The sequence below is a fragment of the Prevotella sp. C0026C3 genome, from assembly GCF_056590795.1.
Genome location: NZ_JBWPWW010000002.1, coordinates 57672 through 115342, shown reverse-complemented (window position 1 = coordinate 115342; position 57671 = coordinate 57672). Strand labels below are relative to the sequence as shown.

Sequence of the window (57671 nt, the reverse complement as noted above, 5' to 3'; positions counted from 1 at the left end):
CGTTACGGTTTTGGTGCCATGGGTGGTGTGGTATTGCTTAACGATGCGCCCCTACCCTATGGACATAACAAGCCTATCGTGAAAGGAGTTACCAACATCGGCTATGATACCAATGCCCGAGGAATAAGCGGTTCGGGAAGCATTGAAGCAGGTTGGAAGAATTTCGGTATGCGCCTGCACGGCAACTATACTCGTGGTGGTGATTACCATACGCCCGAATACATCATGAACAACACGGGCTACAATAACATCAGCATGTCTGCCATGGGTGGTTTTGAGAACAAGCGCATCACGGCAACCGTGCTTACAAGTTTGTTCTACCAACGTTCTGGTATCTATTTTGGCAGCCAAATATCCGACTTGGCACAACTACAAGAACGATTCCGCATTGGTCGTCCAACAGAGTCGTCATTGCAACCATTCAGTTATGAAATTGGCATACCCTTCCAGCAATCACAACACTTCACGCTGAAAGGTGAGGTGAAATATCGTATCAATCCAGAGCAATCGCTGGATTTGACTTTGTCGTTCCAAGAAAATTTGCGACAGGAGTATGAGAACCGTATGAAAAAGGAGTGGAGCGTCATCCCGATGCAAGACCTTATATTGAAAACATACAAGGGCGACTTGTCATATCGTGCTTCATGGAAGCCTTACAAAATGTCCACCTTTGCAGGTGTAGCAAACACATACCAAATAAACTACAACTTCCCAGGCACCAAGAATCCTGCCTTTGTACCAAACTTTGCCGCTCTCACCATGGGTGGTTTCCTGTTACAAAAGGCTACTTTCTTTGAAAAATTGCAATGCGAATTGGGCTTGCGTTACGACTTTAGAGTAATGAGCGTGAGCGGTTACACCACGCTGAACAAGTACGACTATTACGATGACTTCAAGGTTTACAGCAACTTCACCTCGAGCTTTGCTACTCACTATCAGTTTAACGACAACTGGGACATACGTGCAAACATCGGTTGGTCGTGGCGTCCACCAGACATCAACGAGCTTTATGCCATCGGACTTCAAGAAGGTTCTTACTGGGTAGTGGGCAATAGAAACCTAAAGAGTGAGCGTGGTTGGAAGTCCATCTTTGGCGCAAGGTATCGCAACACATGGGTATCTGTAGAGCCAAGCATGTTCTACCAACACATTAACAGTTATATATACGACCATATCGGCTATGGTGCTAATCGTTTTCATAACAGCCCAAGCGGAAAATATGCCAAGTTTATGTATGATCAGGACGATGTGAGACTGTATGGTGGCGATATAGAAGCCACGGTGAACCCCATTAAAGGACTCAGTATCGTAGCAAAGGGCGAATGGATATTTGCACGCAACATAACACGAGACGACTGGTTGCCTTTCATGCCATCAGACAAGTATGGACTGTCAGCCAACTACGAACATGTCTTCGGTGCAGAGAAAAAGATAAAGGCATCGTTCTCTCTCTCTGGCAACTATGTCACAAAACAGAAACGTTTCGACCCCAACAAGGATTTAGTGGCAGTATCGCCCGATCCTTACTTCCTGCTTGGCACCACAGCAGACGTTGCCTTCAAGCTGACAAGCAATAGGGAAATAAAGGTAATGTTGGTAGGCGACAACATTCTCAACACATTATATAAGGAATATACAGACCGATTTAGATATTATGCGCACGAACGTGGCATGAACTACTCTTTGCGCACAATCATTAAATTTTAAGAAAATGAAGTTACAATATAAGACAATAATGCGTTCAACTATTTTAGCTGTAGGATGCTGCTGCATACTTGCCGCATGTTCTACCAATGATGTTGATGATTTCTTGAAAAAAGTAGTAAAAGCTCCTCCTGCTTCTATCGAGTACAATGGCAAGGGACACTCACAGATATATGCAGTAAGTGCCGTACTTAGAATGGGGTTCAAAGGTGGTAACATAAAAGTTGGAAACTTTGGTGCCGACAACAGTATAGACAACACATACGAACAAAACTCGTACAACATGATAAGCGTGAACACGGATAAACCGACAGACTATCCGCTCATGCAACAAATTGAGATAAGTAAGGGCGACAATGGACAAATGCAAATTACCAGCCAGCGCGACCATTTTGATGTAGTTGCGTCAGATGACGTTTATTACGGACTTGAGCTTACATATTATGGAGCCAACCACCAACAAATAAACGGTGAGTTCATACAGTTCTATTACAAGAAAAACGGAGACCCAGACCTCGACAATTCTACATTGGTACAACACCAACACTTCTTTACCATTGGCAACGAAGTATTGGAACACAGCTACACTATAGATGGTAAAACCATATCCAAGAACAGTAAGCAGGGTTTTTATCCACACACGCTGGACAAGAAACCAACATACTACCCAGAGCTTACCTTTGAGATGGAGGGCGACAAGCTAAAGCCTTGTGACATCACCACGACCGGCGCACTGCTTGCACCTGAAAGTGGGAACAAATCAGATATCATGCCGTTTGACAGCACGCTGATAGACAAAGCGATAAATATATTCCCTACGCTGAAAAGAAATCAAGCCACATGGACAGAAAATGGCTTTAAATTCTTTCAAACACTCACCATGCCACATGCGGCAGAACTTGCTAACAAGTTGTTTACATACAAATACCGAGATACCGACCCATTTGAGAAACAATTGGGATATGAATATCAAGAAGGTAGCGGTGACGGTGGCGTTGTAACAGATGGTACAAACGCACTGAGACAAAGACAAGGCGATTTCGTGGAATTGCTGCACCAATGCAGGAGAATTGGTATAGGTCCAAACAATTTGGACAGAATGGGATTCAAGGGAGTTCTACAGTTTAGCCAAGCCAACACCGAATTTGCTATGCAAATAAGCCTATGCAACATCGTATCACAAATGGATAAATCAAAGAATGCGATTTGGCCCAAATATGGAAATGATAACCAAAAAGATGCTGACTCAAAGACTTGTTCTGAAATTCCAACATTAGGAAATGGAGAAGGTAGAGGACTTTATAATTTTAATGAAATAAAATCAGAATGGAGCAATCACGACATTGACATTCCTTTAACATTCCGTGTCATTGCAGACATGAAAGATGGAAACGAGAAGTTCGTGGAAGATTTCAAAAAGTTCTATCCGCACATGGATACCAATGAAATCAAGAGTTATTTCTTCAATCCTCAATATTTGCTGTCAAGGAATCGTAAGAATATATTCGTCATGTAGACCTCAGCTAAAAGGAAGGCATTTGCGCATCATCATTCCTCACATGGCTGACACAATCTCCCAACTAAGGAAAATTTACATACACGGCTAAAAGGAGTAAGAGTATTTAGCAAAGTGCCAATTATACTGGACTATCTAATCAAGACATTTACATAAAATAATAAAATGAAAAAATATAGTTTTTGTTTCATTCTTATATTGATGCTATGTACATCATGTGATGATTTCATCTTTGGTAACATGAACATCAATTACAACGAAAACCCACTTGAACACAAAGAAGTACCACACAGCGGTGCGGATGCCATGGTTGACAGCTTGAAGAAAAAAGCTCCCTTTGGTGATGCCATGAACAATCCCGACCAAGATGGCGCTTTCAACAACTGGGCTCGCTGCTTAGTTATGTTCAAAGAGGGACACTCACACGGAGATGAAAAATTTCATGGCAATTATGTTTACCCAGCAGCGCCATGGAGACAAGAAGAATTTGTCATAGTAGAAAACAACTCACAAAAGTTTCCTACTGTAAAGGTGGAATGGGAAAAGAGTATTCAAACTGTTTTTGAAAAGAAGTTAGGCACGCCTACTCCCCAGCAGCCTTACATTCGCCTTATAGGTGGAGATAAAAACCTTTGGGGTATATGCTTGTACTTCTTGGATAAAGATGGAAAGTTGCTTAACGATGAGATATACAAGCACTCTGATGAGTATCAAATATTCTTTACCATCAGTGACGTAGACGATAAAGGTAACCCATACAAGATTGAAGACTGTAGAGGTACATGGGAAGCTGACAAAAATGGGAAAGATGGCAAAGTAGATGAGCATCCTGTCGTATCACCTTATTTCGAAAGAGTAGATAAGAACGAAAGTTTAGGTCACGATATCTTTATGCGTAGACAAAATGCAACCAAGAATTTGTTTGAATATGCCTACCGTGACACATGGCATCAGAATGCTATGGCTGACGGTATGCGCGAGTTTTACAACATTAGGTTGCTGCCACCCCTTGCTGCCACCGATGCTAATTCATGCGTTTCCTATGACAAGGACTGTGTAGGACTAAAAGGACATATCAACTTTTACTATGAGGCTAACGAGCTTACCTCTAACTTTAGACCTGAAATAGATCCACGATATGGGGCTGGAGAGAAAGACACATGGCCTTTCATGGTAAAAGGTTTTTCCGGTGAGTCGGTAGTATATAGCCGTACTTCATACATACTGCCTTACTTCTATCTTTCCGTAAGAGTTATGAAATGTCAAAAGGGAAAGAAGGCATATATTCCTAAGGCTACCATTGCCAACAAGGAGCTGGACTATGCTGGATATTGGGATTGGATGAAGAGCGAAAAAGCCTGCGCACCATTCTATAACCCTTTCTGGCAATCGAAGAATACGACCCTTGAGGTTCCTGAATGGAAAGAGCTTATACGCTTTAATATACCAATCAAGGTGTATTGCAATAGGTTCGATTCCGATCCGACAAACGTATCACCAGCAGAGCCATATTATTTCTACTTAGGTAGAGAGATTGGATTAACAGGAAAACAAGCATACGAAGCGAGCCAAAATGTTAAGACGCATGGCTTTGGCGCTTTTGGCAACTGGTTCCTCTAATTCATACAATTATTATAAACAACAAAAATTATCAGAACAAATAAACAAAACAAGGATATGAAAAAAATAAATTATACCTTGATATTAGCCTTTATGGCTTTATCATCTCTATTCACAGCATGCCAGAGAAATGGAGATATGCCAGACAGAACTGATGCTAATTCAACAGTAGACCACCTCATATTCAAAGAAGTTTTTTACATTGGTTACTGCACTTATAAGGATTTGTCTTCCTTCGGCTTCAAAAGCCAATATAGCAGATACGAGGATGCCAACTATCTGGTGATATACAATCCTACCCATAAACCAATATCACTTGAGAATATGGCACTTGCCTGTCATGTTGTCGACCCAAGTATCCAATATTCACTCCAAAAAGACGGTAATGGAGATTTCACAAAGCGATACTATGGCATTGGAGGCATGTCGTATTTCCCCAACGACCCTGTGACAAAAAAGCCACATGTCATACAGCCTGGCGACAGTGTCATCGTAGTGAAGTATGCGTGCGATCACAAGAAGAAATTCCTTGCCGAGAATGAGACTACAGAAGAAGATGCAAAGAAAAGCTACTATGGCTGGGAGGCTCTGCCCGACTACAGCAAACTTCCAAAGGACAAAACCTTTGAGTTGTGCAACCAACATGAACCGAAAAACGGAATGTGCGACCCTAACGACAATTTTGACAACAAGGATATTCCAAACATGCGTGACCTTGTTGTGTGGGATGAACTTCCATTTACGGGACCAAGTCAGAGTATGCGCATCGCTTTGGTGAAGCTCCCTGATGGCGATGTATCCAAACCTCATACCAAAGACGAAAACGGATTTTATCCTGACGAATCGCCACGCTCTCGCTCCAATTGGTATCACCTATATGATTTGTATGGAACCGAGCAGGACAAAATTAATGACGAGACAGATCCGCAGAAGAAAAGAGAACTGGAAAAGAACAGAAAATACCCAACGGCATTCTACCACATGATATATAACACAACTGGTATGGGAGGCTTCTATGTTGCTGAGCTGAATTACAATTGGGTTGTCGACTTCCTTACTATTTGCCCTTCGACAGATAAGAAAATGGACTTGCTGACAGGTCCAAGCTCTGTAACTGTATATGATGCAACAGGACGCCCCATAATGGAAGGAACAGAAGAAAAGAAAGAAAAAGTATGGTGGTACGACAGAGGAACAGCAAGTGTCTGCAGCCGGATATTTACAAGTAGTGACTTTTCTAATCCTTCACTCGATCCCTCGCAATTACAAGGTGCACTGATTCGTCGTACCAACGGAAAGGGATTTGTAGCTGAAATGAGTTCTGCACTGAACTACACGAAAGGTGTGCCGTCACTCTGCAGACGCGACAGCAAGGGCAAGCCGTTAGACATGACCGCATACTGGAAGATTAACTCCATCGATGCACGTACCAAGAAGAATTAAGAGTTGAGACGTACAAGGATAATTAAACAACAATCATTAATATAAAGAAGACAAACAAATGAAGAAGATGATGCTATGCGCATTGGCAACAATTGCGCTTTTCGCAAACTGTACTCGTAACGGAGAACCAGAAGAAAAGAAAAATACCGCTGAGACAGAAAGCGCAGACCTGATTATAAAAGACATTTACTATGCTGGAGACTTCGTGGAGACACCTTACGGCAATAAATCTGAATACACGGATGACAAGTTTATTTCCGTCTACAACCCTACCGACCATGACATAAGTCTTGAGAATATGGCTTTGGCACTATGTCAGTACAACGCCGTAGACAAAGTCAACTTTGAAAAGCCTAATTGCGATTATAGACAGAAAGCATTTGGCGTTTCCAATATGATTGGTTTCCCCAAAGATAAAAGTGGCATGCCATACACCGTAAAAGCAGGCAAAACTATTATTATTGCTATGAGAGCCATCAATCATGCGGAAGGATACAAGAAGTATTTGACAGATAATGAAGAAGATCCAACCAAATACAAAGGTATAGAAAAACTGATCGACCTTTCCAAAGCCGACTTTGAATGGGGACAGAATGCTACCGAAAACGTTCCACACATGACGTTCCTCTATTGTAAGGAGAACGACAAAGAACAGGAAAATCGAATGAAAGAGGACAAATCGAAAGTCGGAGTATGGGATGAAGACGACGATGAGTATGTACCTTTCGGATTTGAGCGTAACTTCACCATTGCGCTGATACGTTTGGCAGAACCTATTGAGAAGATAAAAGAGAATATGAACAATGCCAAAGTAAATGAAGCGTTGCTAAAAGGAAACGAAGAGCCGATGGCAAAATATGGACGCTATGTCATGTGGAGCGAGAGTGGACATCACTCACATTCACAAATTCTTATGTTCTTACCGAACCAATGGGTTGTTGACGCCGTAAATGTAAGGTTCAAAGGAGCTTCTACAGAAAAAGAATTCCCGATATCGGGTACACTGGACAAAGGTTGGAATGGCGTTTACGAAAAGGCTGATGATAAGATAGACGTTGGTGCAGGCAAGATGATTACTCGACGTTTTAATGGAAAAAGATTTTCCGATACAAACAACTCATCGGTTGACTTTGAGGTCAAGAAAGTAGTTGTACCTACGAAATAAGAAGGCATGAGCATTATAAATGCCTGCCTTCTCTTACTAAACTTCATAAAATAACCTGAGTTCGGTATAAGAAATTCTTCAAAAAAGTTGTAGGAGTGGAATGTTTTTCGTATCTTTATAGTTGATAATCAAAGTATTAACGAAAAATATCCACTCCTATGAATAGTACAAATTTAATAGAAATATTCTGTATTCTTGATGAATTCTGCAAGCTTTTTGCTCCTCAACTCAAAAACGTCTGTTAGACGAGTCTAGTAAGCATCGCCGAAACCGTCCGTGTGTAATGAGCGATAGTGAAATAATGACTATCCTCATCATGTATCATCAGTCTCATTACATAGATCTCAAAACGTTCTATCTTCATGAGATTTGTGAACATCATCGTTCCGAATATCCCCATACACTATCCTATAACCGATTTGTCGAGCGTCAGCAAAAGGTAAATATGCTCTTGTTGATATTTCTACAGACATGTACCCTCCCTTAGTCTTTTGTCTGTTGATATAAAACAGTGTTTTGAATGTACTTCTCATCATGATTTTAGTTTTAATGCTACTATTGCTAAATGCTCATCTGCATATCCTCTGTGAAAGAAAGGAAACGCTCAAACTCCACAAACAGCTTCTGTGGCGTAACCTTTGCGTACCGCTCGGTCATACTCACGTTACTATGCCCCAACATCTTGCTTACCGTTTCTATCGGTACTCCTTGTTCAAGGGTAATGAGCGTGGCAAAGGTATGCCTTGCCGTATGAGTGGTAAAGGGAAAGGCTATGCCTGCTCTTAGGCGCAATGCTTTAAGATACGATTGATAGGTGGCATATTTCATCTGTGGCAATAGGCTTTCCCTTTCATCGCTCTTGTACTTCTCTATTATCCTGATGGCTTCGGGCAACAACTTGATACGACAAAGTACGCCTGTCTTCTGCCTGTTGAACTTCAGTCAAAGACTTCCCTCATCATCACGGACAAGATACGACCTGTTTAACTCCATTTTTCACTCATTATCAGATAGTTTTCGCATTATACGATAATTCTTCATTTTCCTTGATTAGTTGCACGCAAATGAGAGAAATACTACCGGGTGAGCGGGGACTCTTGGAGGACGAAAGTGAGTGATTTCGGGAGCTTGACCCATTTCCGATTGACTACAATCTTGATGTTACTGCCACTTTTCTGGGTTAATATATAGTTGCCATCCTTACTTTTTGACAACGTTGCAGTAAGATCTTCGCTTCCATAATCATTTGATATTTCTAGATTTGCAGTGTTTGGAGAAACTAAATCTGCGCTGATAATTAGCCATTTTCTAGTGTCTCTTATCGCTCCGAGATAACCGGGGAGTTCTCCGAAAATCTCTTGATCTTTAACCAAAACATTGTTATCATAGAAGTTCATGTATATATATACTTGATATTCTTGATTGTATAAATATCCTTGAAAGTTCTTGTCTCTTTGAGCAAAAACGATGAGCGAAAAAGTGAGACAAAGCCAAATAGAAAATATTCTTTTCATCGTGTGTAACTAATTGATTATTGCAAAGATAATTGTTTACATCAAGAAAAGAGCCTGTTTAATCAAATATTAGGATTCAAAGTTGTCAAATTAGATAATTTATATTAAATTTGAAGCGATATTAGACTTATCATGAGTAAAGAAAAAAGATTTCCCGATTATATATTTGAATCGAGTTGGGAAGTATGTAACAAAATTGGTGGTATATACGCAGTACTTTCTACGCGTGCCAAAACATTGCAAGCGCTGCTAGGTGATCAACTCATATTTATCGGCCCGGATTGTTGGAAGGATACAGAAAGTCCTTTTTTTGAAGAAGATGATGCCATTTATGCCGATTGGCTTGTACAGGCTAGGCAAGAAGGGCTTCACGTTCGTATTGGACGCTGGATGATTCCCGGTCGTCCGGTTGCCGTCTTGGTGGATTTTACCCCATATTATCAGCAGAAGGATTATATATATAGTCAAATGTGGGAAGACTTCCAAGTGGATAGTCTCCATGCTTATGGCGATTACGATGAGGCATCAATGTTCTCGTATGCTGCTGCTAAAGTAGTGGAAAGTTTCTACCATTTCTATTTAAATGAACAGTCACAAGTGATTTATCACGGTAACGAGTGGATGACTTGTTTAGGCCTTTTATATGTTCAGAAGCATCTGCCACAGGTTGGTACCATTTTCACGACCCACGCAACAAGTATCGGTCGCAGTATAGCCGGTAATAACAAACCTCTATATGAATATCTATCAGCATATCAGGGTGATCAGATGGCTGCGGAATTGAATATGCAAAGTAAACATTCGGTAGAGAAACAAGCAGCCATGAATGTAGACTGTTTTACGACTGTGAGTGACATTACTGCTGCCGAATGTCGAGAACTGCTGGACAGACCAGTAGATTGTGTGTTGCCTAATGGATTTGAAGACAATTTTGTTCCTAAGGGTGCTGCCTTTACGAAGAAGCGTAAAGAGGTTCGAACCAAAATGTTGAGAATTGCCAATGCTTTGTTGGGAACAGATTTGGGAGATGATACTTTACTTGTAGCTACGAGTGGACGCTATGAATTTAGAAACAAAGGCATAGATGTTTTCATCGAAGCTATGAATAGGTTGCGATTTGATACGAATCTTCAGAAGAATGTCATAGCGTTTATAGAGGTGCCCGGCTGGGTAGGAGATGTACGTCAAGATCTGAAAGAACGATTGGACTCTGGCAAGAAATACGATACTCCGTTACCGGAACCGATGCTGACTCACTGGTTACATAATTCTCAAGAAGATCGTGTCTTGGGAATGGCTAGATATCTTGATATACAAAATAGGGTAGAAGATAAGGTGAAGTTGATTTTTATACCTTGTTATCTGAATGGCGATGATGGTATTGTCAATATGCCTTATTATGATGTAGTGTCTGGTAATGATCTTTCGGTATTCCCATCATATTATGAACCTTGGGGATATACGCCATTAGAGTCGATAGCCTTTAAGGTGCCTTGTATCACGACAGATTTAGCTGGGTTTGGCCTGTGGGCAAATGCAGAAAAAGGTAAACCATGTAAGTTAATTGATGGAGTAGAGGTGATTCACCGAACCGATTATAATTATTCGGAGGTGGCTGATGATATTAAGAATGCGATAGTTACTTATGCCTCTTTTGATGATGCGACCGTGAGAAAGGCTCGTATGCATGCAAGTAACCTGTCGAAGAGAGCGCTTTGGGATAAGTTTATTGCTTATTATAAGGTAGCTTATGATATAGCTTTGTCAAAAGCGGCATCTCGAAAGAATAGATAAAAGATAGTATAAAATTATTATAATAAAATATTTTATGAAAATTAAAGCTGATTATACGAATGCTCCGCAGTGGAAAGAGCTGACTATTAAATCAAGGCTTCCAGAACAGCTACAGTGTCTAAATGAGCTTGCTCAGAATATGTGGTGGGCTTGGAATTATGAGGCACGCGATCTCTTTAAGAGTCTTGATGCAAAACTTTATGAAGAAGTGGGTCATAATCCAGTGTTATTGTTGGAACGTTTGAGTTACGACCGTAAGGAACAGATTGTGAAAGACAAGGCTACGATGAAGAAGGTGAAAGACATTTATGCAAAGTTCCGTGCTTACATGGATGTGAAACCTAATGCAGAGCGCCCATCGGTAGCGTACTTCAGTATGGAGTATGGCATCAATCAGGTGGTTAAAATTTATTCAGGCGGTCTTGGTATGTTGGCTGGTGACTATCTGAAGGAAGCTTCGGATAGTAATGTCGATATGTGTGCCGTGGGCTTCTTGTATCGTTATGGCTACTTCACTCAGTCGTTAAGTATGGACGGTCAGCAGATTGCCAAGTATGAAGCGCAGAACTTTAATTCGCTTCCAATCGAGCGTGTCTATAATGAGGATGGTAATCCGATGGTTGTTGATGTACCTTATTTGAACTATCAAGTCCATGCAAGTCTTTGGTGCATGAATGTGGGACGTATCAAATTGTATCTCTTGGATACAGATAATGAGATGAACTCTGAATTTGATAAGCCTATTACACATGCTCTCTATGGTGGTGACTGGGAAAACCGTTTGAAGCAAGAAATTCTCTTGGGTATTGGTGGTATGCTGGCTTTGAAGAAGCTTGGCATCAAGAAAGATGTATATCATTGCAATGAAGGTCATGCTGCTTTGTGTAATTTGCAGCGCTTGTGTGATTATGTAGACAAGGGACTTAGCTTCAATCAAGCAATGGAGTTGGTTCGTGCTTCTTCACTTTATACCGTTCATACACCGGTACCTGCAGGGCATGACTATTTTGACGAGGCTTTATTTGGAAAATATATGGGCGGATATCCATCTCGTCTAGGTATTTCATGGGATGAGTTTATTGGTATGGGACGTGAGAATCCGGATAACCATGAAGAGCGTTTCTGCATGTCTATCTTTGCATGTAACACTTGCCAAGAGGTTAATGGCGTAAGTAAGTTGCATGGATGGGTAAGTCAAAAGATGTTTGCTCCTATCTGGAATGGTTATTTCCCAGAAGAGAATCATGTCGGATATGTAACCAATGGTGTCCATCTTCCAACTTGGACAGCGACAGAATGGCGTAAGGTATACGACAAATACTTTGATGCCTCATTTATGAGCGACCAGGGTAATGAGAATATTTGGCATGCTATCAACGATGTTCCTAATGATGAGATATGGAACACACGTATGACTTTGAAGAAAAAGTTGGTAGATTATATACGTGAAAAGTTCACAGAGTCTTGGCTGAAGAACCAAGGCGATCCTTCAAGAGTGGTGTCATTATTGGAGCGCATTAACCCTAATGCGTTGATGATAGGTTTCTGTCGTCGCTTCGCAACTTATAAACGTGCTCACTTGTTGTTCACCGACCTTGATAGATTGGCTAAAATTGTAAATGATCCAGAGCATCCTGTACTATTCTTCTTCTCTGGTAAGGCTCACCCTGCAGACGGTGCTGGACAAGGATTGATAAAGAAAATCTTTGAAATTAGCCAACGTCCGGAATTCCTCGGTAAGATTATCTTCCTAGAAGATTATGATATGCAGTTGGCTCGTCGACTTGTTTCGGGTGTTGATATTTGGATGAATACGCCGACACGCCCTCTTGAAGCTTCTGGTACATCTGGTGAAAAGGCAGAGATGAACGGTGTTGTAAACCTCTCTGTGCTTGATGGCTGGTGGGTAGAAGGTTATCGTGAGGGTGCTGGTTGGGCTCTGCCACAGAAACGTACCTATGATAATCAAGGCTATCAGGACCAGTTGGATGCAGCAACTATCTATAGCTTGTTGGAGAATGAGATTATACCTCTTTATTATAATAAGAATAAGAAGGGGTATAGCGAAGCTTGGTTGAAGGTGGTGAAGAACTCCATTGCGACCATTGCACCTCATTATACTATGAAGCGACAGCTAGATGATTACTATGAGAAGTTCTATCAGAAGGAAGCAGAACGCTCTAAGAAATTGCTGGCAAATGGATATCAACTAGCTAAGGAAATCGCAGCATGGAAGGAAACTGTGGCAGAACGCTGGGATTCAATTCATGTTGTATCTAAAGACACACAGTTTATAGAGAATGGAGGAGAGACTGGCGTTGAGACGACTATTAAATATGTTATCGATGAACAAGGTCTAAATGATGCTGTAGGATTGGAACTCGTTATTCTAAAGAATAGCCAAAGTGACGATGAACATGAGATTTATAGTGTTCGCGAATTTAAGATGGTAGGGCATGAAGGTAATCTTTATACTTTCGAAGCTACTATTGAACCTAGCGACGCTGGTGCATTCCGTACTTGTGTTCGTATGTATCCTAAAAATGAGAAGCTGCCACATCGTCAAGACTTCTGCTATGTGAAGTGGCTTGACTAATATTGTCGTAGGCAAATACATATATAATAATGAGCTCGGTGATTACCGGGCTCATTTTATTGATGCCTCTATATACTTATATGGTAAGAAAGTGGAAAGAATGAAATAGTCAATAAAAAACTATAGAATAATTTTGGTGATATTGAATATTTGCATTACCTTTGCACCGCATTTAAGAACAATGCTTGGTAAGTTCGGTTTAAAACCAATCTTTGGAAGGATGGGTGAGTGGCTGAAACCACCAGTTTGCTAAACTGACGTACGGGTTCCGTACCGGGGGTTCGAATCCCCCTCCTTCCGCAAGTGCCGTTCTTAATGCAAACCGGTCGGTTCATCTAACGGTTAGGATACAAGATTCTCAATCTTGGCATACGAGTTCGATTCTCGTACCGACTACGAAAGCTGCTTTATAAGCAGCTTTTTTTATGCCTATTTGTGTAGGTTGGTAACATTTGTTACTACATTCTCCTTTTTTACTTCATGGCATTTAATTTGTTGGATTAGATGTATAGAAACCAATAAATGATAGAGTTATGGCAAAGGTAGAAAAAGGAAAAGTTTTCATTGTAGGTGACCTTATAGCATATACGGAAGGTGGTGTGGTGTCGAAAGAGCTGATTCATAATGATATGGGGAGTATTACATTGTTCTCATTTGATGAAGGACAAGGACTTTCTGAACATATTGCACCCTATGATGCGTTTATTCAAGTAATTGAAGGGGAAATGGAATTGACTGTCGAAGATAGTTTACATATTATAAAAGAAGGTGACTCTTTTATTATTCCTTGTGGGGCGCGACACGCTGTTCATGCCGCTAAGCCATTTAAGATGTTATTGACCATGATTAGAGGATAGAGAAATGGTTTTGTATAGAATTACTTTGTAAGATAGCAATAATTCTCTACCTTTGTGCACTATCAGGATTAGGGCACGAAGAAGAATACTAGAGGCGTGGCTATTATTGGTGGCTTTTGCACCGATATTAGTCATGTCTTCTGTTCATGTGCATTCTTCTCTACCTGCAACAGAAAAGGAGTGTGCAGCTTGTTTATATCATATCAAGCATGCAAGTCATTTAGATTCTCAAGCAAGAAATCAAGAAATCTAGATTTTTGCGCACTTTGTCAATTTCATAGTTTCTTATTTATACCAGCAGTGATTATCCTATTTAGTGCATTTTCCACCAATAAGTATTTGGGAAAATGCATTGATAGATGTAGTAATAGAGTTGCCGGTTATACAATTTTCTTTTCAAGGTGTGCTCCTCCTAGGTTTGTAATCTATTGAAATGATAGTTTTTATAAACAAAAGTATACATGCATTATGAAGAAGAATTTATTAGTGTTATTGTTATCCTATATCTGCATGATGACAGTAGCTGCCCCTGTAGTAGGGAAAGCCACCCTCTCAGGACAAGTGTCGGATGCCATTGATGGTAGTCCGTTGACAGGTGTTGTTGTTACCTTTCCGGAATTAAATATAGGAGCAACCACAAATGAAAAAGGATATTATTTATTTGACAATCTGCCACAACGTAAGTTAACAGTACAAGTTACTTACATTGGACATCGAGTTATAGTGGAAAATATAGACCTTACAACTATCCACGTTAGAAATTTCTTGATGGAAGAAACGAATGCTATGATCAACGAAGTTGTTGTGACAGGTATTACTGGTAAGACATTATTGAAGGAGATGCCGACTCCTGTAACGCTTGTTAGTCAGCGTGAATTGCAGATGACTCAGTCTAGTAATATCATCAATGCCTTGGCACATCAGTCCGGTATTGCAGAGATTACAACTGGAAATGGAATATCTAAGCCTGTGGTTCGGGGACTTGGTTTCAATCGTGTAGTTGTAGTTAACGATGGAGTAAGACAGGAAGGACAGCAATGGGGAGATGAACATGGTATCGAAATAGATGGGCAAACCGTATCTTCTGTAGAGATATTGAAAGGGCCCGGCGAGCTTAATGTATGGTTCTGATGCGATGGCCGGAGTGTTAATATTTCATGATGCTCCTGCGGTGTATCTTGGCTCTGGTTCTCTGAAATCCATTGTGGGATACCAGCACAATAGAAGGCAGGAATTCGAGGAATCTCCAACTACTCCGGGATTGGATTTCATGCTTCATACCATCAACTATGATGTACATTACGAGGTACCACAACTCGGTGGCTAGCGATGGAACTTTGGTACGAATGGTATGTATCAGCGTTCGTTGAATAAAGGTGATGATTTTTTGATACCAGCTTATACTCTTTTTGATATTGGAGCCTTTGCTACGGTAGGACTAAAGATAGATAATTGGAATATCAGCGCAGGTCTACGATATGATAATCGAAATCTGCATAGCTTTAAACTTGGTGATGTTTTTGAGAAAATATCGCGTAATTTCTCTGGTTTAACCGGAAGTGTAGGAGCTACTTCGGTAGGTGATGTTGCTATTAAATTGAATTTAGCGCGTGGTTTCCGTACTCCTACAGTGGGTGAACTGGCTTCTAATGGTGTTCATGAAGGAACTATTCAGTACGTGATTGGAAACAAAGAATTGGATCCTGAGTATAGTTGGCAAATTGATTTAGGCCTTGATTATACCTCAAAGATTCTTTCTACCCAGTTAAGTTTGTTTGCAAACTTCATAGACAACTTTATTTTTAATCATAAATTAAATGGAGTTAAGACAGAAGGATACGATACTTACCAGTACACCCAAGGCAATGCAAGGCTTCTTGGCGGAGAGTTTAGCATTGATTTCCACCCTGTTCGGAAGTTGCATTTCGAGAATACATTCTCCTATGTTAATGCTGTTCAAGCCCATCAACCCAAGGATTCTAAGTATTTACCCTATACTCCTGCACCTCGATGGACATCTGAATTGAACTATACTTTTATCAATGATGGAAAGGTTTGGGATAATACTTATGCAGCAGTATCTATGGAGTGTAATCTCCGACAAAATCATTTTATGCGGCAGATGAGACAGAGACGGCAACACCTTCGTATACTTTACTGAACTTATCGGCTGGTACAGATTTTAAAGTGAAAGGTAAAAAGGTTGCCACTTTAATCTTAACACTGAACAATGTGTTTGACCGCGCTTATCAGAATCATCTAAATCGCCTAAAATATGTAGCTATCAACAATGTAACTGGGAGACGCGGAGTATTTAATATGGGGCGTAATTTTGGAATAAAATTGATAGTTCCACTATCGCTATAGGAATGATGACGAGCGAAAGTAACTTTGCTTGTTTCTGCTGTAGTATCATATTAATTTCTTATATTTGCATCATCAAATAGAAAAATATATGAAGTGTAAATTGATAAAGATGTTGACGGCTCTCTTGGGATTGACAGGGGCCGCCTGCGTACAGAAGAATATCCCTGCAAATGCCATTGTAACGGTGGATGCAGTTAGTTTCGAGAAGGCTCTATCAGATGTGAATGCTCAAATAATAGACGTTAGAACATCAGAAGAATTTGCCGAAGGACATATTGAAAAAGCTCTGAATATAGATGTTACTCAGTCTGATTTTATCGAAAAAGCAAAAAAACAATTAGATAAAAGTAAAACGAGTTATGTTTATTGCAGAAGTGGCAGGCGCAGTATGATGTCTGCAGATCTTCTTTCTAAAGAAGGTTTTAAGGTGGTCAATCTAAGAGGTGGCTATTTGGAATGGCAGAGTTACAAAGGTAAATAAAGATATTATCTTATAAAACAAATAAAGGGATGTCAATTGACATCCCTTTATTTATTTAGTAACTTCTTGCGATGATCACTCGATATTTTGCCGGTTTACCACTTACCATGTCTGTTCCGGGCGTTTGTTCAAATGCAAATGGAACGCATCGAATGGTAGCTTGTGTCTCTTCTTTAATCTTAGCCTCAGTCTCTTCTGTTCCATCCCAGTGGCACAAGAAGAATCCACCATCTTTAACTTTTTCCTTGAAGACCTCGTAGTCATCGCACTCTGTGATTCTACTATCACGATAAGTCTTTGCTTTCTCCAAGAGGTTTGACTGAATATCTTCGAGCAATTTTGTTACACGTTCAACGATACCATCAAAAGAAACATTCTCTTTGTCAAGTGTATCTCTTCTCATGATTTCGATGGTATTATTCTCTAGATCTCGTCCACCCATCACAAGTCTTACCGGAACACCCTTTAGTTCGTAGTCAGCAAATTTGAATCCGGGACGTTTGTTGTCTGCATCATCAAACTTAACGGTAACACCTAATGCTTTAAGTTGGCTGATAACAGGATTTAATTTCTCTGTAATGGCAGCCAATTGTTCCTGATTTCTAGAAATAGGAATGATGACAACTTGAATCGGCGCAAGCTTTGGAGGTAGCACAAGTCCATTGTCATCAGAGTGGACCATGATGAGGGCACCCATCAAACGAGTTGAAACTCCCCACGAAGTGGCCCATACATATTCCGGCTTGTTTTCTTTATTCAAGAATGTAACATCAAAACTTTTTGCGAAATTCTGCCCAAGGAAATGGCTTGTTCCGCTTTGAAGAGCTTTACCATCCTGCATCATTGCTTCGATAGTGTAGGTATCTAGTGCTCCCGCAAATCTTTCAGTTTCGCTCTTTACACCCTGAATTACAGGGACAGCCATCCAATTCTCAGCAAAATCAGCATATACATGGAGCATCTTCTTTGCTTCTTCTTCAGCTTCTTCTCTTGTCGCGTGGGCTGTATGACCTTCCTGCCAAAGGAACTCACTCGTACGGAGGAATGGACGAGTTCTCATTTCCCAGCGCATCACGTTGCACCATTGATTACACATCAAAGGCAGATCGCGATAAGAGTGAATCCAATTTCTATATGTATTCCAAATGATAGTCTCTGATGTTGGACGAATGATTAACTCCTCGTCCAACCTAGCTGAAGGGTCAACTTCAACGCTACTACCATCTTCGCTTGATTTTAGACGATAATGGGTGACGACCGCACACTCCTTAGCGAAACCTTTTACATGTTCTGCTTCTTTCGATAGGAATGATTTAGGAATAAGAAGTGGGAAATAAGCATTCTGTGCACCAGTTTCTTTGAACATCTTATCCAGTTGCTCTTTCATTTTTTCCCAGATTGCAAATCCGTATGGTTTAATAATCATACAACCGCGTACTGGAGCTTGTTCAGCCAAATCTGCCTTGATTACCAAATCATTATACCATTGACTATAATTGTCAGCGCGTTTGGTTAAATCTTTTAGTTCTGTCGCCATCGTTTATTTGTTTTATTATGTTTTAGGGAAAACTATACTATCGAATAGGTGTTTCCCTTATTTTCTAATGTAAATATCTAATTATATTTGTAGCGCAAAAGTACGAAAAAAAGTTGGTTATCGCATGAGGTTGAGCGAAAAACTACTATCTTTGCATTGTGAAATATAATGATATAAATAACTTACAAGATAAGAGATTATGAGAAAAATGAAAGTTATGACACTTAGTTTGTGTCTTTTAACAGTATTTGGTTGTGCAACTAAGCAAGGTACAGGAGCTCTGATTGGAGCCGGTGGTGGTACGGTATTAGGTGCTATCATTGGTAAAATTGCAGGAAATACAGCTGTTGGTGCAGCTATTGGCGGTGCTGTAGGTTCAGGTGCCGGTGCAATCATTGGCCGTCACATGGATAAGGTTGCAGAAGAAGCTAGAGCCCAAGTAGAGAATGCTAAGGTGGAAGAAGTGACCGATGCTAATGGCTTAAAGGCTGTTAAGATTACATTTGATAGCGGTATCTTGTTTGCAACAGGCAAAGCAACTCTGAATCAAACTTCCAAAAATGAATTGGCAAAGTTCTCTACCGTACTGAAAAACAATACTGATTGTTATGTAGATATCTATGGTCATACCGACTCTACTGGTAGTGATGGTATTAATATTCCATTGAGTAATAATCGTGCTAGCAGTGTTGTCTCTTACCTGAAGAGTTGTGGTGTAGCTGCTAATCAGTTCCAGAATGTAACAGGTAAGGGTAGTTCTGAACCTGTGGCAGATAACTCAACAGCAAGCGGACGTCAACAAAATCGTCGTGTAGAGGTATATATGTATGCTTCTCAAGCTATGGTTCAGTCTGCAAATAACGGAACCTTGTCACATTAATATAGAGTTGATAAGAGTAAACATACTATAACATAAAAAGGAAAGGTTGCCACATATTTCGGTTTGTGGTAACCTTTTTCGTATTGTCAATAGCAATCGATTATTTGTTTTTGAATATATATTTGTAATGAGTCTGATTTGGAAAGTCATCCGTTGGGGCATCGCAGCCTTTCTTGCTTCAACAATATTGGCAGTTGTCGTCTATCGTTTCTTGCCAATATATTTTACCCCTCTCATGTTCATTCGCTGTTTCCAACAAGTTGGGAATGGCGATTCCATAGAGTTACACCACCATTGGGTTTCATTAGATAAGATTTCTCCGCATCTTCCTGTTGCCGTAATGGCTAGTGAAGATCAGCGATTCTTGCTGCACCATGGCTTTGATTACGATGCTATAGAAAAGGCTGCAAGGCGTAATCTACAAGGTGGTAAGCGGAAGTTGGGAGCTAGCACAATCAGTCAGCAAACCGCTAAAAATGTATTTCTATGGCCCGGTCGCTCTTGGGTTCGCAAAGGATTTGAAGTTTATTTCACCGCTCTCATTGAGTTAATGTGGAGTAAACAGAGAATTATGGAGGTTTATTTGAACTCTATAGAGATGGGCAATGGTATCTATGGAGCCGATGCGGTAGCGGAATATCATTTTGGAAAGACTGCTATAGGCCTTAGTCGTGGCGAGTGTGCATTGATTGCTGCCACATTACCCAATCCCCGTAAGTTCAGCAGTAAGTCTCCTCGTGAATATATGAGGAAGCGTCAGCGACAGATAGAGAACAACATGCGTTTCATTCCGGCATTCCCTTCCGAGGGTAAAGATTATAATCCACGCACTGTAGTCGGTGGTGTGTATTCTCGATAATATGATGATAGAAAATGAATTTTTAACGGCATTAAACCCTTCTCAGCGTGATGCTGTAGAATATTGTGATGGTCCAGAACTTGTCATTGCCGGTGCCGGCTCCGGTAAGACACGCGTGCTGACATATAAAATAGCATACTTACTTAGCCAAGGCTACCAGCCTTGGAGTATTTTGGCACTCACGTTTACCAACAGGGCGGCCGATGAGATGAAGGAGCGTATTGCTAAAATCGTGGGTAGAGAGCAGGCTTCGCGGCTCAATATGGGTACTTTTCACAGCGTATTTTCCCGTATTCTGCGCATAGAATCTGATATTATAGGCTATCATTCCAATTTTACAATCTATGATGAAACCGACTCGCGTTCTTTATTCAAAGCGATTATCAAGGAATTAGGATTGGATGATAAAATCTATAAGCCGGGTTCGGTGCATGCTAGAATCAGCATGGCGAAGAATAAACTGATATTGGCACAACAGTATGCAGCAAATCGCACTTTAATAGAGCGCGACCGCGATGCACGTATGCCTGAAATTAGTCGAATATTCAGTATCTACGAGCAGCGATGTTTGCAGGCTAATGCCATGGATTTTGACGATTTATTGGTCATCACCTATCGGTTATTCGCTGAACATCCCGATATCTGTACCAAATACGCGACCCGTTTTCAGTATGTCTTAGTCGATGAGTATCAAGATACCAACTATGTTCAACAGTGTATTGTCTTCCAGTTGACCCAAGCTAATAGGCGAGTTTGTGTTGTCGGAGACGATGCGCAGAGCATTTATGGATTTCGTGGAGCCAATATCGATAACATCTTAGAATACAATAAGATATACCCTAATTCTAAACTCTTCAAATTGGAACAGAATTATAGATCTACTCAACGAATAGTCCAAGCGGCCAATAGCTTGATTAAACACAATGAACGTCAAATTCCTAAAGATGTATTTAGCGAAAATGATACGGGTGAGAAATTGTTGTTAAAACCTCTATATAGCGACAAGGAAGAGGCTGCTGTAGTCTGTAAAGATATTATGCGTATTCGTCGGCAAGATAGATGTGCGTATAGTGAGTTTGCTATACTTTATCGTACCAATTCACAAAGTCGAAGTTTTGAAGAGGAACTGTTGAAATACAATATACCTTATCGTATCTATGGAGGCATGAGTTTCTATCAGCGGAAGGAAATTAAAGATATTATTGCTTATTTCCGGTTGATAGTCAATCATGATGATGAAGAGGCTTTTAAACGTATTATCAACTACCCAACAAGGGGCATTGGTAACACTACATTACAGAAAATTATCGCTGCTTCGCAGCAATCAGGAGTGAGCTTGTGGACGGCTATTACCCAACCAAATGCGTGTGGTTTGGAATTGAGTCGGTCTGTATTTACCAAGTTGGAAGCCTTTTCACAGATGATAGAACGTTTTACTTCCAAATTAAATACAGTTGATGCAATGATGCTTGGTGAGGAAATCGTCAAGGAAAGTGGTATCAGTGCAGATATTTATGCTAGTAAAGATGCTGAAAATTTATCTAAACAAGAGAACCTAACAGAATTCTTCAATGGACTTCAGGAGTTTGTTGAAGGCAATCGTGAAGAGGGGCTTGAGGAACGAGTATATCTGCCTGACTTCTTACAGACGGTGGCTCTCTATCAGGATAAAGAAACTGAAGATGGAAGTAAGGTTAACTTGATGACGGTGCATGCGGCTAAAGGATTGGAATTTCCTACGGTGTTTATCGTTGGATTAGAAGAAAACATCTTTCCAAGTCCGATGTCTACAAACAGTCTGAGAGAACTGGAGGAAGAGCGTCGATTACTATATGTTGCTATCACTCGTGCCGAGAAGCGTTGCATTCTCACATGTGCCAAGAATCGATGGCGTTACGGTAAGTTGGAGACAGATGTTCCTAGCAGATTCTTGCGTGACATAGATCCCCGTTTCATCGTTATAGATGAGGGAATGGGACGTATTTCTGAAGCACCTCGTCGGGTGGTTCCTCAAAGACAAATCGAACCAATAGAGAAGCCACGCTCGGCTTATACTCCTTCGTTTCGTCCTGTTCGTACGGTGCAACAGCCTGTAGAACACACTCAGCCTATGGCGCATAATTTGCAAGTCGGAAGCCGAATCGAGCATCAGAGATTTGGTGTCGGTGTCGTCCAAAAAATTGAAGGAGAAGGTGAAAATACCAAGGCTACAGTTGAATTTGCCAATACTGGCACGAAACAACTGCTATTGAAGTTTGCCAGATATAAAGTCTTGTAATGCAGGTTACCTTTTTATTGGTGTAACTAAAAGCAAAAACGAGGATATAGCGGTTTACTATATCCTCGTTTTTTATTTTGTATTATTTAAATGTAAGTTCCTCTTTATTCGGATTTTTACCTACGCTTATCGTATCACCATGTTGTAGTTCTCCGCTCAGTATGCGTTCGCACACACCATCTTCAATGTAGTTTTGTATAGCTCTTTTTAGTGGGCGGGCTCCAAACTGTACATCGTAACCTTTTGTAGCAACAAATTCTTTGGCTTTATCAGTGATTTGTAAGTGATAGCCAAGAGCTTCTATTCTGCTATACAAGCCTTTCAACTCAATATTGATAATCTTTTTGATGGCATCAAGATCCAGCTGGTCGAAGGTGATAATCTCATCTAGACGATTCAAGAATTCCGGGGCAAATTGCTTGCTTAAGCTCTTTTGGATGATAGAGCGTGCATACTCTTTATCCTTTTCGTCAACACTCAGGTTGTTGGTGCCCATGGCATTGAAACCTACTCCCCGTCCAAACTCTTTCAGTTGCCTTGTTCCGGCATTTGATGTCATGATGATGACCGTATTACGGAAATCTACCAATCGACCGTTTCCATCGGTCAATCGTCCCTCGTCTAGTACCTGAAGCAGTAGATTGAAGACATTGCCGTGTGCTTTCTCTATCTCGTCAAGCAATACGATGGAGTAGGGATGACGCCGAACTTGCTCTGTCAGTTGGCCGCCTTCTTCATAGCCAACATATCCCGGAGGTGCACCGACGAGTCTGGAAACGTTGAAACTCTCAGTGTATTCGCTCATGTCAATGCGGATAAGGGCATCGGTAGAACCGAACATATATTCAGCTAACTTCTTGGCTAGATAGGTTTTGCCAACTCCGGTAGGACCTAAGAACATGAAAACACCAATCGGATGATTGGGTTCTTTGAGTCCCACACGGTTTCGTTGAATAGCTTTCACCATCTTATTGATGGCAGAATCTTGAGCTACGACAGCTGTTCTGAGTTCTTCGCCCATATTCTTGAGCCTGATACCTTCTGCTTCTGCCATCTTCTGAACGGGGATGCCGGTCATCAATGACACTACTTCGGCAATCTCTGTTTCCGTAACGGTTTGTCTATCGGCATTTTCTCCGCTAGCCCATTGGTTATTTAGTTTGTCTAGCTCTGCCTCTAATTCGGTCTGTTTGTCGCGATAGCTGGCAGCAAGTTCGAAATTTTGATTCTTGACTGCATTCTGTTTCTTTTGCTTGATAAGTGCAATTTCCTTTTCTTTGGCAGTAATCTCAGGTGGCACTACAGCATGTTGCAGATGGATACGAGCCCCTGCTTCGTCGAGAGCATCAATGGCTTTGTCTGGGAAAAATCTGTCAGTAATATATCGTTCTGTCAATTTGACACACGCTTGTAGCGCATCTTCTGTATAGTTTACTTGATGATGCTGTTCGTAACGATCCTTGATATTTTGTAGAATCTGCAGTGTTTGTTCTTCGTTTGTAGGCTCTACAAGTATTTTTTGGAAACGTCTTTCGAGCGCACCGTCCTTCTCTATGCTGTTACGATACTCGTCAAGAGTAGTCGCACCGATACATTGGATGACACCACGAGCCAATGCCGGTTTCATGATATTGGCGGCATCCATACTTCCCGGAGTACTTCCTGCGCCAATGAGTGTGTGTATTTCGTCAATAAACACGATGATGTCGGGATTCTGCTCCAATTCTTTGAGCAGCGCACGTATGCGCTCTTCAAATTGTCCTCTGTACTTCGTGCCTGCTACGATGGCTGTCATATCAAGACTGACAACACGACGATTAAACAGCATCGGACTTGTGCGACGGTTCGTGATGAGTTGGGCTAGCCCTTCAACGATAGCACTCTTACCCACACCGGGTTCTCCGATGAGGATGGGATTGTTCTTCTTACGACGGCACAATATCTCTGTGACACGTTGAATTTCTGTCTCTCTACCGACTACCGGATCTAACTTTCCTTCGGCTGCAGCTAGGGTGAGGTCGGTGGAAAAATTATCCAAGACGGGAGTCTTTGCGCCCGAAGCCTTTTGCTGCATGGTAGAGGTATTCTGCTTATGATGAGATGATAAAGTACGCTCGCTTTCATCTTCTTCCTCATCCTCCGAAAGGCCGATTCCATTTCTTACATTTGGTGTACCAGTCTTTTGTGTTTGAAGAAGTTCCAAGGTTTCGGCATAGTTCATATTGTAGAATTCCAATACTTCTTTGGCACCGTTGTTTACTTGGTCGTGCAGAATTGCTAACAGCAGATGCTGTACATCTACATTTTGCGTATGTTGCAGACGTGCCTCTAAAACAGCAAGTTTAAGAATGTTACTGGCTTTCTCGTCCAATACCAACTCGCTTGTAATAATAGGCGTTCCAACCTCTTCTTCACGTACCCTTTGCTCTAATTCAATCTTGATAGACTGAATGCTGATTTGCAAGCGTTGGAATATATTGATGAGTGGACTATCTTTTTCGCGCAACATGCCTAGCAATAGGTGTTCAGGTCCTACTGACCTACTGGCCAAACGAGAAGCTTCCTCGCGGCTGAATGCCAGTATTTCTGATACCCTTGGTGTAAACTGACTAGTCATATAATTGTCTCCTTTTACCTTAAAGTCTATATAGTGAAATCTTTATGGACAGGATTCTTTTGTACATAGTGCACTCTTCCTGTCTTTGTTTTTATTACAAATGTTATGCCAAAATGATGATAATGATTTATTGCAGAGGCTCCGCAGCATTGCTGCCACAACCTTTCAGTAAGTCTGACAAGCCTTTTCAGTAGTGTTGTTCCGGCCCTGCAGCAATTGGCTTATATGACAAATTGACCGCAATAGATGTCTTTTTCCTGCAATATATCGTATCTTTGTAAAATAAACAATATTGATAGAAATAAAGAATCGTACATGTTTTATAGTGTCAATCACTATTCTTTGCAATAACATTTGCTTATGGGAATCTAGCCACTATTGCCAACAAGCAGTGATGAAATTCTATGGTTATTGCGGATGCTAAACCGGAAGTTTTATTTAACTTTGCAAATAAATCATATAATAAAGAATGAAAAAGGTCACAATACAAGATAGTAAGCTGCGTGAAGCTGCCGAGAACGGCATGGATACATTTGTATCTGTTTTTGTCAATGCGATCAGTGAAGTTATTGGAGGAGAGTTAACTGCAGAGAATATTGGGGAGCTGAATAGCGATCAAATCACATTGCTTGCTTACCATTATTTATACGAGGAGGTGATGGATGGCGGTTTTGTGCAATTGATTCATAATGGATATGGAAATTTCATGTATCATAATCCGACTGCTAAAGCATTTCGCGAATGGGGAATTGTAGACCTATATAGGATCTTAAATAAGAGTCATAAACTGTATCAGAAGTATCATGAGAAGTTAGAAGCCGATTGTACAGACGATGAATTTATGGCTTTGTTTGAGCAATTTGATGAGTTTGACCAGTTCGATGATGCTTTCGTGGAAAACGAAGAGCAATTTACGGCCATGGTAGCAGCTTATATAGATGACCATATAGATAATTTTGCCACGATAGTACAAGAATAATTCGAAAGAATGGGGAACGATAATAAGGATTCTAAGAAAAAGAATTCCATACAAATACGAAATAAGAAGGCTTCCTTTGAATATTTTTTCATGGAGACCTATACGGCAGGAATCGTACTGACAGGAACAGAAATCAAGTCAATACGATTGGGCAAGGCATCGCTTGTTGATGCTTTCTGCTATATTCATAATGGAGAAATGTGGGTCAAAGGAATGAATATAAGCACTTATTTCTATGGCTCGTATAGCAACCATGAGGCCAAGCGCGACCGTAAGCTGTTGCTCAACAAAAGAGAAATATATAGATTGACCGAGGCTACAAAGCAAGTGGGATATACCATTGTACCTACTTTGATGTTCATAGATGAACATGGCAGAGCGAAAGTCAATATAGCTTTGGCTAAAGGAAAGAAGGAGTTTGACAAGCGGCAGACTTTGAAAGAGAAGGAAGACCGACGAGAAATGGATAGAGCCATCAAACGTTTCTAAAATGGATATACATGAGATTGTAAAGCAACGAGTCTTAATAATGGATGGGGCTATGGGCACCATGATTCAAAGCTACAATCTCAAAGAGGGTAATTTTAGAAACCATGAATTGCCAGATACGTCGTGTTCGTTGTTAGGTAACTATGATGTGTTGAATTTAGTGCGTCCGGATATTATAGAAGATATTCACTGTCGATATCTGAAAGTGGGTACCGATATAATAACAACGAACACATTTAATTCGCAATGTATCTCACAGAGTGATTATCAGATAGCTGATAAAAGTCGTGATATGACTTTAGCAGGTGCTAGAATCGCACGTAAATGTGCGGATCGTTTTTCTGCACCTGATAGCCCAAGGTTTGTTGCCGGGAGTATAGGGCCTACAAATAAAAGAAGTTCTTGCTATGGTTTGTCCAACCATATTTCTGTTAATGAATTACAAGATGCCTATCAAGAGCAGATAGGAGCATTATTGGAGGGCGGGGTAGACTTGCTTCTCATAGAGACGATTACAGACTTAGAAAATGTGAAAGTAGCCATTGAGGCGGCAGAAGTGGAGATGAAGAATTTTGGTAAGTGCATCCCATTGATGTTAAGTGTTACGTTGGATGAGGGTACTGGGCGCATTTTGGCTGGCCAATCATTACAAGAGTTTTTGCAAGGGGTGGCTTCGTATAATATATTTTCTGTCGGCTTGAATTGTTTTCGAGCCCAAAGTATGACACCGTTTTTATACGAATTAGCAACAAAAACTTCTTACTATATCAGTGTGTGTCCTAGTGCGGGAACTCCTAATAGACAAGGAATATTTGAAGAGGCAGTAGAAACGATAACTTCACAACTAGTGGATTTCATGGACAAAAGACTGGTTAACATCGTTGGAGGATGCTGTGGAACTAGTGATAAGCATATCCTTGCATTTACCAATGCTTCGTTAGGTAAAGTGCCGCATGTGCCTCTGAGGATATAAATACGATGCGTTGCAAAATTAAAAATATATCACATTTTGGATGAAATAACGAGGACTAATAAAAGGGTATTGATAGTTTTTTATTACCTTTGTCTCTGATTTAAATTTAGAAATGATGATGCTTAAAAGGAAAAAGCGATGGCATTGCATACCCGGTGAGCCTGTTACCGAACTGGATAAGCAAGTGATGTATTGGGAAAACAAAGGAAAGGAAGTGCCAACTCGTGAGTTGATAAAGACTCCTGAACAGATAGAAGGTATTCGTAAGAGCGGTGTTGTCAATACTGGTGTGCTGGATGAAGTTGCAAAGCAGATTCATGCAGGAATGAATACGCAAGAAATCGATGATATATGTATGGCATATTGCAAAGAACACAATGCCATTCCTGCATGCCTGAATTATGAGGGCTACCCCAAAAGTGTTTGTACAAGTATCAATGAGGTGGTTTGTCATGGTATCCCGAAGACGACAGATGTGTTGCAAGAGGGCGATATTATCAATGTGGATATGACAACTATCTTGGATGGCTATTATGCAGACGCATCTCGAATGTTTATCATAGGTAAGACAACGCCGGAGAAAGAGCAATTGGTAAGAGTTGCCAAGGAATGTTTGGAAATTGGTGCTGAAGCAGCTAAACCGTATAGCTTTGTCGGAGATATAGGTCATGCTATCCAGAAACATGCTGAGAAATATCATTATGGAGTAGTGAGAGATCTTTGCGGTCATGGAGTTGGACTTGACTTTCATGAGCAACCTGATGTGGTACATTACGGGCATAAAGGAACCGGAATGCTATTAGTACCCGGTATGGTCTTCACGATTGAACCAATGATTAACATGGGAACGTGGAAAGTTTTCATAGATGCTGAGGATGAATATGGTTGGGAAGTTATCACAGGAGATGAGTTGCCATCAGCTCAATGGGAGCATACTTTCGTAATGACGGAGCATGGAGTTGAGATCTTAACTTACTAAGGGTAAAAAGATGGAGACAGATAAGGATATATATATATTAGGTATAGAAAGCAGTTGTGATGATACGTCGGCTGCTGTTCTACGAAATGATATTCTACTTAGTAATGTCACGGCATCGCAAGAGGTGCATAAGGCATACGGTGGGGTAGTACCGGAACTGGCTTCTAGGGCACACTTGCAGAATGTAGTGCCTGTTATTCAACAAGCTATAGCCAGAGCTGGTATCAAAAAAGAACAGTTGAATGCGATAGCGTTTACCAGAGGACCGGGGTTGATGGGCTCATTATTGGTAGGAGTGAGCTTCGCCAAGGGGCTCGCTCGTTCCTTGAATATTCCATTGGTTGATGTAAACCACTTGCAAGGACATGTATTGGCTCATTTTATTCGTGAAGACGAGAATGACCATAATCAGCCACCTTACCCATATTTGTGCTTGTTGGTATCAGGCGGAAATTCACAGATTGTGAGAGTAAATGCCTATAATGATATGGAAGTATTGGGACAGACTATTGATGATGCTGCCGGTGAGGCGATTGATAAGTGTTCTAAAGTGATGGGATTAGGTTATCCCGGTGGACCGATTATAGATAGGTTGGCTAGGCAGGGTAATCCTCATGCATATCGTTTTGCTGAACCTAACATTCCGGGAATGGATTATAGCTTTTCCGGCTTAAAGACTTCGTTCTTGTATAATTTGAGAAAATGGGTTGAGGAAGAACCTAACTTCGTTGAGAATCACAAGGAAGATATTGCAGCCAGTCTAGAATATACAATTGTAGATATTCTGATGAAGAAGCTGAGAATGGCAGTTAAAGAAACCCATATTACACATGTTGCCGTTGCAGGTGGTGTAAGTGCTAATAATGGATTGCGGAATGCATTCCGTGAGCATGCTGAAAAATATGGTTGGACGATTTATATTCCTAAATTCAGTTATACGACCGATAATGCTGCGATGATAGGTATTACAGGCTATTACAAGTATCTTGATAAGGAATTCTGCTCTATAGACAAGCCTGCCTTCTCCAAAGTAACATTTAAATAAATAAAGGTAAAATAGAATTTAACCCATGGAATTAGAAAGCAAAGTTTTAAGTAAAGAGATACAGCAGTATTTATATGATAATGGCAAAACCCTTTGTACGGCAGAAAGTTGTACCGGAGGGCGAATTGCAGAGGCTATTATTGCCGTACCCGGTGCAAGCAATTATTTTAAAGGTGGTATTATTAGTTATACCAACGAGGTGAAAATAAATCTTCTACATGTAGATTCTAATGTGTTGGAAGAAAAGACTGCTGTCTGTGAAGAGGTTGCCATCCAAATGGTTAAAGGTGCATGTGAGGCCTTGGACTGCAATTATGCAATTTCAGCAACAGGTATTGCGGGGCCTAGTGGTGGTACACCGGAAATCCCTGTAGGTACTATTTGGATTGGTTATGGTGCTAAGGATGATGTACGCACATTCAAATTGGAAGATGATTTTGGTAGAGACATCAATTTAGCGATTGCAACTAATAAGGCATTACACCTTTTCTTAGATTACTGTAAAGAACATATTGATAAAGAGTTTTCGAGAGATTAAACTGCTCAGAGAGCGAGTTGGAAACTATGATAATAAAGCTAAATTAAATAAAAAAGCTTAAATGGATAGATTCTTTACTCGAATACTTTGGATATTCGCGAAATATTTGTAATTTTGCACCCTGTTTGGAATAAGTATCAAAAAACGAAATCAAAATTAAAAGATAGCAATGTCTAAGATTTGTCAGATTACAGGAAAGAAGGCACAGTTAGGTTGTAATGTGTCTCACTCAAAGCATCGTACAAAGAGAAGCTTTGATGTTAACCTTTTCAGCAAAAAATTCTACTATGTAGAAGAGGATTGTTGGATTAGTCTTAAAATCAGTGCTGCAGGTCTTCGCCTCATTAATAAAGTAGGTTTGGACTCTGCTTTGAAAATGGCTGTATCTAAAGGATACTGCGACTGGAAAGACATTAAAGTTATAGGAGAATAATTATCATGGCAAAGAAAGCTAAAGGCAATAGAGTTCAGGTAGTTCTTGAATGCACTGAAATGAAAAATAGCGGCCTTCCCGGAACAAGCCGTTATGTAACAACCAAGAATCGCAAGAATACCCCTGAGCGTCTTGAATTGATGAAGTATAATCCTATCATGAAGAAGATGACTCTTCATAAGGAAATTAAGTAACATTTAATCAGCTAAGATAATATGGCAAAGAAAGCGGTCGCTACCCTCCATGAAGGTTCTACGGATGGTCGTGCATATTCTAAAGTTATCAAAATGGTAAGAAGCCCGAAGACTGGTGCTTACATGTTTGATGAACGTATGGTTCCTAATGAGGCCGTTAAAGACTTCTTTAAGAAGTAATTAAATAGAATTTCTATAAGATATATAGAGGTTGTCATGAAGATGGCAACCTCTATTTTTTTGAAAGTTATTTTGGAATTATTGTACTCTTAACGCGTAATTCATCTATTTCTTTGTACCTTTGCATCTATCCAAAAAAGCATTATGAGTAGAAGATCAAAACCCTTACCAAAGTTTGAGAAGATTAAAATAGAATCTGTTGCAGCAGAAGGGAAATGTATTGCCCATATAGATGATATGGTTGTATTTGTTCCTTTCTGTGTGCCGGGTGACGTTGTGGACATACAGATTGTTAAGAAGAAACATCATTACTGTGAAGGTAGGGTAGAGCGTTTTGTTGAATTGAGTGAGGTTAGAACTTCACCCAAATGTCCTCATTTTGGCATTTGCGGAGGATGTAAGTGGCAGATATTACCATACGAAAAGCAATTGGAAGCAAAACAACAGCAGGTTTATGACCAGTTGTCACGTATTGGCAAAGTTGAATTGCCTGAATTTAATCCAATTTTGGGATCCGTAGAGATATTCGAATATCGTAATAAATTGGAATTTGGATGTTCTAATAAGCGCTATTTGACTAGGGAAGAGATTGCTTGTGGTACTGTGTATGATAACATGAATGCGATAGGCTTTCATGTAAACGGTGCGTTTGATAAGATTTATCCTATAGAAAGATGCGTATTGATGGATGATTTCCACAACACTATAAGAAATGAGATTTATTCTTATAGTATCGACCATCATATTTCCTTTTATGATATCAAGGCACAGACAGGACTTTTGCGTGATATTATGATTAGAAATTCTAATCTTCAGGAATGGATGGTATTGGTTCAATTCCACTTTGATAATGAAGGGGATGAAGCTATTGCTTTGGATTTGATGGAGCATATAAAGCTGCGCTTCCCGGAAATCACGTCTTTATTATACGTTGATAATCAGAAGGGTAATGATACTTTTGGTGATTTGGATTTGACATTGTATAGTGGGAGAGACTATATTTACGAACAGATGGAAGACTTAAAATTTAAAGTAGGTCCCAAGAGTTTCTATCAGACTAATACGGAACAAGCCCTTCATCTGTATACGGTAGCTCGTAATTTTGCAGGCTTGACAGGCAATGAACTTGTATATGACTTGTATACGGGGACGGGAACTATAGCTAATTTTGTTGCAAGAAAGGCGAGAAAAGTGGTTGGTATAGAATATGTTCCAGAGGCAATTGAGGACGCTAAGAACAATAGTCATATCAATCAAATACATAATACTGTATTTTATGCAGGAGATATGAAGAACCTGTTAACGACTGATTTTGTGAGTGAAAATGGTAAACCTGATGTGATTATTACAGATCCACCAAGAGCCGGTATGCATGAAGATGTAGTTAAGGTTATTTTAGATACCGCTCCAAATCGGATAGTATATGTGAGTTGTAATCCAGCAACGCAAGCTCGTGATTTAGCTTTATTGGATGTAGATTATCGTGTAAAATCCGTTCAACCTGTTGATATGTTCCCACATACGCCACATGTAGAGAACGTTGTTCTTTTGGAACGCCGATAGCATATATTCAATTAATATTTTTAAGTAAAATAAGAATAATATTCTATTTTCCGGTAAAGCCCTTTTTGTAATATAATCTGTATTATGATAAATTAATATAGATAACTAATGCTCTACCACTCATCATTACCAATGGTTAGTTTTTTAAGATCATAGAATGAGCCATTATAAATATTAAAGTCTACATACCCTTTAATTCCCGGTAATCTACCAGCATCTGTATGCTGCCAGAATTTCCATGCTCCTTTATATTCTACCTTATCTACATAATAATGTGCAATCCAATATGGATAATCCTCAAACACCGGAGCATTCAGATAAGCCTCTTTGAACTTATAATATGTATATATGATGGGTTTTACATGGTATCTGTCTTCAACAATATGTAACCATGTAAGGATGTCCTGCTGGAAATCTTCAGTGCTTTGATTCTTGGGTTTCTTCTCAACATCTAGTACTGGCGGTAAATCACCATCCAGTAAGTTCACTTTTTTAAGGAAAAAGTTTGCTTGTTCGCGAGCTGTAGATTTGACACTCCAAAAATGATATGCCCCACGCAAGAAGCCATACTCACGAGCTCGACTGAAATTTTCTTCAAAGTTTTCATCGATTTCAGAAGCGCCTTCTGTCGATTTAATTATGATAAATCGAAGTGGACATCCTTCAATCATTGCATTTTGGAGTTTGTCCCAATTAATATATCCTTGATAATGAGAAATATCTATTCCATGTATTTCATAGCCAGAGGGATAACGTGTATCTCCATATAATGCCCTCCATCTAAAGCCTGTTGGTCCTACGAAGAAGTAATAGAAAATCCATACATAAACAAGTACAATCCCTATTCCACCAAACCAATAAGCACGTTTAGGTAAATTATGAAGAAAAGAAAAGATGTGTTTCTTTTTTCTCTTTATTCCCTTATTTCGTTTACGATTTGGGCGTATAGCAGATGATTTCCTTTGTGTAGAGACTCTCTTGTTCATAAAAAGATTGGGTAGAGACACACTGCTCTACCCAATGATTTCATATATAATTTTTATTTCTGTTCTAAGGCAAGTGTCTTAGTCGTTTGATCACATACATCAGATGGACCCCAATACTGGATAGGGCCGGGATAGATATAGCAAGTTTCCTTAGCCCATTTGTCGCGTCTAGCTGTAAAGAATTTGAAAGGCTCGCCCTCCAACTCTACCAAAGCTTTACGAATAACAGGCTTCATCTCGCCATTACGTCTTTCCATATTCATCATCATGGTAATAGGAACGCCACCAGCTTTCCAGTTATCAGTCTTATCTGTGGTGTTCTTCACAATTGCCATGTAACCAGTCTTACCATTTGCAATCAAGAGAGCTGCACTTGTACCCAATGCATAGCAATAGTCTGCATCGAAATTAGAAGGAGCTGCGCAACGTCCTTCGTATCCAAAGAAATGGTGCAATGGAGAGAACTTGCCTTCATACTTGCCTTCTTTCTTCCATTGATTTAGTTTATCACCAATCATTTCAGAAATCAATTTCTCTGTTTCAATCAATGATACCTGTACATTTCCGTGCGGGTCACGATCCAAACTCAATTGTCTTGCAACGCCTTCTGGTAGGGTCTCAAATGTAGCTTTGTTAGCTTCACTCAAATGAGACAGGATATATTCTCTTTGAGCAGCTTTGTCTAAGTCTTTATAATCATCACCGTGAGCAGCTAAGAGATCGTTTAATTCTTGGATCAAACGTCCAATTGCAGGGATAAACTCAATAAGACCTTCTGGTATAAGAACAACACCAAAGTTCTGACCTTGAGCAGCTCTAGAGGCAACAGCAGAAGCAATTTGCTCAACGATGTCGTTTAGAGTCTGATCTTTTGCTTCCACTTCTTCAGAAATTAAGCAAATGTTTGGTTGTGTCTGTAAAGCGCATTCAAGAGCAATATGAGATGCAGAGCGACCCATTAATTTGATGAAGTGCCAATATTTACGTGCAGAATTGCAATCGCGTTCGATATTGCCAATCAGCTCGCTGTAGGTCTTTGTTGCTGTATCGAAACCGAAAGAAGTTTCAATTTGGTCATTTTTTAAGTCACCGTCAATTGTTTTGGGGCAGCCAATCACTTGAACACCATACTTCTTTGCTGCGTAATATTCTGCGAGAACGCATGCGTTTGTGTTAGAGTCATCACCACCGATGATTACGATAGCTTTGATATTCAACTCACGAATGATCTCAAGTCCTTTTTCAAATTGTTCTTCTTTTTCAAGCTTTGTACGGCCGGAACCAATCATATCAAATCCACCCGTATTTCTATATTCATCAAGGAATTCCGGAGTAATCTCAATATAATTATGGTCAACCAAGCCACCGGGGCCCATCAAGAAACCATATAAGCGATTATTTGGATTCAAATTCTTTACAGCATCAAACAAGCCACTAATCACATTGTGACCACCGGGAGCCTGACCACCACTAAGAATAATACCAACATTCATTTCCAAAGAATTCTTCTCATCACCCGGAATAAACTCTACGAGAGGCATTCCGTAAGTGTTAGGGAATAATTTCTTGATTTCTTCCTGATTGTCTACACTTTGTGTAGGTTCTCCTTCCTTAATTTTAACTGCACCTTGAAGAGCTTTAGGCAACTTTGGCTGGTAACCAGCTCTTTCTTTCTGCAATGCACTAATTTCCATAGTTAACAATAAAATAATTATTTAAGTGATATGATATATCGTTTATCAGTGCAAAAATAGCGTTTTTAATTGAGATGATAAAGGATTTTATAGACAAATCATACATTTAGAATATTTTGTGGACTATATAACTTGACGTTTCCATTTTTTTTCCTACCTTTGGCATATAACAAAACATGATACGGATTTCTAACAAGAAAAATTATGGCAAACAAACGAGTTCTTAAGCGTACAATCAACTACATTTGCAGTGAATTATTCTCAGAGTGCATTGCTGCTTCTTTGTATAATGGGCATCATGTCAATCGGGACAATATGGATGCTTTGCTATCGTCGATTATAGTCATTCATAGTAACTATATTCGAAGAGTTTCCCATGTAGAGCCCGGAATGAAGAGTAAGGTTTACTTCAAGTCTTTAATTAAAGATTTCAATCAACAAATTGATGAGGTAATAGACCAAATTAATAATCTCGCTTAATTTACTCTGCAACATTTCAAATGCTTAGGAAATTTTGTAATTGGTATTTATACTCATATCTGGGATGGAAGAAGAACATAACGATTGCGCATCCTGATAAGTATATACTCTGTTTAGCTCCCCATACAAGTAACTGGGATTTCTTTTTAGGGCAAATATATTCTCGTGCAGAAGGCTTCAAAATCAATTTCTTAATGAAGAAAGAGTGGTTCTTTTGGCCATTGGGTAATCTGTTTAAAGCAATGGGAGGTATTCCAGTATGGCGCGATAAGCATTCCAGTATGACGGATAATCTTGCCAATACGGCAATCAAATCCAGTCAATTCAAACTCTGCATCACACCGGAAGGTACGCGCTCTTACAATCCGGATTGGAAAAAGGGGTTCTATTTCATAGCCTTGAAAGCCGGTATTCCTATATTGCTTTATGGTGTGGATTATCAGAAGAAAATAATAGAGTGTACGAAAGTATTTATTCCTACGGGAGATTTTGACAAGGATATTGTTGAAATTAAGCAATATTACTCTTCTTTTGTAGGGAAATACCCGCAGAAGTTTGGTTATTGATGAATAAAAAGATTATATTATTGATAGCTTCTTGTATATTGTCTTTTGAGGGATTCTCTCAAGAGACAATTAAGTTAAATGCGTCTATCAATAATAGATTGTATGGATATTTTGGAGATATACCAACTCTCGACAATAATAAGAATTACGTGTCGAATATATCTGTGGATAACCGGGCAAAGTCGGTAATAGTTTCCTTGAGGAATATCTATGCCCAACTAAATGTTACTCCGAAGCAAGTTGGCAAGACCTATAAAATTATTAGGAAGGAGCTTCCACGTACATTTAAAGATTATGCCCTCAAGGTTCTTGTTAATAATTTACCTATAGAATATTTACCAAAAGACAGCAAGATTTCGAGTGTGGAGTCTAGAAACCTTTGGGGAAGCATCGAATATGATGGTACTCCATGGGTGTCGGAAGTGACGAAGCCCTGTGAGTCATATCATGGACTTTATAATAAGCACATCTCTGTTTGGGCCAGTCATGGTAGGTATTTTAATAACAACAAGCAAATATGGGAATGGCAACGCCCTAATTTGTTTGGAACTACAGAGGATTTGTTTACTCAAACAATCGTAGTTCCTTATCTTATTCCTATGTTGCAAAATGCTGGTGCTGTGATATTTACTCCTAGGGAGCGTGATTGGCAAAAGCAAGAATATATTGTAGATAATGATGATGTAAATCCCGGTGTCCGTTATCTTGAAGTGAATGTTAAGCATGACTGGAAGACTAGCAAAGAAAAAGGATTTGCATGGCATGCCGGTTCTTATGCTGATGGTGAGAATCCGTTTGTAGCCGGAACTGCCAAAATGGCTAAGTCTACAAAAAGTAATAAACACTTCTCTCTATTGTCATATCAACCTCAGATTCAAGAAGCGGGCAAATATGCTGTATATGTTTCTTACCAGACATTACCGAATAGCGTTCCTGATGCTCATTACACTGTGTATCACCAAGGTGAGAAGACTGTGTTCCGCGTCAACCAAACGATGGGTGGAGGTACTTGGGTATATTTAGGTACGTTTAATTTCGATGCTGGATGTAGTGAAGAAAATCGTGTTGTGCTTACCAATCAATCCGGAAAACGTGGGGTAGTAACGTCCGATGCAGTCCGATTTGGCGGCGGTATGGGAAACATTCGCCGAGGAACTACTGTCAGTGGACTTCCGAGAGCTTTAGAAGGGGCTAGGTATTATGCACAATGGGCAGGTGCCCCCTACTCTATTTATAGTAGCAAGAACGGACAAGACGACTATAGTGATGATATTAATGCCCGTTCATATATGACCAATTGGTTGGCTGGAGGCTCTTGTTTTGTACCAACAAAAGAAGGGCTGAAGGTTCCAATGGAATTAAGTTTGGCAGTTCACAGCGATGCAGGTTTTGAATCTGATGGCAAATCTCTTACTGGTTCGCTTGCAATTTACACTACCAATTTTAATGATGGGAAACTCTCGTCGGGTGTCAGTAGACTGCTTTCTAGAGATTTTGCAAAGTCCTTACTTGATGGATTAAATAGAGATTTGTCTGCTACGATTGGAAAACAGTGGGCTATTCGTTATTTATGGGATCGTAATTATTCCGAGACCCGTAATCCGGAGATGCCCTCTGCCATCCTAGAGATGCTATCTCATCAAAATTTTCCCGATATGGTATTGGCGCAAGACCCTAATTTTAAGTTTACTTTAGCGCGTTCTGTATACAAGACAATACTTCGGTTTATTAATACTAATCATGGGCGCCCAAGCATTGTGCAGCCCCTATCTCCGCAGAATTTTAGTATTCAGATATTAGATGCAACTCATGTCAAGCTATCATGGTTGCCAACTTTCGATCCATTAGAACCTACTGCTGCGCCTACATCTTTTAATATTTATCAAGCTATCGGGAAGCATGGATTCGATAATGGTATGAATATTAAGACGAATTCTTGTGTAATAAACGTTGTGCCCGGCAGGCAATATCGTTTTAAAGTAACTGCTGTCAATAGCGGTGGAGAAAGTTTTCCGACACCGGTCTTGTCTAGCATATCAGTTGGTTCGGATAAGAAGACAGTTTTGGTTGTTGATCATTTCGATCGGTTATCGGCTCCGGCAGTTATTGACGATGGTGTTCGACAAGGATTTGATTTGCAAGAAGACCCCGGAACCCAAAGAGGACTATATGCCGGTTGGAATGGATTACAACAAGATTTTGACCGTTCAAAGATGGGAAAAGAGGGGCCGGGAGGACTTGGGTATGGCAGTGATGAACTTGCAGGGCACCTTATTGCTGGTAACAACTTTGACAATGTATCAGCCCATGTTGCAGCTATATCTACAGCGCATCAATATAATGTCGTGAGTACTACGGCTTCTGCTGTAGAAACTGGCATGGTAAATCTAGCAGAATATGATATTGTAGACTTGGTAAATGGCCTGCAGAAATATGTACCTCATGCCTTGAAGAATTATAAGGTGTTCTCTTCTAAGTGGCAACAATTGTTAACAGTATTTACTCAAAAACCGCATGTGGGCTTGATTGTCAGTGGCAGTTATAATGGTAGTGACAGTCAATCTCTAGCCGATAGTGCATTTTTGGCACGTGTATTAAAGCTCCAATACGCACGTTCCAATACGGAAACAAATGATTCAATCGTATCGGGACTTAACAATCGCATGGAGATTTATAGAACACTTAATCCTATACATTATGCTGCAACATCTACCGATGTATTGCAACCTGCATCTACCGATGCTTTTTCCGCAATGCTATATGGCGATGGAAGTAGTGCAAGTGTTGCATATAATGGACAAGATTACAATTGTATAACGTTAGGATTCCCATTTGAATGCATTAAGTCTAAATCACAACAAGGACTCATCATGCAGGGACTTCTCCAATTTGTTGATAAAACCGAAAATAAATAGTATATGTATAAGATTCAAGCAAATCAATCAGGTACAAGGAGTATTGAGATTAGCGAAGCTCATTTAGAGACGCTTGATAAGTATCAGCTCCTTCGCAATTTAGTAGATAGCAATGGAATTATAGATGAAACCGTGCTAGATAAACTAAAGTTTAATACCAGAGCAATTTTAGAAACAGAGGCCGGACAAGACAAACTGTTACTCGATTTGTGTCTTGATGTCATTTATAATAGCAATATGAAAGCTATCGGACTGCATAATTTGGTCTTGTTGTATGTAGATTGGAAAGACAAGAAGAGTGAATCAGAGCTCGATGTAGATCCTCTGACAGTAACTGATTAATAGTAAATACCTTGATAGATAAGAGTACTATTTTTAGTAAACAGGGCTATACACAGCCAAATTTAACCGACTTTCTACCCACGACAAAGAAAGAGTGTCTTCTACGTGGATGGGACGAATTGGACGTTATCTTATTCTCCGGAGATGCCTATGTAGACCATCCCTCGTTTGGTGTTGCAGTGATTGGCCGGAGTTTAGAAGCTGCGGGATATCGTGTGGCTGTCGTTCCTCAACCTGACTGGCATGGGGATTATCGAGATTTTAAGAAGTTAGGACGCCCTCGCCTCTTCTTTGGAGTCTCCCCGGGATGTATGGATTCGATGGTTAATAAGTATACTGCCAATAGGCGTTTACGCTCCGTTGATGAATATAGTCCTGATGGCCGTCATGATTGTAGGCCCGAATACCCGACAATAGTCTATACACAGATACTAAAACAGTTATTCCCTGACGTGCCGGTAGTGTTGGGTGGGATTGAGGCTTCCATGCGAAGGCTCACACATTATGATTATTGGCAAGACCGATTGCGTAAGTGTATTCTCTGCGATAGTGGTGCAGATTTGTTGTTGTATGGTGCTGGTGTCAAGTCTATTCTGCAACTTAGTGAGAATTTGAATAACGGATTGGCTATCAAACAAATCCGCTCTATACCTCAAACTGTATATTTAACTAAAGAAAAAGATATTCCCGATGGTATCTCCGAGGACGATATTGTGTTGCATTCCCATGAAGAATGTTTGAGCAATAAGAAGGCTGAAGCCGAGAATTATAGACACATAGAAGAAGAGTCTAATCGTATTCATGCCAAACGACTATTACAAGGGGTTGACAATCAATATGTAGTTGTGAATCCTCCGTATCCCACATTGACGACAGAGGAACTTGATGCTACATTTGATTTGCCGTACACGCGACTTCCACATCCCAAATATAAAGGCAAGAAGATTCCTGCATATGAGATGATAAAATTCTCTGTGAATATGCATCAGGGATGTTTTGGCGGTTGCTCGTTCTGTACAATCTCTGCCCATCAAGGTAAATTTGTTGTATGTCGATCGAAGGAAAGTATCATCAATGAAGTGAAACACATCACGCAAATGCCCGATTTCAAAGGGTATTTGTCCGATTTGGGCGGTCCTTCGGCTAATATGTATGGTATGAGAGGACGCAATAAGAAGGCTTGCGAGCATTGCGCCCGTCCCTCGTGTATCCATCCTCAGGTCTGCCCTAATCTGAATACAGACCATGGTAAAGTACTAGAAATCTATCGAGCTGTAGATGCTTTGCCCGGCATCAAAAAGAGTTTCATTGGTAGCGGAGTACGCTACGATCTTCTTCTGCATCGTAGTAAAGATGAACAAATCAATGAGACGGCCAAGGAATATACGCGTGAGCTGATAACGAAACATGTCAGTGGCCGATTGAAAGTAGCCCCGGAGCATACAAGTGATAATGTGCTTAAGTTGATGCGAAAGCCTTCCTTTACTCAATTTTATGAGTTTAAGAAGATATTTGATCGTATTAATCGAGAAGAAAATCTGCGACAACAGATTATACCATACTTTATCAGTAGCCATCCCAGATGCGAGGAAGAAGATATGGCTGATCTTGCTATTAAGACGAAAGATTTGGATTTTCACTTAGAGCAAGTGCAAGACTTCACCCCCACCCCAATGACTATTTCTACCGAAACTTGGTATACTGGATATGATCCATATACGCTCGAACCGGTCTTTAGCGCCAAGACTCCTAAGGAAAAGTTGGCTCAACGCCAATTCTTCTTCTGGTATAAACCGGAAGAGAGGCGGAATATCGAGAAAGAATTGGTACGTATTGGGCGTCCGGAATTAATCAAGCGACTGTATCCCAACGGTAGTTCTGCATCGAATAGCGGTTATAAAAAGAATGTAAGATATAGCGACCGACCGGGTGGTAGTAGCTATGAGGAACGTGCGGTAGATAAAGCCACTGGACGAAAGAAGAAATCTTCTTATCCTACAGAACATATAAAGAGAGGTGATATTCCGCAAGCTTGGAAACCAAAAACAGGCAGGCGGCATCGTTAATCTTTACTATGACTTTGCTGCAAAGGATAGGCAGCATCGTTGAACAGGCTCCGCAGTAATACTGTTATTTCCATGCAGTAATGTTGCGGAGTTTTTGCAAATATATCATATATATACTATGATGGTTTTGAACCAATCTTTGAGCATGCCTTTATAGCGATGTTGGGAGTCGGTGACCAATAGCAATACCTGTCCCCCATCAACTAGTTTAGGGCCTAGGCACATTCCTTCGTAGTTGGCAAAAGAATGGTTTGTAATGTTCATTTTAGTCTTCCACTTAGTTCGTAGATGCTTTTCCAACTGTCTATTGATGGGGCGTGCCTCATAGAGTTTACATTCTGCCCATGCTCCGATCTTCTTTTCCGGAATCATGACTTCTCGTTCTAACACTAGCAAACGGCCATCGTTTAAAGCACATATTTCGCTAACACCATTTACATAGTTCTTTGCTGATGTGGCTTGATCAACTTTGTACTTCCATACATTGATAAGCCTTAAGTTGCTATCATATTCTATCATTCGGCAATCTTCAGCTTCAGTTGCAGTCCAAAGGCGTTGTGTATTTTCATTCCATGATAGAGATTCCAGCCCTCTATTGCTATCTAATCTTTGCTTTATAGAATCTGGTATAAATACATTATTACCAGAGAGTTGTCCATTTAAATCATATTCTTTAATGACATTATCTTTTTCACCGGATATAAAAATCGAGTTACGAATTTTACAGTAGGCTATGCCCTCTCCATCTCTATTCGGTCGCCCACTTGTTTTGATAGCTTCTAATTCTATGTTTTGAATGGTTCCGGAGATAGAATCAATATTTATATGAAAGATACTGAAACCATCGAGGCTTGCCTTATCGTCTACGACGGCATATCTATTATTGCCTAAATAGCTGATTCCACTGTAATCTCCTGCGGGTATTTGCTTGGAAAATACTTGTTGAGAGTTTTCTTTGACTTTGATTTTCGTGTATGTTGGGTGATTCGCTTCCTCGTCTTTCCAATAATTCTTCGCTTTTAGGAAGATGCGTTTAGCGTGTCCATTCTTTCCTCTTAGTTCAATTTCTTGAGTTGGTGTGTCGTCTATCTCCCATTCCTCGTCCCATGTGAGGCGTTTTACTGGTTTGTGATTAATGGCAACGATGGTATCTCCGATTTCTATACCACTCTTACGTGCATCCCCATCTCTTACCAATGAGGAAACTATCCAGCCATCGCAAATGTCTGTACGATTTCGAAATCCGTAATCATAGCCTTTGACATCACTGTCCTCTTCTTTATTGAATCGTTTTAAATAAAGGTATCCTCTTTCTTCATCTACTATGATATTATAGTCGCTCCATATCCCATTGCCTACTACTCCTAGCCATTCCTGTTTGCTAAAAGCCCCTACTCCTTCGGGGAGATAAGACACTGTACAATTCTTGATGGTGTCGTTTCCTAATAAAAGAATTTGATCTGCTTTTATATCAACAAAGTATTCCTGTTCCTTGCTGCCCACACCAAAATTAGTAATATCGGTTATACGTTTCTTTCGTGGGATGGAATCTAAATGATAAGTGGAAGTTGTATGGGCTGTAAAATCAATGGTACCACCGCTTCCAGTATCCATCAAGTACCATCCTTTAATCGTCTTATCTCCTATTTTAACGGAAAGATAGAGAAATATTCTCTGTTTATGGCAGCGCACCAAAACGCGTTGCCACGAGGATAAGTCTTTTGGTAATTCAGTGTTGAATTTAAAATATTGATGCTCAAAATTGATTTCATAGGGACGATGATGAAGCCCTTGAATACCAACAAGACCATCTGCATGGCAGTCAAGAATATCTCTTAACCGTATTACCGGAATATAAGGATATGGCACATTGGATGCTCCTTGTTTTATTTGGGTGTCTTCGTAAATGAGAGGAACGGTTAGCCTTCCGGCTCCTCCCCCAATATTTGCTTTTTGAATATTACGAGTATGCCACTTGGAGTGTGCGAAGAACACTGAGTCTATGCAACAAAGATTGTTACCACCTGTGTCGAAAATGAGTTGACAGGGAATGGTGTCGTTGATAGCGGATTGAAAATATATATGCCCATAGTACTTAAATGAAATACTGTCGTCGGCTGTAATCTCATTTGGGAATGCCACGATCAGGAGGAAAAACCATATATATTGTAGCTTTAGTTTCATGTTTCTTTTAAATTTACGTAATAATAGATATTGCAAATATACGCAATTGCAGCTAGATGTCTATACCTATAAATAGGTATTTTATATAAAAAATGGAATTATAAGAAAACAAAAGCAAAGTTTATTGTTTACTTTTGCATGTTATAGATATTGGAATATGAAGTTATCAGATCTGAAGACCGGCGAATACGGTATCATTATAAAAGTAACAGGACACGGCGGTTTCCGAAAACGCATCGTAGAGATGGGCTTTATCAAAGGGCAAAAAGTAGAGGTCTTACTCAATGCTCCCCTACAAGATCCCGTCAAATATAAGGTCATGGGATATGAAGTTTCATTGCGTAGGAGTGAAGCCTCCATGATAGAAGTGATGAGTGAGAAGGAGGCTAAAGTTTTTAGTTCTGATAAAGATTATACAACTTCTATTGTTCCGGAAAACGAATTACATGTTTCTGATGACGAATTAGAGTTGGCAGCAATAGCCAAAAGGCGAGTTATCAATGTGGCTTTGGTGGGCAATCCGAATTGTGGTAAGACTTCTCTATTCAATTTTGCTTCGGGCGCACATGAACGTGTCGGTAATTATAGCGGTGTAACTGTTGATGCTAAAGTGGGCCATACCGAACATCGAGGATACCATTTCAATTTGGTAGATTTACCGGGAACTTATAGTCTATCTGCTTATAGTCCGGAAGAATTGTATGTAAGGAAGCAGATTATAGAGCAGATGCCAGATGTTATTATCAATGTCATAGATACCAGTAATTTAGAACGCAATCTTTATCTTACAACCCAATTGATAGATATGCACTTACGTATGGTATGTGCACTCAATATGTATGATGAGGTAGAGAAGCGGGGCGACCATGTTGATGAAGACAAATTGGGCACTCTCTTCGGGATACCTATGATACCGACATCGTTTACGAATGGTCGTGGACTCAATCAGCTCCTAGATGCGGTAGTTGATATGTATGAGGGAAATGAAGGAGATAATCTACATTTTCGCCATATCCATATCAATCATGGACACGAGATAGAGGCAGGTATATTGCATATTCAGCATTATCTAAAAAGCAATATAGATCTTCGTCAGAAGTATTCTACTCGTTATTTGGCTATCAAACTATTAGAACATGATCAGGATGTAGAATCGTATATTAAAACACTAGATAAAGATGAGGAAATCTTTGCAGAACGCAAAAAGGCTGAAGATAGAGTGAGAGAAGAAACTGGAGTAGACAGTGAAACGGCTATTATGGATGCTAAATATGGTTTTATCCATGGTGCATTGCAAGAAGCCCTCTATTCAACAGGTAATAAGAAAGACACTTACCAGACTACTCACCTGCTCGATCGTATCATAACCAATCGATATTTAGGATTTCCTATATTCATATTGTTCTTATGGTTGATGTTTGAAGTAACATTCACCCTTGGACAGTATCCGATGGATTTGATTGAGGCGGGAGTTACTTGGCTTGGTCAAACTGTAAGTGAGGTGTTACCAGCCGGGCCTCTGAAAGCCATGATTTCCGATGGAATCATTGGTGGTGTTGGCGCTGTGATAGTCTTTCTACCGCAGATATTGATTCTCTACTTTTTTATCTCATACATGGAAGATTCGGGATATATGGCCAGAGCTGCTTTCATAATGGATAAACTTATGCACAAGATGGGATTGCATGGAAAGTCGTTTATTCCATTGATAATGGGATTTGGGTGTAATGTTCCTGCTGTCATGGCTACGCGAACCATTGAGAGTAGACGTTCTAGGCTTATTACCATGCTCGTTCTTCCGATGATGAGTTGCTCGGCCAGACTGCCTATTTATATTATGATTATAGGGACATTCTTTGCAGCCGAATACCGCTCTACCGTTATGATGTCACTTTATTTTATTGGAATTTTGATGGCAATAATTATCGGTCGGCTATATTCTCAAGTACTAGTGAAAGGAGAAGACACCCCCTTTGTGATGGAGCTTCCCCTCTATCGTTTCCCTACGTGGAAAGCAATTGGTCGACATACATGGGAAAAAGGTAAACAATATCTAAAAAAAATGGGTGGTATCATCTTGGTGGCAAGCATTATAGTATGGGCTTTAGGATATTTTCCGCATCATGATGAATTGTCTGCTAGTCAGCAACAAGAACAGAGCTATATTGGCAGGATAGGTAAAGCTATAGAACCTATATTCCGTCCTCAAGGTTTTGATTGGAAATTAGATGTTGGTTTGCTAGCAGGTGTTGGGGCAAAGGAAATCGTGGCCAGCACCATGGGAGTGCTTTATAGTGATGACAGTAGTTTTGCTGATGATGATTCATATAACTCTGATGCAGCAAAATATACGCGTTTGAGAAGAATGATGGTAGCAGATGGGATTACCCCCTTAGCCGCTTATAGTTTTTTGTTGTTTGTGTTACTCTATTTCCCTTGCATTGCAACGATAGCTGCAATCAAAGGAGAGACTGGTAGTTGGAAATGGGCTGTTTTCACAGCGGTATATACAACTGGATTGGCATGGGTAGTCTCTGCACTCACATATCAGCTAGGAACTCTTTTGGGATTCTCGTAATTCAGGGATGGAAGTGCAATTTTGCAACATTAATTAGAACAAGGAATTTCCTGCAAAAAATAGCATGAATTTAAAAAAATGGTTACTTTTGCACTAATCACTAAACGAAAATAGAAAATCGTTAATCATTTATTTATGAAAAAGGAAATCCTTGCATCATTACTTGTATTGGCATCTTATGGTGCATCAGCGCAAGAAAGTAAAGCAACTTGGGTCAACAATTTAAAGTTGTCTGGGTATGGTATCACGCAATACCAGTATAGTGGACAGAGTGGTGCGAAAGCTAACTCCTTTAATATTCGATTGGTCAGGGTTTCTCTTGACGGTAGAATTCTTAATGATGTAGCATGGAAAGCGCAAATTCAGTTGAATGGTAACACTTCTACACTGGGCAGTAGTCCTCGTATTGTAGATTTGTTTGCAGAATGGCAAAAATATGGTTACTTTAAAGTGAAGTTGGGACAATTTAAACGACCATTTACCTTTGAGAACCCTATGCATCCGGTTGACCAAGGCTTTATGGGCTATGCACAGAATGTTACAAGCTTAGCTGGCTTTAATGATCGAGTTGGAGCACATAGTTCTAATGGTAGGGATATAGGTCTTCAGCTGCAAGGTGATTTCTTGAAGAGCTCAAATGGCCGTAATTTGCTACATTATCAGGTTGGTATCTTTAATGGACAGGGTATCAATGTAAAAGATGTAGACCAACGTAAGGATATCATTGGTGGTATATGGGTAATGCCAGTAGCCGGTATGAGACTAGGTGTATTCGGTTGGGAAGGCTCTTATGCCCGAAAAGGCGATTGGTCTGAGACAGATGCTGCTGGCAATACCGTAGAACATAAGGGAGCTATTAGAAGTTTGTCACAACACCGTTATGCCATCAGTGGGGAATATGTGGTGAATGATTGGACATTCCGTTCGGAGTATATCCATTCTACTGGTAATGCTTTTGCTAAGACTTATCAAGACTCCAAGACTGCTTCTGATTGCACTCTGAGCAGTAATGGCAATAAAGCTGACGGGTTTTACGTTTTAGCAATAGCTCCCATCATTAAAAAGCAGATGCATGTAAAAGCTCGTTATGACCTTTATAGAAAGACAGGAGAATGGGCTTCTGCAAAGACTTTTTATGAAATAGGTGCAGATTATGAATTTACTAAGAATTTAGAAATCTCGGCCGAGTACGCAAGAGTAAACGATAGAACGCTAGCAAAGCATGATTATGATATGGTAGATGTGCAGGTTAGTTTCAGATTTTAGTAATATCAAAAGAAAAGGAATAAATAATTATGGAAGATAACTATAGAAATTCGACAGAAAAGAATTATGTGCATCACCGTCATCACAGCAACGGAAAACATCGTCATAGCCATTACAATATGACGACAGAGGCTGCAAGAGCAAGGAGAAGAAGAAAGTTCTTGGCCAATGTACTTTTCGCTTGTCTAGTGATTTTGGCACTTATAATAATTTGTTTCGTAGCATGGTTATATACCGCATAATTTAGAGACATTGTTATCTAGGGCACAAATATAGTCTTATGTTTGTACCCTATTTTATTCTATTTATGAGAAAAGTTCTGACACGAATTAAGAGTTGGCTTCAAAAGCTTTCTTTTAAAACAGGTGTATGTGTGTTGTTGATGTGTATACCTTTTTATATCATCTCTTTTGGGCAGATGGCATTACCTATATCCACGTCTTTGAAAGGTGTTCTATGGGTGGTGTTTTTTGGGTTGGCAAAAACATGTCAATATGGTGGTTTTACCATTCTGGGAGTAGAAGGATGGAAAAGATTAAAACAGAAATTTCCTAGATGATATTCATATATAAAGAAAGCTTCTTGCAGAATAATAGCAAGAAGCCTTCTTTATATAGTTTTCCTAAGTCAAAGTTCATCACATTCTTCTAGCCATAAACGATTCATAGCATCGCTAGGCATACGCCAATCTCCCCTTGGACTGAGGCTTACACTTCCAACCTTTGGACCATCCGGCAGACAACTGCGTTTGAACTGTTGTGTAAAGAATCTGTAATGGAAAGTTCTGAGCCAATGCTTGATGGTTTCCTGAGAATATTGTTCAGGCTTGAAAGCTTTACATGCAAGCAGATAAATCTTTTTAGGACTAAAGCCAAATCTCAAGAGATAGTAAAGAAAGAAATCGTGTAGCTCGTATGGACCAACTAAGTCTTCCGTCTTTTGTTGGATGTTCCCAGATTCAGCGGCCGGGGTAAGTTCCGGACTAATCGGTGTATCAATGATATCTAATAAGATGTCGTGTACAGTTTGGTCTAATGTTGTTGCAACATATTCTACCAAGTACTTGATAATAGTCTTGGGAACACTGGCGTTAACTCCATACATGCTCATATGGTCTCCATTATAAGTAGCCCATCCTAATGCTAATTCAGACAAATCACCGGTACCAATGACTAGTCCACCAACCTGATTACTCAGATCCATCAGAATCTGGGTACGCTCGCGAGCCTGAGAATTCTCATAGGTTACATCGTGTACCTTGATATCATGGCCTATATCATTGAAGTGTTGTATTACAGCATTGGCGATATTGATTTCACGAATTTCAATCCCAAGTTTTTGCATGAGATGGATTGCATTGTGATAGGTACGGTCGGACGTACCAAATCCCGGCATGGTGACACCAAGGATATCTGCTCTATCTAATCCTAACTTATCAAAAGTCTTGATACATACAAGGAGTGCCAATGTTGAATCTAATCCTCCACTGATACCTATAACTACTCGTTTGCTATGTGTATGTTGTAAACGTTTGGCTAACCCCATTACCTGTATATTCAGAATCTCCTCACAGGCAGCACTCAAATTCTCTTCGTGTGGAATAAAAGGTTGTGGATCCACTTGTCTAGTTAATGTAAATGGGCGAGGGGTAATCTCTTTGCAATTGATGATAATCTTATTAGAATCAGTGTTGTTGGTAGTTGGACGCTGGGCATTGACAAATGTGGAATTATTGCGACGCTCTGTACGTAGACGTTCTACATCGATTTGAGCCATCTCCATTTGGGGCGATAACACAAATCTATCTGCTTCTGCAAGGAGACTCCCATTCTCAAAAATAATAGCATTTCCACCATAGACTAAATCTTGTGTACTTTCACCATAGCCGCTACTGCTATATATATATCCAGATATAGTTCTGGCGCTCTGCTGTCTTAGCAAAGCCATCAGATATTGATGCTTACCTAGTAAATCATTGCTTGCTGATAAATTGAAAATCAAATCGGCTCCGCATACGGCTAATTGGTTACTAGGTGGGATGGGCGCCCATACATCTTCGCATATTTCAACGCCAAATTTGACACCACCTGCTGTTTGGAATAGTTGAGGGGTTGATGTCACAGATACATTTTGTCCGGCATATCGAATCGTGGTATCGTGTAAATCTTGTGAAGAAGCAAACCATCGCTTCTCATAAAATTCATTATAATTTGGTAGATATGTCTTCGGTATGATTCCCAATATATGTCCACGTTGGATAACAATGGCACAGTTGAGTAATAAGTCGCCGACGCAGATGGGAGCCCCTATAATACTGATAATATCAAAATTGCTTGTAGAACTCACAAGTCGGGAGATATTTTCTTCAGCGGCATCTAGTAACAGTTGTTGGCGAAATAGATCTTGACAAGTATATCCTGTTACAGATAATTCTGGAAACACAATAATCTCAACATCTTCATTTTCAGCTTGCTGAATAGTTGATATAAGATTATCGGTGTTGTATTTGGCATCGCCAACAAGTACATTTGGTATTGCTGTGGCTACTTTGATAAAACCGTAATTCATGATAAATATTATTTGATGACTACTTGGGTGGCTCCATAACCATATTCTAGAAATGAAGCATCTTGATATTGAACTTTCTTATATTTGTAATTTAGTTCGTGAATGATGGATTGCCTTAATACACCATTTCCTTTACCATGGATAAAGACTATTTTTTGTCCTCGTCGATTCTTATAGTGCTCCATAATTTCATTGAATTTCTCCATTTGATAGTCTCGTATATCTTCTGGTCTCATTCCGGCTGTAGTATCTAATAATTCATGAGCATGTAAATCTACAACAAGGATATCGGAGTCTTTCTGTCTGATAAATCGTTTATCTTGAGATTGAACATTTTTAGTATCCTTATCTGTGGCAAAGTCCAGAGTACTAGCTATTTTCATTGAAGAACTAGCAAGTGGTTCATCATCTATAATTAAATGATACAGTAATGCCGGAGATTCAAAAAAGTCACTCTCTACAAATACATGAGATTTATAGAATTTAACAGGATCTAATTTTAGCCGTATATTAAAAGCTGGTTTTCCGATGAATACCTTTTCTTTCTTATAAAAGAAGGCTTGGAGTGATATGCGCGAAAGGTCATTTAGCATTTCTAAATCAACATCTTCAATAGCTAATTGAGTATTGGGCGCTATTTCTCCTTGAAAGCGTAAATTGTGATTGCTTTCTTGCAAAGAGGCATAGGCGCATTGCACATAGTAATTACAATCATTAATGATGTACGCCTTGAAAGATGATTGTGTGATATTTAGCGGATTTTGGGGAACAAAGGCTAGATATAGATTAAGTAAATCCCCACCCTTTCTCTCCTCAATAGGTTTCTTGAAAGTAATTTCCGGTTCTTCGAAGAAGCTACTGTCATCAGAATCATCATCAGCTATTTCTTCATGAAGTAATGCTTTGATACTATGGTTTTTATGTTCTTGCTCTTGATTTTGTTTCTTCTCTAAAGCATTTGTTTTTGATTTGATGGCTCTTGATGTGCTATAGTCATCCATGTTTGTGACAACAACATCAGATCTGGAAACTGGTATTTGGAAGCCATCTTCGTCTTCAACCAATACTATCTGATGACTTTGAAATCCCGCAATGGTCCCACCGCCAATTTCATTTAAAAAGCGTACTCTATCTCCTATTTTCATAATGATGTGTTCTATGTGAATTATGGAATTAATAAACTACTATCACCATAGCTTAAGAAGCGAAAATCATGTGATAGGGCATAGTCATAGATGGTTTTCCAGTTTCCCTTGACAAAAGCACTTACCAATAGAAGTAATGTACTTTGTGGTTGGTGGAAATTGGTAATGAGCATCTTTACATACTTATATTCATAGCCGGGTGCAATAATAATTTGTGTACTGCTATGAAGAGCATTCAGTTCATTTTCATTTAGATAGTCTAAGATATTTTGAATGGCCTTCTGTGGGGTAATCTGATTGATAAGCCCACCTTCTACCTCATTTTCATATGGCTCCCATTGGAAAACGTGTAGTTGCTCTTCAGTAAGGTTTTTGTCATGTTCCAGTTTCACACCCATGTAATAAAGGCTTTCAAGTGTTCTAACACTCGTTGTTCCAACAGCAATAGCTTCGCATTGATGATTTAATAATTTAACGAGCGTCTGTTTGTGTACGCAGATGAATTCTGTGTGCATTTCATGTTCTTTTATTTCAGGATGCTTGACAGGCTTAAATGTCCCAGCTCCTACATGCAATGTTAATTCTTCGGTTTCAATACCTAACTTTTTTATAGAATCTAATACCGAATCTGTGAAATGTAAGCCTGCTGTTGGTGCAGCCACACTTCCCATAATTTTACTATATACAGTTTGGTAGGTGGTTTTATCACTTTCTTCTGTCTCACGATTTAAATATGGCGGGATTGGTAATTCTCCAACAGTTTGTAGTATCTCGGCAAAACTTATACCTCCCGTTGTGTCCCATTCAAAATCAATCCAATATCCAGCACTAGGAGTTTTGAATGAAGAATGTAAGATGTGGTTTGCGTCAAATTCTTTTCGATTAGCTTTTAAAGTGATTTTACATCCACGAATTTCAAAATCTCGTTCTAAAGTTCCATTCTTCCATTTCTTCAGATTGCCGACCATACAGATCCACGAACATTTGCCTACAGACTGGAACATCTGTTCATAGTCTGCCGGTTTTGCAGGTTCTAGTAGAAAGACTTCTATTAATGCTCCTGTTGATTTACGAAAATGTATTCGTGCCTGAATCACTTTCGTATTATTATATACCATGAGAGCCCCTTGGGGCAGCCAATGAGAAATATTATAAAAATGGTCTTGTTCTATTGTGCCATGGTTATATACTAGTAACTTACTATGGTCACGTGGACTAACAGGGAATTTTGCAATTCTTTCATCGGGTAAATCGTATGTATAATCACTTATTTGAATGTTCTTTGTATTCATTTTTATATAACAGAAATAATTAATGAAAGGATTAGTAACATGACGAAAATAGATATTACGACATCAATATCCTCATGGCTATATCCAGTAGATGTATATTGAGATGATATATAATTTATTTTGGGTGAATATTTATAATGTATATAATGGTACACTTTATAACTAATTATTCCAACGAGACTCCCCCACAACATGCCCATGCATACATCGCTGGGATAATGAAGTCCTAGATATAATCGCGTAATGGAATTTATTATAGCCCATATGTACATGATAATACTCAAGGAGAGGCTTCGCGTCAGGCAACAAATGAAAGTGGCTATAGCAAAAGTGTTTGCTGCATGTGCAGAGAAAAAGCTAAAGTCTTTTTCGCCTACCCCTTTTAGAATATCCAATGTGTATTTAATATATGGATCATTGATAGGACGTAGACGCTCTACCAATGGCTTAACTAGCAAATTATCGGTTCCACTAGCTAAGAGAACTCCAAAGAGAATTCCCAATACTGTTATACAAATCTGTAACATAGTCTCATTGTTTTTGACAACGAGAAAGAATATTGCAAAGTATAATGGAATCCATGTATACCCTAATGTAGAATATTGCATGAGATGGTCTAATAACAGATTGTTACTGCTATTAAAGCTATGTAATATATTTATATCAATCTGATTGATATTACTGTAATCCATTATATAAGAATTATATCTTTTCGATAGAACTTGATGGTATCCATCCCTCACGACCATCATCTAATTTAATATTCCACCAATTTTTCATGCCTTGGTCAATAATATCTACTCTAGTTCCCTCATGGATAATAAATTGACTTGCATTATTTTGTGTAGGGGTTTTATAAACTGATACCGAAGGACTTATAACTATTGCCCCTGTAGAGTTTTGCAGATTATATTTTTGCTGGTACGAGAAGACCATACTAACGATAAAAAGACATAAAAAGCAAATCGAAGCATAGAAGCCGCCTTTTCGGAATAATAATTTATTAGAGAATAGGTATAGCAATAAGAATGCTAAAAATCCTATTAACGCTATGATGGATATATAAGCCCAATTGTCAACACTCGTAAAATTCACACATGATTTGTACCACGTTATAAAGAACATTTCATTGTCTTCAGCAATTTTATCAATAGTCTTACTTCTGGCAAATTGTAAATTGAAGCGTATATCCTTATTTCCCGGTTCTAATTGTAAAGCACGTTCGTATGACAGTACAGCATGTGTAATATCATTCGTACGATAGTAAGCATTTCCAAGATTATAATAGAGCAAAGCATTTTTGTGACCCTTTAATAACTGGGTGTATTCTTTGATTGCTAATTGATAGTCACCTGTTATATATGCCTTATCTGCCGTATCTTTATTTGCAGCTATAGTAGTACCAGGAAGTAATGAACCAAGAAGTATTAACAGAATAATAAAATGAGTATTATATCTCTTCTTATTCATGACATTCTCTATATTTGTAATGGCTGTCATAGCTGCATTAAAAGTCTTATTCATATTACCTGTTACATCTCCTGGGGCATATCGTTCATATTCACATTCATCTATTGCTGTAATGAACATAGAGATGGTAGCATCATCTACATTATAGCTTTGTAACTTTTCTGATATATTCTCACGAGAAAGTTTTTCTACAGGAATATTTATTTTGTCACCTACATATCCCCATAAAGCCCTTAGAACTTCGTCATAGAATTCATTATCCCTATTGGCTTCCATTAAATTCTTGGCTTTCTTTAATCTCTTATTGGCAACTTTATTAGCTTTTCTCCCTTTAGAAGCAATGATGTCAGCATTTTCTTTTGCTTGTTTCCTGAAAACAACTGATAATATGCCAAATGTGACAATAGGCAATATCAAGAATAGCCAATAACTAAGAGAATCAAAGAAACTTTGATGTATATCGTAGGAATCTACATTCCCACGTTTAATATCTCGAATATCATTTTCCTTCATACTGAAGTCTGAAATCGTACTATTAGTACCATTACCTTTTGAAACCTCTAAGTTGAATGATTGAGTTGATATTGTCTTGTATGAATTTGAGGAAATATCATAATAAATAAACTCGATAGCTGGAATTTTATATTGCCCAACATTCCTTGGTACTATGATATAATCGTATACCATACTGCCTTCCACACCTTGAGATGTCAATTGAGTTTTATCAGTTATCTTAGGAACATATTTATCAAAGTCTTTTGGTAATTTTATTTCAGGCTGTTTTATCAACTTTAGATTACCGACTCCACTAACAGCTACACGCAACTGAACTGGTTCGCCTGTCTTTATTTGGCTTTTATTTAATTGGGCTGATATTTTGAAAGTTCCAACACCACCGGAAAAATCCATGGGACGTGTAGGAAGTGGCAATACTTGTACATCAATACTTGGCGCAACGATGTTCCTCTTAACCTCCACATATCCAGAACCTCCATTAAAGAATGCTTCTAATGGGTCTACATTTCTATTTTGTTGAACAACAATGCCCTTGAAAGTAATACTAGGAATCGTTAATTTCCCTGTAATTTGGGGATACATGACATATTGACTCCATGTTACACACCTATAATTCCTACCATTAACTTTTTCTACATGGAAGTTTTTTTGTTGTGGTAATTTTATTTCTTGTGTATGGAAGCCTGTTAGGTCGGGCATTTTTCCTTCTAATTGTGTAAGATCAAGTAACGTATATACCTTATAAGTTAATAGTATTGGTTCTTGTTCATGTACCACCCTTTTATTTGCGCTCACTTTGATAAACAAATCATTACCCGATATTTGGGAACCAGCACTACGCATCTGTGCATTATTGTCTTCATGCATCTGAGAACTGGTTGTATTTCGGGCATGTCCGGATACTTCTACTTTAACAGCATGTGATACTATTTTCTTCCCATTAACGGTAGCAACAGCAGAAGGAATTGTATATATACCATTTTTAGCTGCATATAAGGTATACGTATATGTGATGGATGATGAACTACTTGCTCGTCCATTAATGATTTGATAACTAGATTGTGAAGATGTATATGGCCCTGCCAGGACCTCAAGAGCAGATGGTATGTTACCAGCTCTAAAGTCATTAACGTCTTGTGTTGGAATAGTATAGGAGAGTCTAAAATTCTCTCCAACAGCTACTTGATGTGGAACAGAGACGGAAATTGTTTGTGCAACACTTTGCATGTTCCACAATATCATATATAATACGCTTATAAAAAAAGATGCTCTCTTAGTCATTAAATATCTTTATTATAATGTTTTTATAGGCAACTATTTCTGTTACCAATTCTTCTGCAACTGTTTAGATTTTGGCTGTTGCATGGCTTTTTTTAAACGTTGTTGAGTATTCTCTTCCTGTTGCATCGCAGCATTTAATAGTTGTTCTGCATTACTTTTACTCATACTCTGTTTGTCTGGACTCTCTTTTTTAGATTTGCCTTGCTTATCTTTATCTTGCTTATTATTTTTATTTTGTTTATCCTTATCTTTTTTATCTTTGTTCTGCTGGTTGTTCTTGGGCGGTTGATTCTTTAATAACTTCTGACAAAGAGCTAAATTATATCTAGTTTCATTATCTGAAGAATTGTTCCTTAAACTCTCTTTGTATGCTTCAATTGCTTCCGCATATAATTGACGTTTCTGACATATAACCCCTATATTGTGATATGATTTAGATTTGCGGATTTTATTTGTTTCCATCTTTCCCGCATTTTCAAACTGTACAATCGCAGCAGAGTCTTTTTGTTGAGCAAATAGTGCATTTCCTAGGTTATATACCGCTTGCGCATTACGGGGATTTTGAGATATTGCTTTCCTATAAGAAACTTCAGCTTGAACATATTGATCTGTATGAAATTCCTTATTCCCTTTACTAATATTTCGTCTATCAGCTTGTGCATATATGGAATTGCTTCCTATGATACTAAGCAAACAGCACAATATCAATTTATTTATATTCATTTATGTTCTCTTTTAAACAAATGGTAAGACTTCAAATGTCGATTTTTTGCATTGAGTATACAAACGTCTATAATTAATAGAATCAACAAAATAATACCAAAAGCCTGAAATTGTTCGGCATACTGGCTGTATATCACAGAGTCCGTTTCCCCTGTTTGTAATTTAGTAAGTTCTGAATTCAATTTCTCTTGTGCATCGCTGGTATTGTCGACATGTATATATGTACCGCTTCCTGCCTCGGCTATTTGTCGACACATAGTTTCATTCAATGCTGTCATAACTGTATTACCAGCATTATCTCTCAGATAGCCACCCTCTCTCAACGGTATTGGTGCCCCTTTGGGATCTCCAATGCCAAGGATAAATACATTGATTCCTTTTTGATGGGCTGCTTTAGCTGCCTCGGTAGCACCTCCCTCATGGTCTTCACCATCTGTAATAACTATGATAGCTTTTCCAATATTTGATTGTTGGGAGAAACTATTAGTAGATATTTTAATAGCTTCTGCTATGTCAGTACCTTGTGTGGCTATCAGTGATGGATCTATATTCTGCAAAAACATTTTGGCAGAGACATAATCGCTTGTTATAGGTAATTGCACAAATGCGTCTCCAGCAAAGACAACTAATCCTATCTTATCATTGTTAAAATGGTCGACAAGATTTTCTATAAGAAGTTTACTTTTGGCCAAACGAGAGGGAACTACGTCTTCTGCAATCATAGAGTTACTTATATCCAATGCTATAATTGTCTCTATCCCTTGCCGCTTCTCGTGACTAATTTTGGTGCCCATCTGCGGACGGGCTAACATAAGTATTAATATAAATAAGGCCGCACACAATAACCAAAACTTTAAATTAGGGCGCAATTTAGAATAGTTTGGCGATAATTGTTTAATAAGAGCTATATCGCCGAGCCGTTTAAGTTTGGTTTTACGTTGTTTCCATGCAATTCCTTGCCATAAAAGTAAAGCCGGAATAATACATAAAAACCATAA

46 protein-coding genes, 2 tRNA genes and 2 pseudogenes (2 of these 50 cut by a window edge) are annotated in these 57671 nt (G+C 39.4%); 36 read left to right on the top strand and 14 right to left on the bottom strand.

Annotation, left to right across the window (positions count from 1 at the left end; translation table 11 throughout):
• The 6 genes and pseudogenes from AC1EK4_RS01650 to AC1EK4_RS01625 all read left to right on the top strand — a co-directional run.
• Window positions 1-1707 carry the 3' portion of a TonB-dependent receptor gene (locus AC1EK4_RS01650; RefSeq protein ID WP_480356783.1) on the top strand. It extends 714 nt beyond the left edge of the window, so 1707 of the gene's 2421 nt are visible here — the last part of the coding sequence; the start codon falls outside the window, past its left edge; its stop codon occupies window positions 1705-1707.
• 28 nt (window positions 1708-1735) lie between these two features.
• Window positions 1736-3220 (top strand): hypothetical protein, encoded by a 1485-nt coding sequence (locus AC1EK4_RS01645; protein ID WP_480356874.1) that lies wholly within the window; start codon window positions 1736-1738, stop codon window positions 3218-3220.
• Window positions 3221-3385: 165 nt separating this feature from the next.
• Window positions 3386-4840, top strand: a complete 1455-nt coding sequence (locus AC1EK4_RS01640) for a hypothetical protein (protein WP_480356782.1) — start codon at window positions 3386-3388, stop codon at window positions 4838-4840.
• Window positions 4841-4897: 57 nt separating this feature from the next.
• Window positions 4898-6283 (top strand): hypothetical protein, encoded by a 1386-nt coding sequence (locus tag AC1EK4_RS01635; protein ID WP_480356781.1) that lies wholly within the window; start codon window positions 4898-4900, stop codon window positions 6281-6283.
• Window positions 6284-6341: 58 nt separating this feature from the next.
• Window positions 6342-7448, top strand: a complete 1107-nt coding sequence (locus tag AC1EK4_RS01630; RefSeq protein ID WP_480356780.1) for a DUF4876 domain-containing protein — start codon at window positions 6342-6344, stop codon at window positions 7446-7448.
• A gap of 158 nt (window positions 7449-7606) precedes the next feature.
• Window positions 7607-7929, top strand: a pseudogene (locus AC1EK4_RS01625) (IS982 family transposase); the annotation flags it as partial.
• An 80-nt stretch (window positions 7930-8009) separates the two neighbouring features.
• On the opposite strand, the pseudogene AC1EK4_RS01620 reads toward AC1EK4_RS01625, so the two are convergent.
• Together AC1EK4_RS01620 and AC1EK4_RS01615 are read right to left on the bottom strand one after the other, a co-directional pair.
• Window positions 8010-8441, bottom strand: a pseudogene (locus AC1EK4_RS01620) (site-specific integrase); the annotation flags it as partial.
• A gap of 83 nt (window positions 8442-8524) precedes the next feature.
• The gene (locus tag AC1EK4_RS01615) at window positions 8525-8962 is read right to left on the bottom strand and encodes a hypothetical protein (RefSeq protein ID WP_480356779.1); all 438 of its coding nucleotides are present in this window, start codon (window positions 8960-8962) and stop codon (window positions 8525-8527) included.
• Between the two features lie 132 nt (window positions 8963-9094).
• Here AC1EK4_RS01615 and AC1EK4_RS01610 point away from each other — a divergent pair, with 132 nt between their 5' ends.
• The 9 genes from AC1EK4_RS01610 (at window position 9095) to AC1EK4_RS01570 (ending at window position 17057) form a co-directional block, all read left to right on the top strand.
• A complete protein-coding gene (locus tag AC1EK4_RS01610) occupies window positions 9095-10756 on the top strand; it encodes a glycosyltransferase (RefSeq protein ID WP_480356777.1) in 1662 nt (553 codons plus the stop codon).
• Between the two features lie 34 nt (window positions 10757-10790).
• Window positions 10791-13352, top strand: coding sequence for an alpha-glucan family phosphorylase (glgP, locus tag AC1EK4_RS01605; protein ID WP_480356775.1), 2562 nt, complete (start codon window positions 10791-10793; stop codon window positions 13350-13352).
• Window positions 13353-13566: 214 nt separating this feature from the next.
• Window positions 13567-13652 (top strand) — tRNA-Ser (locus AC1EK4_RS01600).
• Between the two features lie 24 nt (window positions 13653-13676).
• A tRNA-Glu gene (locus AC1EK4_RS01595) sits at window positions 13677-13748 on the top strand.
• 137 nt (window positions 13749-13885) lie between these two features.
• Complete coding sequence (locus tag AC1EK4_RS01590; protein WP_480356773.1) at window positions 13886-14209, top strand: cupin domain-containing protein; 324 nt, start codon at window positions 13886-13888, stop codon at window positions 14207-14209.
• Window positions 14210-14677: 468 nt separating this feature from the next.
• Complete coding sequence (locus AC1EK4_RS01585) at window positions 14678-15340, top strand: carboxypeptidase-like regulatory domain-containing protein (protein WP_480356772.1); 663 nt, start codon at window positions 14678-14680, stop codon at window positions 15338-15340.
• Window positions 15341-15344: 4 nt separating this feature from the next.
• Window positions 15345-15536, top strand: coding sequence for a hypothetical protein (locus AC1EK4_RS01580; protein WP_480356771.1), 192 nt, complete (start codon window positions 15345-15347; stop codon window positions 15534-15536).
• A gap of 24 nt (window positions 15537-15560) precedes the next feature.
• Window positions 15561-16370 (top strand): TonB-dependent receptor domain-containing protein, encoded by an 810-nt coding sequence (locus AC1EK4_RS01575; protein ID WP_480356770.1) that lies wholly within the window; start codon window positions 15561-15563, stop codon window positions 16368-16370.
• A 294-nt stretch (window positions 16371-16664) separates the two neighbouring features.
• Window positions 16665-17057 carry a rhodanese-like domain-containing protein gene (locus tag AC1EK4_RS01570; protein WP_480356769.1) on the top strand — a complete coding sequence of 131 codons (393 nt, stop codon included), beginning with the start codon at window positions 16665-16667 and terminating at the stop codon, window positions 17055-17057.
• Between the two features lie 55 nt (window positions 17058-17112).
• Here AC1EK4_RS01570 and proS read toward each other — a convergent pair whose 3' ends face one another.
• Window positions 17113-18594: a proline--tRNA ligase gene (gene proS, locus AC1EK4_RS01565; RefSeq protein ID WP_036897574.1), complete on the bottom strand. Its 1482-nt coding sequence runs from the start codon at window positions 18592-18594 to the stop codon at window positions 17113-17115.
• A gap of 199 nt (window positions 18595-18793) precedes the next feature.
• Between proS and AC1EK4_RS01560 the strand changes: the two genes are divergently transcribed.
• The 3 genes from AC1EK4_RS01560 (at window position 18794) to AC1EK4_RS01550 (ending at window position 22611) form a co-directional block, all read left to right on the top strand.
• Window positions 18794-19474 (top strand): YiaD family glycine zipper/OmpA-like lipoprotein, encoded by a 681-nt coding sequence (locus AC1EK4_RS01560; protein ID WP_036897572.1) that lies wholly within the window; start codon window positions 18794-18796, stop codon window positions 19472-19474.
• Window positions 19475-19601: 127 nt separating this feature from the next.
• The gene (gene mtgA, locus AC1EK4_RS01555; RefSeq protein WP_480356767.1) at window positions 19602-20333 is read left to right on the top strand and encodes a monofunctional biosynthetic peptidoglycan transglycosylase; all 732 of its coding nucleotides are present in this window, start codon (window positions 19602-19604) and stop codon (window positions 20331-20333) included.
• 4 nt (window positions 20334-20337) lie between these two features.
• Window positions 20338-22611, top strand: coding sequence for an ATP-dependent helicase (locus AC1EK4_RS01550; RefSeq protein ID WP_480356873.1), 2274 nt, complete (start codon window positions 20338-20340; stop codon window positions 22609-22611).
• Between the two features lie 82 nt (window positions 22612-22693).
• Here the strand turns inward: AC1EK4_RS01550 and AC1EK4_RS01545 are convergent, their stop codons facing one another.
• Window positions 22694-25228, bottom strand: a complete 2535-nt coding sequence (locus tag AC1EK4_RS01545; RefSeq protein WP_480356765.1) for an ATP-dependent Clp protease ATP-binding subunit — start codon at window positions 25226-25228, stop codon at window positions 22694-22696.
• 469 nt (window positions 25229-25697) lie between these two features.
• Between AC1EK4_RS01545 and AC1EK4_RS01540 the strand changes: the two genes are divergently transcribed.
• From AC1EK4_RS01540 to rlmD, 10 genes are all read left to right on the top strand, one after another.
• On the top strand, window positions 25698-26207 hold the full coding sequence (locus tag AC1EK4_RS01540; protein ID WP_480356763.1) for a DMP19 family protein: 510 nt from the start codon (window positions 25698-25700) through the stop codon (window positions 26205-26207).
• A 9-nt stretch (window positions 26208-26216) separates the two neighbouring features.
• Window positions 26217-26696, top strand: coding sequence for an SsrA-binding protein SmpB (gene smpB / locus AC1EK4_RS01535; protein WP_036897560.1), 480 nt, complete (start codon window positions 26217-26219; stop codon window positions 26694-26696).
• Window position 26697: 1 nt separating this feature from the next.
• The gene (locus AC1EK4_RS01530; RefSeq protein WP_052052857.1) at window positions 26698-27669 is read left to right on the top strand and encodes a homocysteine S-methyltransferase family protein; all 972 of its coding nucleotides are present in this window, start codon (window positions 26698-26700) and stop codon (window positions 27667-27669) included.
• A 115-nt stretch (window positions 27670-27784) separates the two neighbouring features.
• Window positions 27785-28648, top strand: a complete 864-nt coding sequence (gene map, locus AC1EK4_RS01525; protein WP_036897653.1) for a type I methionyl aminopeptidase — start codon at window positions 27785-27787, stop codon at window positions 28646-28648.
• Between the two features lie 10 nt (window positions 28649-28658).
• Complete coding sequence (gene tsaD, locus AC1EK4_RS01520; RefSeq protein ID WP_036897557.1) at window positions 28659-29693, top strand: tRNA (adenosine(37)-N6)-threonylcarbamoyltransferase complex transferase subunit TsaD; 1035 nt, start codon at window positions 28659-28661, stop codon at window positions 29691-29693.
• Window positions 29694-29718: 25 nt separating this feature from the next.
• Complete coding sequence (locus AC1EK4_RS01515; RefSeq protein ID WP_036897554.1) at window positions 29719-30231, top strand: CinA family protein; 513 nt, start codon at window positions 29719-29721, stop codon at window positions 30229-30231.
• A 169-nt stretch (window positions 30232-30400) separates the two neighbouring features.
• The gene (rpmB, locus tag AC1EK4_RS01510) at window positions 30401-30664 is read left to right on the top strand and encodes a 50S ribosomal protein L28 (protein WP_036897551.1); all 264 of its coding nucleotides are present in this window, start codon (window positions 30401-30403) and stop codon (window positions 30662-30664) included.
• 5 nt (window positions 30665-30669) lie between these two features.
• On the top strand, window positions 30670-30858 hold the full coding sequence (rpmG, locus tag AC1EK4_RS01505) for a 50S ribosomal protein L33 (RefSeq protein WP_036897549.1): 189 nt from the start codon (window positions 30670-30672) through the stop codon (window positions 30856-30858).
• A gap of 21 nt (window positions 30859-30879) precedes the next feature.
• A complete protein-coding gene (locus AC1EK4_RS01500) occupies window positions 30880-31038 on the top strand; it encodes a DUF4295 domain-containing protein (RefSeq protein ID WP_082721645.1) in 159 nt (52 codons plus the stop codon).
• A gap of 144 nt (window positions 31039-31182) precedes the next feature.
• Window positions 31183-32601: a 23S rRNA (uracil(1939)-C(5))-methyltransferase RlmD gene (gene rlmD, locus AC1EK4_RS01495; RefSeq protein WP_036897545.1), complete on the top strand. Its 1419-nt coding sequence runs from the start codon at window positions 31183-31185 to the stop codon at window positions 32599-32601.
• 113 nt (window positions 32602-32714) lie between these two features.
• Here the strand turns inward: rlmD and AC1EK4_RS01490 are convergent, their stop codons facing one another.
• Together AC1EK4_RS01490 and AC1EK4_RS01485 are read right to left on the bottom strand one after the other, a co-directional pair.
• The gene (locus tag AC1EK4_RS01490) at window positions 32715-33587 is read right to left on the bottom strand and encodes a glycoside hydrolase family 25 protein (RefSeq protein ID WP_480356759.1); all 873 of its coding nucleotides are present in this window, start codon (window positions 33585-33587) and stop codon (window positions 32715-32717) included.
• Between the two features lie 53 nt (window positions 33588-33640).
• Window positions 33641-35281, bottom strand: a complete 1641-nt coding sequence (locus tag AC1EK4_RS01485; protein WP_036897542.1) for a diphosphate--fructose-6-phosphate 1-phosphotransferase — start codon at window positions 35279-35281, stop codon at window positions 33641-33643.
• Between the two features lie 204 nt (window positions 35282-35485).
• Here AC1EK4_RS01485 and AC1EK4_RS01480 point away from each other — a divergent pair, with 204 nt between their 5' ends.
• From AC1EK4_RS01480 to AC1EK4_RS01460, 5 genes are read left to right on the top strand one after another with little or no spacing between them, the layout of a single operon-like run.
• Entirely contained in the window at window positions 35486-35761 is a 276-nt protein-coding gene (locus tag AC1EK4_RS01480; protein ID WP_036897540.1) for a hypothetical protein, read from the top strand.
• Between the two features lie 20 nt (window positions 35762-35781).
• Complete coding sequence (locus tag AC1EK4_RS01475; RefSeq protein WP_036897537.1) at window positions 35782-36327, top strand: 1-acyl-sn-glycerol-3-phosphate acyltransferase; 546 nt, start codon at window positions 35782-35784, stop codon at window positions 36325-36327.
• Window positions 36327-39242: a golvesin C-terminal-like domain-containing protein gene (locus AC1EK4_RS01470; protein WP_480356758.1), complete on the top strand. Its 2916-nt coding sequence runs from the start codon at window positions 36327-36329 to the stop codon at window positions 39240-39242. Before AC1EK4_RS01475 ends, AC1EK4_RS01470 begins: the two co-directional genes overlap by 1 nt.
• Window positions 39243-39245: 3 nt before the next feature.
• Window positions 39246-39584 carry a hypothetical protein gene (locus AC1EK4_RS01465; RefSeq protein ID WP_036897533.1) on the top strand — a complete coding sequence of 113 codons (339 nt, stop codon included), beginning with the start codon at window positions 39246-39248 and terminating at the stop codon, window positions 39582-39584.
• A gap of 11 nt (window positions 39585-39595) precedes the next feature.
• Entirely contained in the window at window positions 39596-41650 is a 2055-nt protein-coding gene (locus AC1EK4_RS01460) for a YgiQ family radical SAM protein (protein ID WP_231725574.1), read from the top strand.
• A gap of 105 nt (window positions 41651-41755) precedes the next feature.
• Here AC1EK4_RS01460 and AC1EK4_RS01455 read toward each other — a convergent pair whose 3' ends face one another.
• Complete coding sequence (locus AC1EK4_RS01455) at window positions 41756-43834, bottom strand: esterase-like activity of phytase family protein (RefSeq protein WP_480356755.1); 2079 nt, start codon at window positions 43832-43834, stop codon at window positions 41756-41758.
• A 157-nt stretch (window positions 43835-43991) separates the two neighbouring features.
• Here AC1EK4_RS01455 and feoB point away from each other — a divergent pair, with 157 nt between their 5' ends.
• From feoB to AC1EK4_RS01440, 3 genes are all read left to right on the top strand, one after another.
• On the top strand, window positions 43992-46412 hold the full coding sequence (gene feoB, locus AC1EK4_RS01450) for a ferrous iron transport protein B (protein WP_480356754.1): 2421 nt from the start codon (window positions 43992-43994) through the stop codon (window positions 46410-46412).
• A gap of 135 nt (window positions 46413-46547) precedes the next feature.
• Window positions 46548-47678, top strand: coding sequence for a porin (locus tag AC1EK4_RS01445; RefSeq protein WP_480356753.1), 1131 nt, complete (start codon window positions 46548-46550; stop codon window positions 47676-47678).
• A gap of 307 nt (window positions 47679-47985) precedes the next feature.
• Window positions 47986-48237, top strand: a complete 252-nt coding sequence (locus tag AC1EK4_RS01440; protein WP_036898703.1) for a hypothetical protein — start codon at window positions 47986-47988, stop codon at window positions 48235-48237.
• A gap of 68 nt (window positions 48238-48305) precedes the next feature.
• Here the strand turns inward: AC1EK4_RS01440 and AC1EK4_RS01435 are convergent, their stop codons facing one another.
• The 7 genes from AC1EK4_RS01435 to AC1EK4_RS01405 form a co-directional block, all read right to left on the bottom strand.
• Window positions 48306-50246, bottom strand: coding sequence for an NAD(+) synthase (locus tag AC1EK4_RS01435; RefSeq protein ID WP_480356751.1), 1941 nt, complete (start codon window positions 50244-50246; stop codon window positions 48306-48308).
• An 8-nt stretch (window positions 50247-50254) separates the two neighbouring features.
• A complete protein-coding gene (locus tag AC1EK4_RS01430; protein WP_480356750.1) occupies window positions 50255-51391 on the bottom strand; it encodes a DUF2027 domain-containing protein in 1137 nt (378 codons plus the stop codon).
• A 20-nt stretch (window positions 51392-51411) separates the two neighbouring features.
• The gene (locus tag AC1EK4_RS01425; protein WP_036898648.1) at window positions 51412-52683 is read right to left on the bottom strand and encodes an S-adenosylmethionine:tRNA ribosyltransferase-isomerase; all 1272 of its coding nucleotides are present in this window, start codon (window positions 52681-52683) and stop codon (window positions 51412-51414) included.
• A 2-nt stretch (window positions 52684-52685) separates the two neighbouring features.
• A complete protein-coding gene (locus AC1EK4_RS01420; protein WP_480356870.1) occupies window positions 52686-53210 on the bottom strand; it encodes a phosphatase PAP2 family protein in 525 nt (174 codons plus the stop codon).
• A 175-nt stretch (window positions 53211-53385) separates the two neighbouring features.
• Window positions 53386-55950 carry a BatD family protein gene (locus AC1EK4_RS01415; RefSeq protein ID WP_480356748.1) on the bottom strand — a complete coding sequence of 855 codons (2565 nt, stop codon included), beginning with the start codon at window positions 55948-55950 and terminating at the stop codon, window positions 53386-53388.
• 42 nt (window positions 55951-55992) lie between these two features.
• The gene (locus AC1EK4_RS01410) at window positions 55993-56673 is read right to left on the bottom strand and encodes a tetratricopeptide repeat protein (protein ID WP_480356747.1); all 681 of its coding nucleotides are present in this window, start codon (window positions 56671-56673) and stop codon (window positions 55993-55995) included.
• Window positions 56670-57671: the 3' portion of a vWA domain-containing protein gene (locus AC1EK4_RS01405; protein ID WP_480356746.1), read on the bottom strand. It continues 27 nt past the right edge of the window; 1002 of the gene's 1029 nt are visible here — the last part of the coding sequence; the start codon falls outside the window, past its right edge; its stop codon occupies window positions 56670-56672. The genes AC1EK4_RS01410 and AC1EK4_RS01405 overlap by 4 nt, the downstream gene beginning before the upstream one ends.

Excerpts from the sequence above, each read along its gene's own strand:
- AC1EK4_RS01645 (WP_480356874.1), top strand. The coding sequence starts at position 1,736 with ATGCGTTCAACTATTTTAGCTGTAGGATGCTGCTGCATACTTGCCGCA.
- AC1EK4_RS01640 (WP_480356782.1), top strand. The coding sequence starts at position 3,386 with ATGAAAAAATATAGTTTTTGTTTCATTCTTATATTGATGCTATGTACA.
- AC1EK4_RS01635 (WP_480356781.1), top strand. The coding sequence starts at position 4,898 with ATGAAAAAAATAAATTATACCTTGATATTAGCCTTTATGGCTTTATCA.
- AC1EK4_RS01630 (WP_480356780.1), top strand. The coding sequence starts at position 6,342 with ATGAAGAAGATGATGCTATGCGCATTGGCAACAATTGCGCTTTTCGCA.
- AC1EK4_RS01615 (WP_480356779.1), bottom strand. The coding sequence starts at position 8,962 with ATGAAAAGAATATTTTCTATTTGGCTTTGTCTCACTTTTTCGCTCATC.
- AC1EK4_RS01610 (WP_480356777.1), top strand. The coding sequence starts at position 9,095 with ATGAGTAAAGAAAAAAGATTTCCCGATTATATATTTGAATCGAGTTGG.
- glgP (WP_480356775.1), top strand. The coding sequence starts at position 10,791 with ATGAAAATTAAAGCTGATTATACGAATGCTCCGCAGTGGAAAGAGCTG.
- AC1EK4_RS01590 (WP_480356773.1), top strand. The coding sequence starts at position 13,886 with ATGGCAAAGGTAGAAAAAGGAAAAGTTTTCATTGTAGGTGACCTTATA.
- AC1EK4_RS01585 (WP_480356772.1), top strand. The coding sequence starts at position 14,678 with ATGAAGAAGAATTTATTAGTGTTATTGTTATCCTATATCTGCATGATG.
- AC1EK4_RS01580 (WP_480356771.1), top strand. The coding sequence starts at position 15,345 with ATGGCCGGAGTGTTAATATTTCATGATGCTCCTGCGGTGTATCTTGGC.
- AC1EK4_RS01575 (WP_480356770.1), top strand. The coding sequence starts at position 15,561 with ATGTATCAGCGTTCGTTGAATAAAGGTGATGATTTTTTGATACCAGCT.
- AC1EK4_RS01570 (WP_480356769.1), top strand. The coding sequence starts at position 16,665 with ATGAAGTGTAAATTGATAAAGATGTTGACGGCTCTCTTGGGATTGACA.
- proS (WP_036897574.1), bottom strand. The coding sequence starts at position 18,594 with ATGGCGACAGAACTAAAAGATTTAACCAAACGCGCTGACAATTATAGT.
- AC1EK4_RS01560 (WP_036897572.1), top strand. The coding sequence starts at position 18,794 with ATGAGAAAAATGAAAGTTATGACACTTAGTTTGTGTCTTTTAACAGTA.
- mtgA (WP_480356767.1), top strand. The coding sequence starts at position 19,602 with ATGAGTCTGATTTGGAAAGTCATCCGTTGGGGCATCGCAGCCTTTCTT.
- AC1EK4_RS01550 (WP_480356873.1), top strand. The coding sequence starts at position 20,338 with ATGATAGAAAATGAATTTTTAACGGCATTAAACCCTTCTCAGCGTGAT.
- AC1EK4_RS01545 (WP_480356765.1), bottom strand. The coding sequence starts at position 25,228 with ATGACTAGTCAGTTTACACCAAGGGTATCAGAAATACTGGCATTCAGC.
- AC1EK4_RS01540 (WP_480356763.1), top strand. The coding sequence starts at position 25,698 with ATGAAAAAGGTCACAATACAAGATAGTAAGCTGCGTGAAGCTGCCGAG.
- smpB (WP_036897560.1), top strand. The coding sequence starts at position 26,217 with ATGGGGAACGATAATAAGGATTCTAAGAAAAAGAATTCCATACAAATA.
- AC1EK4_RS01530 (WP_052052857.1), top strand. The coding sequence starts at position 26,698 with ATGGATATACATGAGATTGTAAAGCAACGAGTCTTAATAATGGATGGG.
- map (WP_036897653.1), top strand. The coding sequence starts at position 27,785 with ATGATGCTTAAAAGGAAAAAGCGATGGCATTGCATACCCGGTGAGCCT.
- tsaD (WP_036897557.1), top strand. The coding sequence starts at position 28,659 with ATGGAGACAGATAAGGATATATATATATTAGGTATAGAAAGCAGTTGT.
- AC1EK4_RS01515 (WP_036897554.1), top strand. The coding sequence starts at position 29,719 with ATGGAATTAGAAAGCAAAGTTTTAAGTAAAGAGATACAGCAGTATTTA.
- rpmB (WP_036897551.1), top strand. The coding sequence starts at position 30,401 with ATGTCTAAGATTTGTCAGATTACAGGAAAGAAGGCACAGTTAGGTTGT.
- rpmG (WP_036897549.1), top strand. The coding sequence starts at position 30,670 with ATGGCAAAGAAAGCTAAAGGCAATAGAGTTCAGGTAGTTCTTGAATGC.
- AC1EK4_RS01500 (WP_082721645.1), top strand. The coding sequence starts at position 30,880 with ATGGCAAAGAAAGCGGTCGCTACCCTCCATGAAGGTTCTACGGATGGT.
- rlmD (WP_036897545.1), top strand. The coding sequence starts at position 31,183 with ATGAGTAGAAGATCAAAACCCTTACCAAAGTTTGAGAAGATTAAAATA.
- AC1EK4_RS01490 (WP_480356759.1), bottom strand. The coding sequence starts at position 33,587 with ATGAACAAGAGAGTCTCTACACAAAGGAAATCATCTGCTATACGCCCA.
- AC1EK4_RS01485 (WP_036897542.1), bottom strand. The coding sequence starts at position 35,281 with ATGGAAATTAGTGCATTGCAGAAAGAAAGAGCTGGTTACCAGCCAAAG.
- AC1EK4_RS01480 (WP_036897540.1), top strand. The coding sequence starts at position 35,486 with ATGGCAAACAAACGAGTTCTTAAGCGTACAATCAACTACATTTGCAGT.
- AC1EK4_RS01475 (WP_036897537.1), top strand. The coding sequence starts at position 35,782 with ATGCTTAGGAAATTTTGTAATTGGTATTTATACTCATATCTGGGATGG.
- AC1EK4_RS01470 (WP_480356758.1), top strand. The coding sequence starts at position 36,327 with ATGAATAAAAAGATTATATTATTGATAGCTTCTTGTATATTGTCTTTT.
- AC1EK4_RS01465 (WP_036897533.1), top strand. The coding sequence starts at position 39,246 with ATGTATAAGATTCAAGCAAATCAATCAGGTACAAGGAGTATTGAGATT.
- AC1EK4_RS01455 (WP_480356755.1), bottom strand. The coding sequence starts at position 43,834 with ATGAAACTAAAGCTACAATATATATGGTTTTTCCTCCTGATCGTGGCA.
- feoB (WP_480356754.1), top strand. The coding sequence starts at position 43,992 with ATGAAGTTATCAGATCTGAAGACCGGCGAATACGGTATCATTATAAAA.
- AC1EK4_RS01445 (WP_480356753.1), top strand. The coding sequence starts at position 46,548 with ATGAAAAAGGAAATCCTTGCATCATTACTTGTATTGGCATCTTATGGT.
- AC1EK4_RS01440 (WP_036898703.1), top strand. The coding sequence starts at position 47,986 with ATGAGAAAAGTTCTGACACGAATTAAGAGTTGGCTTCAAAAGCTTTCT.
- AC1EK4_RS01435 (WP_480356751.1), bottom strand. The coding sequence starts at position 50,246 with ATGAATTACGGTTTTATCAAAGTAGCCACAGCAATACCAAATGTACTT.
- AC1EK4_RS01430 (WP_480356750.1), bottom strand. The coding sequence starts at position 51,391 with ATGAAAATAGGAGATAGAGTACGCTTTTTAAATGAAATTGGCGGTGGG.
- AC1EK4_RS01425 (WP_036898648.1), bottom strand. The coding sequence starts at position 52,683 with ATGAATACAAAGAACATTCAAATAAGTGATTATACATACGATTTACCC.
- AC1EK4_RS01420 (WP_480356870.1), bottom strand. The coding sequence starts at position 53,210 with ATGTTACAGATTTGTATAACAGTATTGGGAATTCTCTTTGGAGTTCTC.
- AC1EK4_RS01415 (WP_480356748.1), bottom strand. The coding sequence starts at position 55,950 with ATGACTAAGAGAGCATCTTTTTTTATAAGCGTATTATATATGATATTG.
- AC1EK4_RS01410 (WP_480356747.1), bottom strand. The coding sequence starts at position 56,673 with ATGAATATAAATAAATTGATATTGTGCTGTTTGCTTAGTATCATAGGA.